Here is a 56,212-nt window from a genome sequence, read left to right as displayed (position 1 = left end):
AACCGTTTCCATCCCCGATCGCGTCGAGGACATGCTTTTGCTGGACACGCTCTAGTGCAGGTTTGCCGGTTCCACGCGCCCCGAAAACACTGCTGTCGCCACTTTCTCGAGGGTCGAGTGCGTGGGGCCAAACAGAAAATCCATCTCGGTGGCCGTTGCATTCATAAAGGGATAGCGGGCGATGACGCTCTCGCGCACCGCGCAGTAGTCGATGCCCATAAGGCTCAACTGCTTTTTGAGACCATGGTACTGGCGCGGCGGGCACAGCGGCCGCATGCCGAAAAGGCGCCGATAGAAAGCCTGGTGTTCTACGCGAACCGAAGCGAGGCCCAGATTGGCGCTGTAATATTCCGACGCGAGAAAGCCCAGCCGGGCGGTGATATAGGGCAATTCGGGGTGTCGGCCGCTCACTGCGGGATGCACGGCAAAGCGCGTCGGATCGACGACGATGTGCCCCTTGTCGATTTCCGGCAGAAGCGTTTCGGGGAACGCGTCGACGGTGGGAGAATGGGGGTTTTCCGGGGTGGCATAATGCACCCGGATGGTGCTCGCCATCTCGCCGTCCATATAGACACCAAAGACGTGGCCGTTGTCGGCGTGGTCATAATCGTCGGTCAGCCGCTTTTCAAAGCCGATCGGGATCATGCCTTCGCGGACATAGGCTTCGTAGCGCAAACTGAACGCGTGTTCGCGCTCGCCATACCCTTCGAGCCGACGATATTCGATCCTGTCAAGAAAATCGATCAGGCGTTGGGAAAACGAAGTTGTCCCGACCGATGATACGGAACTCATGAACTGCCCCCTAAACCATACAGGGGACACCTTTAACCAACTTTTAACCAAGGTCAATTGGTCGAGATTGTCTGCCGGGTCCGGTTAGTCGCTTTGGTGGGTACTTTTGCTGCGAATCGGCCCATCTATACTTGGAATTATCAAAATATTAACCAGTTTCCGATTGGTGCGTTTATGTTGTTTGTCCCATTTTTGCGAAAATGTTCCATAGTTTTTAAGAAAATCAGCGGTAAATTGCTCGTCTCCGCTTGGCGCCAAACTGTCCGTGCACTGGCGACGGAATGGTAAATATTTAAAATTGCCGAGATAAGGGGAGCAAATTTTAAAAACTTTCAATTTATATCGTATTGGTTCTGCAGGGGTATGGCGAATTAACCATGGGTATAGGCTCTCCCGAAAACGCGCCCAACCTGCCTGCCGAGGTCTATATTTCCTCGGTGAGCGCGCTCTACAGGGACAGGCGTTCGCTCTTTTCAGGAACCGCGAGTGCAATCGCGGCGTCGCTGGTGACCGGCTGGATAAGCGGCATCATCTGGCTCGCTCTGTGTGCCTTCCCGCTGGCCCTCACCGGAGTCCTGCGCTGGATGGACATGAACGCCTATGAGCGCAATGCAGGGAGTTCGCAAACCGTAGAGCAGGCCCGCGGTTGGGAGAGGCGCTACATCGTGGGGTCGTCCACCTTCGCGGTGCTGCTGAGCCTTTGGTGCTTTCTTGCTTTTGCCCTCTCTTCGGATCCGGCCGTCCACCTTGTGAGCTTTGCGGTTTGCCTCGCCTATATGATCGGCATCACGGGCCGCAATTACTCCTCCGATCAACTTGTCATCTTCACCACGGCGTGTGCCGCCATCCCCATGATCATGGGGCTTCTGCTCCATCTCGAGGCGGCTTATCTGTTTCTGGCGCTGGTGCTGGTTCCGTTTTTCCTGAGCGTCAGAACCATTGCCACCCGGCTGCGGTTCACGCTGTTCGACGCCGTTGTCGCCTCGCACGATCTTCGCGCGCTTGCCACCCATTTCGATACCGCCGTCAACAACATGCCGCACGGCCTGTGCATGTTCGACGGGGATCAGAAGCTTGTCGTCTTCAACGACCGCTTCATGAGCCTGCTCAATCTCGACGCAAGCGCCACCTGGAAGGGACAGGATGTCAGGTCGCTGTTGGGAACGGCACTGGCGGCCAACCAGGTTCCGCTGGAAGTGAGCGATGCGATTTTCTCGGCATTCCGGAAATGGACCGGCGCTGCGGGCACCGCGCCTCTCGTCATCGACGCAGCCGGACACAGAATCCTGCAACTGACGTTCCAGCCCATTAAGGCCGGCGGATTTGTGCTGCTGATCGAGGACATAACCGAAAAGCGCAGGGCCGAGGAGCGGATCGAGCATCTGGCCCGTTACGACGCGCTGACCGGTCTGCCCAACCGTTCCCATTTCCAGGAGCAATTCGAAACCGTGATGGCGCGCGGCCGTCCCTGTGCGCTGCTCTTTATCGATCTCGATCAGTTCAAGGTCGTCAATGACACGCTGGGGCATCCGTGCGGGGATGCTCTTTTATGCCAGGTGGCAGACCGTCTTCGCAAGGTGATGAAACCGTCCGATGTCATTGCGCGTCTGGGCGGCGATGAATTCGTTGTCCTGCGCGAGCTCAAGGGGCCGGCCGATGAAGCGAGCCTGGTGGCCCAGCGGATCGTGAGGACGTTGAGCGAAGTCTTCACCGTCGAAAGCCATCAATTCGTTATTGGTGCGAGTATCGGCATTGCCCTGGCGCCGCGCGATGGCACGAGTTTCGAGCAGATGCTCAAATGCGCCGATCTGGCACTCTACAGCGCCAAATCGGACGGACGCGGCGTCTGGCGCTTCTTCGAGCCTGAGATGGATGCAAGGGTCCAGGCGCGACGCGCCCTGGAGATCGATATCCGCAATGCGCTCGACGATGGAAATTTCGAAGTGTTTTTCCAGCCCATCGTCAATCTGAGGACGGGCAAGAGTTCGGTTTGCGAAGCGCTGGCGCGCTGGCGGCATCCCAAGCGGGGCCTGATCTCGCCCGACGCGTTCATTCCCGTCGCCGAGGAAACCAACCTGATTATCGAACTGGGCGATTTCATCCTGCACGAGGCTTGCCGCCAGTGCGTGACCTGGCCGGGCAATGTGCATGTCGCCGTCAACATTTCGCCGGTGCAGTTCCGGCGGGGGGACGTCATCACATCGGTGGTTTCCGCGCTCGATCGCTCCGGGCTGCCGGCCCATCGGCTCGAGATCGAGATCACTGAATCTCTCCTGCTCGAAAATACCGCCGCTATCCGCACCACACTGGAAAACCTGCGCAGCCTTGGCGTGCGCGTTTCGCTCGACGATTTCGGCACGGGCTATGCGAGCTTGAGCTATCTGCACCACTTCCCGCTCGACAAGGTCAAGATCGACCGGTCGTTCCTCCAGGACGTCGAAGTCAGCAGCCGGTCGCGTCGTCTGCTGGCCGGGGTTGCAAGCCTGAGCTCCGAACTGGGCATGTCGGTGGTTGTCGAAGGGGTGGAAACTCCCAGGCAGCTTGCCCTGCTCAAGGAGTTGCCTGGCGTCGATGAAGTTCAGGGATTTCTGTTCTCACCGCCGATCCCGGCGTGTGAAATTTCCCGCTTTCTGTCCGCCGGCAGTTTCGATTTCGAAAAAGTTGCTTAGAGCGTTTCCAGCAAAAGTGGAAACGGTTTTGCGGTTCGGACACGCGACAAAGCAAGGGTTTAGAGCGTTTCCAGCAAAAGCATGTCCTCGACGCGATCGGGGATGGAAACGGTTTTGCAGTTCGGACACGCGAAAAAAGGGACTTGATCCAGGCTCGGTCGGTCACGCAAGCGGAATTGGCGGGGGGAAGTTCAGCACGCGCCGGTTGCCGAGGGGCACAGGATGCTCGCGTCCAAATCGTAGCGTTCGGCCAGCTGGGCCAGTGTTCCATCGGCGCGAATGTCGGCAAGGGTGGATTCGACAGCACGCTTGAGCGTGAGGTCGCCCTTCCAGAACCCCATTCCCAGCGGAATGCGTTCGAGCGGCGCCCCGAGCACCGTGATCTCGAGATCGGTGTCGGAAAAAATGGTGCTGGCGAGCAGGGCCTCGGTGATCGCCGCGTCGTAATCTCCTGCCTCCAGGCGCGCGCGCAGGGTTGCGGCGTCGTTGACGATGGTCGCGGTAATGCCGCGCTGGCGGATATATTGGCCAAGGCCGATCCGGTCGAGGCCCGTGAGCCCTGCCATGAATCCCACAGGGCTTTGCACGGTCTCGATGGTGGTGCCCTGTGGCGCGATCAGGGCCCAGCCCGTCACCAGATGCGGTTCGGTGGTGTCCAGAAACGAGCTTGTCGTCGAATTGATCGCGATGCCACCGGCCAGCACCTGGCATTGGGCGCGGTTGATGCGCCAGTTGCGCGGGTTGAAGTCGCGTCCCATCGAGGCGTTTGAAACAATGTTGAGCCGCCAGCCGAGCCGCTCTGTGATGTTCTGGAGCAACTCGACTTCGAACCCGGGCCGGTCGGCATTGTCGGTCACCAGCGGCGGGTACAGGTAGGGCATGCAGACGCTCAGCCGGCCAAGTCTGTCGACCTCGTATCGCGAATTGTCGGGCGGCAAAAAGCTCACGGCAAACAGCAGCGCAAAGCACAACGCCAGCGGGATCATGTCGAACAGCCAGTGCCGCTTGCGCGGCCTTGCGGGGGCGGGAGCGGACATCAGACTTTCCTGAACTCCCACATGGCCAGAAGGAACAATCCAACGGCCATGATGCCCACCACCTGAAAGCCAAGAGCAGGGTCGAACTGGTTGAACTTGATGAGAATGCCGCGCATGGCGTCGACGGCGTAGGTCAGGGGGTTGTGCTCGACGATGATGACCAGCCATTCGGGATAGGTGACCAGCGTCTGGGCACGGGTGAGGGCCGGATCGAGTGGGAAGACCGAACTGGCGGTGAAATAGAGCGGCAGGATCACCGCGTTGGAAAACACTCCGAAGCTCTCGAAACCGCGCACGTAATTGGCGATCACGATGCCGAAGGCGGTCAGCCCGAATGCAAGGGCAAACATCAGGCCAATGGCCGCAAGGATCGTCTCCCATGTCAGAACGACCCCCACAAAGCGCGCAACGACCAGCACCATGCAGCCATGGATAACGGCCGTGGTCGCGCCCCCGAGCACCTTGCCCAGAAGGATCATGTTGCGCGACATGGGCGAGACCAGCACCTCGCGCAGGAACCCGAATTCGCGGTCCCAGATCAACGAAACGGCCGACTGGATGGAGGTATAGAGAATGTTGAGGACGATGACGGCGGGGAAGATGAACTGGAGATAGGTGTAGGGCACCACAAACCGCACTTCACCATAGACTTCACCGCGAAAATAGGGATTGAGCCCGATGCCCAGGATCAGCACCCACAGCAATGGCCGGCTGATGCCCCCGATCAACTGGCCCTTGTCGCGCAACGAGCGCTTGACCTCGCGCAGCCAGATGGCATAGACGCCGACCAGTTGTCCCCATATGGCGGTCATCGGGAGCTCCTATTCATTGAGATTGCGGCCGAAGAATTCGGACGCCGGGTCGGTGAGAACGAGTTCGCGGATGCGGTTCCACAGATAGGACCGCAGCTCGAGAAAGCGCGGGTCCGCGCGCATTTCGACGGTGAGCCGGGGGCGTGGCAGATCGATCTTTATGGTCTCGAGCACCTTGCCCGCTCCCATCACGACGATCGTGTCGGCCAGCACCAGCGCTTCATCGACGCTGTGGGTGACAAACATCACGGTGGGGGTCAGCCGCCGCCAGATGGAGAGCAACTCGCCCTGCATCAGTTCGCGCGTTTGGGCATCGAGGCTTGCGAACGGCTCGTCCATCAAAAGGACGCGCGGCTCCCCGGCGAGTGCACGCGCCAGCGCCACGCGCTGTTTCATCCCGCCGGAAAGCTGAGCGGGGTAAGCCCTGGCCGAGCGCGACAGCCCGACCAGATCGAGATATCGCCGGGCCCGCTCGGCGCGTTCGGCTCTGGAAAGCTCCAGGCTTTCGAGCGCGAACTCGATATTGGCCTGCACATTGGCCCAGGGGATCAGGCGGAACGCCTGAAAGACGAACCCCATGTCAGGACCGGGTCTGGGCGGCTGGCCATCGATCCTGACCGCTCCCGCATCGGGAACGATCAGGCCATTGGCCAGCCGCAGGACAGTGGTCTTGCCACATCCCGAAGGGCCGATCAGGGCAACAAATTCGCGTTCGGGAATGTCGAGCGACACGCCGTCGATGGCCGTGTTGACGGCACCGTCCGGCTGTACGAAGCGTTTCTGGACATCTGTGAACGTGAGCAGGGCTTTTGACGCCTGCGGTTCTGCTGCCACGCGGTTTCCTCCCGGGAAATGGACGACGCTCATCTATCGGCGGGGTCCATGGATTCGTCGGTGCCCAGTTCGCCAAGCACGGCATCGACCGGTCCAAAGTCGACCCAGTCTTCGAGCGCCAGCTGTTCGAAATCGGCGAAGTCTTCGGTTTCGTAGAGCCAGTCGCTGGTATAGCTCAGCTCCTCCACGCTCATGCCGCCGTTGACACTCCAGCTTCCAGCGAATGATTGTGCAAGCATTTCAAGCACTTCGGTGCTGACGTCGGGGCGGGCCTCGACCATTGCGTCGACCCACATCTGGGGGTTCTCGGCAAAGTCACGCGAGAGCTTGGTCAGCGCCCGGATGACCGCCTGGACGTCTTCGGGCCGTTCGGCCAGAACGTCGCCGGTGACCGCGTTGACCTTGTTGACCACCGGAGCACCCTCGTAATAGGCGTCCTGATCGATCAGGACATGCAGTCCTTGTGTATCGGGCAGCTCGCTCCAGACGCCGATCGACATGGTCGTGGCATCGACCTGTCCGGCCAGAAGCGCCTGGGCGCGAATGTCGGGCTGTCCGAGCGAGATGATTTCGGAATCATCGATCGAGACGCCCTGGCTGGACAGAACCAGTGTGGACAGCGAGTGGTCGAGACTGCCGACCCGTCCCACGCCGAAGCTGCGGCCGGCCAGATCGGCCGGGGTTGCGATATCGTCCTTGGAGGCGATGAGGAACGGCAGCGATTTGTTGGGCGATGTCACGGCGCGGAAATCGGTGGCGCCGTTGTGGATCACCTGCAAAAGCGCGTCGACACCGATATTGGCCATTTCGCCATCGCCCGACTGCAATGCGGCAATGGCCGATGGGGTCTGCTGAACGCGAACGAGCTCGACATCGACGCCCTCGGCTTCGAAATAGCCCAGCTCGGCGGCCAGATCCATTACCGAGTTTGGCACAAGCGGTGCCTCGAGATGGGTGACGATCAGGCGGAAAGGCTCACTCGATTGCGCGAGACCCGCGCCGGTCATCAGGGCCAGACTGGCGACCGATCCGGCCAGAGCCAGCATCATTGATTTGGTGGTCATTTTCTCTCTCCCTTGGGGTTTTCAGCGCCGCCATTTGGCTAGGCGCATTTCGACGAAACGCAGTCCCTCGGTCACGATGACTCCGATGACTGCCAGCGAAAGGACGATGACGAAATATTCCGCCATCCTGAAGGTGTTGCCATAGATGGCCAGAAGCCCGCCGAGCCCGCGTACTGCCGTATAGAGTTCGGCAACGACCGTATTGATGAGACCGATCGTAGCCCCGAGGCGTAGACCGACGATGACGTAAGGCACAGCGCCGGGCAGGACGATACGGGTAAATATCCGAAAGCGCCCCGCACCGACCGAGCGCGCCATTTCGATCAGTTCGGGATCGGACTGGCGCACACCGGCATAGGTGTTGATGAGAATGGGCATTACGGCGCCCAGAAACACAATGAACACCTTGGCCTCGCTCCCCAGCCCGAGCAGCACGATAATGAGCGGGATGAACGCCACGCGCGGGGTGGCCGAGAGCGCATAGACATAGATTTCGAGCGTGCGGCCAAACAGGTTGAAGGCGCCCATCGCGACACCCAGCGGGATGGCGCACAGGATGGCGAGCCCATAGCCCGAAAGATAGATCGAAACGGAATCGACAAAAGCCGTCTGCAGCCGCCCCTCCTGCAACAGGCCCCCGGCCGCCTGCAGGGTTGCCCAGGGCGAGGGGACGATGTTGCGCGCCACGTTGACCGAGGCGATCCACCACAGAACGATCAGAAGCGCGAGAAACCCGACCCGGGTTGCCGCCACGAGCCATGGACCGGGCTCTCCGCCGTCCTGGACAGTCATGGCTTTGGGTGGGGACTGGGTCATCCACGCCCCCGCTTTTTGGCGTTACTCGGAGGCGCTTCGCGCAGATCGCGGCCGGTAAGGGACAGGAATACGCTTTCAAGGCTGGGCTGGTCGACGGACACCTGACGCAACTGGGTTCCGAACTCTGCCAGCAGCGCATCGGCGCTGCCGGCATTTTCGGCCTTGATAAGCAATTGACCCTCGGCGCCTTCGACCGTTCCCGGGTAGCGCGCAACAAGGGCAGCATGGGCGTCGGCGGTGCGCGGGGTGACGCGGAACAGGCTGGTGCCGTGGGCCGCCTTGAGCGATTCCGGTGTGCCGCGCGCCAGGATCTTGCCGTGGTCGATAATGCAGATCGTGTCGCAGGTATCGACTTCCTCGATATAGTGAGTGGTCACGACAATGGTGATGTTCTGGCTGGCCCGGAGCTGTTCGAGATAGGACCAGATCTTGGCCCGCGATTGTGCATCGAGCCCCACGGTGGGTTCGTCGAGAAACAGGATCTTGGGCTCGTGCATCAGGCCGCGGGCGATTTCCAGCCGCCGCCGCATGCCTGCCGAGAGCGTTCGCGTTACAGCGTCGCGCCAGTCGGACAACTCCACAAGAGCGAGCATTTCATCGATGCGCCGGCGGCGGTCGGCGCGGCTCATCTGATAGACCATGCCATGAAAATCGAGGTTCTCGAAAACCGAGAGGCGGGTATCGAGCGTTGCTTCCTGAAAGACCACGCCCAATTGCCGCCGTGCTCGCAGCGGTTGTTTCATCACATCGATGCCGGCGATTTCAGCCCGCCCGCCGTCGGGTCTGCTGATGGTGCACAAGATATCGAGCAGGCTGGTTTTTCCCGCACCGTTGGGGCCGAGCAGGGCGAATGTTTCTCCCTGCTGTACCGACAGCGACACGTCGTCGAGCGCCAGCACACGGCCAAAGCGCTTGGATACGCCCTCAACCACGATTGCAGGTGTGCCGCCGGCATCATCGCTCATGAAAGAACTCCCTGTGCCCGTAGCGTACGGGTGAACAATTGGCTGATATCATCGTCGGTCGAAACGGTCACGAAATGCCAGTGTTTCGAATTGAAAAGCCCGCGCATTTCTTCCTGCCGCGCGGCAAAAAGCTTGCGATAGCGGCTGAGCAGGCCCGCGTCGATGGCCAGTTCCAGTTCCTCCCCGGTTTCGGCATCTTCCATGGTGACGATGCCGGTTTCCGTGCCGGCCGGATCGATTTCCTGCGGTGTCAGGATCTGGACGGCCAGGATTTCATGCCCGGCGGAAAACAGGATGTCGAGGACCGGGCTGACATCACCGTCCCACCAATCGCTGATGGCGATGACCAGGCCGTGAGACGGCAAATCCCGGCGCAGCGTCCGCAGCGCATCCTGAAAATCGCTTCGGCCAGCATCTGCCTCCTTGGCGATCCAGTCAAACATCAGATCGGCCCGCGCCGCACCATGCCATCGCGGCGAGAATTTGTTGCCCGCCTGCTCCGGCACCACGACCTGAATCCGGTCGCCTCCGGCCAGCGCGGCAAAGCCGAGCAATTGGGCAACCAGTTTGGCGCGCTCGCGCTTTTCGCCCTGTCCCGCCGCCATCGATCCGGAAAGATCGAGAACGATGGTCACCGGCAATTGCTGGTTGAGGGAATATTCGCGCACGACGAATTCGCCGGTGCGCGCGTAAAGATGCGGATCGAGGTGCCGTGTGTCATCGCCCGTCTGGTAGGGGCGGTGGTCGATAAATTCCATGCCCGGTCCCTTGCGGCGCGAACGGCGCTCGCCGGTGCCCACCGATGGCTGGGCAAATGCCGGCAGCAGGCGGCTCGTTGTCAGGCGTTCGAGAAGGGCGGACGGTGGACGCATCAGAGTTTGCCCATGGTCTGGTCGAAAAGGCGGAGCAGCAATTTGTCGATATCGATATTGGCGGCGCGGCCTTCGAAGTTCACCTGTACGCGATGGCGCATGACCGGCAGCAGCACGGCGCGCAGATCGGCGACCGAGACATGATTGCGGTTGGCCATTAAAGCATGGGCCTTGGCCGAAACGACAAGCGCCTGGGCGCCGCGCGGGCTCACCCCGAACCGGACGTAGCGCGAAACGTCCTTGTCCGCCGTTTCGCCACCGGGCTGGGTTGCGAGACAGAACCGGGCCACGGCCTGCTGAATGGCGGTCGCGATGGGGACCGAGCGGACATGGCCCTGAAGGGCAATGATATCGGATGCCGTCATCGCCTGGGTCAGTTTGTCCTGCCCGGTGCCGGTCGTTGCCGACAGGATGCCCGTCAGCACGTCCTGATCGGGGTAAGGCACATCGATGCGGAACAGGAACCGGTCGATCTGGGCTTCGGGCAAGGTGTAGGTGCCCTCCATCTCGATGGGGTTTTGCGTGGCCAGCACGAAGAAGGGTTTTGGCAGATCCATTGTGGTGCCGCCCGCCGAAACCGTACCCTCCTGCATGGCTTCGAGCAGGGCGGATTGGGTGCGCGGGGTTGCCCGGTTTATCTCGTCGGCCAGAAGCAACTGGGCAAAGATCGGGCCTTTTCGAAACTCGAGCTGGGTGCGCCCATCGGCACCCGGCACCAGCACCGAGGCGCCGGTGATGTCGGCCGGCATCAGGTCCGGCGTGAACTGCACGCGCGAGAAGGTCAGGCCGGCGGCCCGCGCCAGCGAGCGCACCATCAGCGTCTTGCCGACACCGGGAGGGCCTTCGAGCAGAACGTGCCCGCCGGCCATGAGCGAGATCAGCATGAGATCGACAACGCCTTGCTGACCGATCACCGTCGTCGCGATGGAGGCACGCGTGCGGCTGAGGGCCTCGCGCAGCGCGGCCAGTTCGGGCGCGCCGTCTTCGAGAGGTGTCTGTGGCGAGATCGCAGTCATGAGATTGGTGCTCCTTGGCGCGAGGTCTGAGAGTATTGAGGTGTCGTCTTCGATTTCCGCCGCGCCGAAAACCGGCGATAGCGCAGGCCGAGATCGATGAGAAAGGCGGCAAACGCCAGAAGCGCCCATGCCGGCCAGTTGTGCAGCCATGTCAGCGTCAGGCCGGCGCCCAGCGTTGAAATCTCCTGCGGTGTTATTGCCGTTCCTCCCGTCGCGCGGGCCAGCCCCTGGGCTCCACCCCTGCGCGAGAAATCATAGCGCGTATCGTAAGAATGGTAATAGGACGTCTGGATAGGGTCGGCATCATCGCCCTGGTCGATGCTGAGGCCGTAGCGGCCGACGGCGTCGAGCACGCGGCGACCCTCATAGAGCCCGGGCCGCACCTCGGTCAGCGTCGTCGTCTCGCCGGCCCCATCCTGGGGCGGTGTAACGGTCGCAACCAGCGAGCGCCCCGTCAGCGGCAACCCGTCCTCATCGAGCGCGCTGACGCGCAGATCGAGATAATCGCCGTCGCTTGCCGTGGTCAGGGTCAGGCCTGGACGCGGCGTGGTTGGCTGGAACTGAAGCAAAATATCGTTCCAGAGCGCCCCGTATTGGGGCAGGCGCTGCCAGGCGTCGGACCATGGTCCCGTGGCATCGGTGGTCAGAGCCATCACCATGCCGTTGCCATAGCGCCAATAGGCGAGGACGGGCATGTCGCGCCCCTCGTCATCGGTGGTCGTCGCGACCAGTTCGGCATCGGGCTTGGCGGTGGTGCCGACAAAGCCGGTCAGCGGCGGCAATTGTGCCGGAAGGGCCCCAAGGAAACTGGCGCTGCGATCCTGCCAGACCGGTTGGGTCGCCCCTTCCTTGACCGGAGAGGCAAGCAGCATTGCTTCTTGCGAAAGGATCGAGGGCAGCGCTTCGAAATCGGCGGTGATGTGGGCAGCGCCGCCGCCCAGGTCGGCGATGGTGCGGGCAACGGAGGTGTCGGCACCCTCGCCGATCGCCACTGCGGAAACCGTTACGCCCTGGGCGCGCAACTGGCCGACGACGCCTGGAAAATCGCCCGGCTGGCTCAAGCCATCGGTCATCACCACGATATGCTTGGACGCGGCATCGATGCCGTCCAGCATTTCAAGGGCTTCGACAAGGCCGGGGTAGATAGCGGTGCCGCCACCCGGATCGAAACCTTCGAGCGACGCCTGCACCGCGCCGGGCGCATCGGCGAGCCGGGTGAGCGGGAGCAATGTTCGCGCTTCGGCGTCAAAAGCGATGATGCCGATCTGGCTCTGGGGATTGAGCAGTTCGGTGGCCGCCATGGTCGCGCTTTTGGCAACGTCGAGCCGGTTGCCCTCGCCGACCGGCTGCTGCATCGAACCGGACCGGTCGAGAATAAACACCATCACCACTTCCGGCGCATCCTGGGGCACACGGCTCGACAGTGGAGAGACAGCTTCAAGCGGCGTGCCGAAATACCCGCCGGGACCGAAACTGTCTGGCCCGCCAAGGATCAACAGTCCCATGCCGTAGTCTTCCACGGCGGTTTCGATCAGCGATTGCTGCAACGTCGTGAGCGAAAGGGCGGGTGTGTTCAAAAGCACGATGTCACCGAACCCCAGCCAATCCTTGAGATAGTAGGGTGCCCGACGCGGCTCGAACATTTCGGCCTCGAGCCCCTGGTCTTCGAGAAGACGCTGGAAGGCTTCGCCATGAGCGGGGTCGGCGGCAATGATCGCAATGGGTCGGACCGGGGCCGTCGAGAGCATCTGGCCGATGGCATCATTTTGCGGAAAAGGGTCGGTGCCCGCCAGCCGAATTTCGACGAGGTTTTCGCCGCTTTCGATTTCCGGCAGCACGGCCTGAATTCTGTTCTGCCCGGTGTCGAGCTCGACGTCCTGACTGGCAATTGCTTCGCCGTTGGTGACGATCTCCATGTTGACGGTCTGGGTATCGCTGCTTTGAACGAGTGCGGTCAAAGGAACGGCCTCGCCCGAAAGCACCTGCTGGGGCACATCGAGCCGTCCCACAAAGACCTCCCCGTCCTCGAGCGGTGGCGTTTCGAGATAATTGACTGTGACGCCCCGCGCGGCCAATGCTCGTCCGAGTTCCGGCTCGGGGGCCGCATCGCCGGCCATAACCAGATATCGGTCCCGTTCTGGAGGGATCATGGCTGCGGCCAGTTCGAGCGCCCGCGATGTATGGGTGACGCGCAGAACGGTCGATGACGTCGGCCCCGAGGTTCCAAGATCGGCAACGATCTGGGCCGACGGGCCCGCGACAAGACCGCCAACCCCGGAGCCGCCTCCCGTCGGGTCGGCCTGCAGGCTGTCGGGCTGTGCGGCGATCACCACAACGCCGGCATTCGAGCCGGGCCATGGCCATGCAAGATTGGCGATTGCGGCGGCGAGCAGGGCCAGCGTGACCAGCCGAAGGGCCGAAAAACGGGGCAGCCAGCCGTGTTTACGGGCCGTGAGGACACCTTCGACAATCAGCACCAGCAGGCCCGCCCCGAGGAGCCAGGGTGCCAGGCCCTGCGGCCAGCCAGCGGCGCGTGACGCCTCAAGGCTTTCGGCGGCATCGGCTTGTGCGGCCGGGTTGACCGCCAGCAAACGGGTCAGGGCCCCTTGCCCAATGCGGAACAGCCCGACCTCCTGGGGAATGAAATCGCCCTCGGGGACACGGGCCGATTGCCGTCCTGGAAATTCGAGATTGCTGATGGGCTGACCCAGCAGGCGGGCGTCGATCCGGCAGGGCATGCCCACGGTGCAGCTTGCCGCCGGCGCCGCGCCCGGCTGGCGACCGATCCAATCGATGAGATTGGCGACAAAGATCGGCATACCGCTGGTTTGGGGCCAGTTGGAGCGCCGGGGATCGAATCCGATGCGGATATGACGGCCGGTTTGTGTTGCTGCCGCGGTGATGAGGGGCGCCCCGTCGGAGGACAGCAGCGTGGTTTCGCCGTCACCCGGCGTTAGCCCTGTGGCCGTTTCGATGGCAAGCGCGGCCCAGTCCATGTCCTGGGACAATGGATGCTCGTTCGTCCAATCGTCGGGATCGCCATCTGCCAGCGGGCTGCCACCGGTTTCGATAATGATCGAATTGGTCGCCGGTGCTGCTGTGGATTGTTGGGTTTCGACGATGACCAGCCCGAAGTCGTCTGCTGCATCCCCGAGCGTGGAATCCTCAAATATCCGGACACCGGGAACGGCATTGAGTGCGCGGAGCAGGGGTTGTTCGCCATCGCCGACATAAAGGATATCGAGCGTCTGGGCGGTCGGTTCGGCCACAAAGCGCAGTCGGTTGTCGCGTGCGTTGGCATCGGAGGGAATAGAGACGGTGACGATTCCCGGACCGGGCAGTTCGAGGTCCTGGGAAAATGCAACGGGGCCGCTTTCGCCTTCGGGTCGCTCGAGGGTGATCGTCGTCCAGTCGAGCGGTGTCCGGCTGCTGTCGGCGGCGTATTGCACGGTGATCGACAGCGCGTCGCGCTCGCCCAGCAGCGCTTGACCGTCCAGCGTCCATGCATTGGTCGCCGCATCGACCAATGACAGGGTTCCGCTGATGGCGGAATTGTCTTGCCCCCCCGCAACGATATGGTGGGAAAGCGCCAGATTATCCGTGGCTTGGACAAAATCGAGGGGCGCGGGCTGGTTTGAGACGAACAGGATTTCCGTGGTCTCGTCGTCGCGCGCGATACCGGGAATGAGCCTGGCCGTTTCGGTCCAGTCGCTTGCGCCATCGGTCGGAGACACGTCGGCAAGCGCGGCGTTCAGATTGTCGCCCGACCATGTCCAGCGGGCGGCGATATAGGTCGGCCGCGGGCCCGCTGCGATCACCGACAGCCGCTCGGGCGCCGGCTGCAGATCGCCCGAGAAATCGGTGAGGACCGTGCTTCTGGCGTTATCAAATGCCGTCTGGCCGTCGGTGCTTGCACGCATTCCAGCTGAGGTGTCGATGACAACGATCATATGATCGGGGACAGTGCGATTGCCCCAGAAAGGCTGGGTAAGCGCCAGCGTGAAAAGCGCAACGGCCAGAAGCTGGAGGAGCAGCGGGACCGTGATCGGCGGGATCAGCCGGGCCTTGGGCTTTAGCCCCGCATGGGTCTGGAGCTGCCGCCACAGCGCCAGGCTGGGCACAATCTGGCGGTATTCCCGGCGGCTGTGCAGAAACCACACGAAACCGGCGGCGAGCAGCAAAGTCGCAAAAAAGGGCGCAGCAAATCCGATCATGGTTTGGGCCACACCCTCATTGCGCCAGGCGCTCGAAATAGCGGGCGGTGATGTCGCGGGCCGGGAGGGGAATGAAATCGCGCGCCACGGGCTCTAAAGAGCCCGATCCGGTCTGGCCGCCGATCGCATTGGCGGCTCCCGCACCGCCGCTCTCGGCGGTCTGGGGAACGATCTCGATGCGGATGCGGCTTCCGCCGGTTTGCGGCTCGGCGCTTACGACCATGTCCTGATCCGGCGCGGCGTCCAGTTGGGTAAAGGCGTCGTCGGCCTGCATGTCCTGTTCGCCCAGACCAGCGGCGTTGGAGAGGCCGCGGCCCGATTCGAGCGCTGCGCCAACCGGAATGCTGCCGATGGACTGAAGCTGCTGGGGTTTCATCAATTGCGGCCCTTCTCCTGACGATGCGCCGCCAAGGTCGGTTGGCGGTTCGCCATTGGAGACGATTTCGGCGTTGGCCAGCCGCTCGTCATCGGACCGATCCCCATACTGCTCGGCAAGCTCGGGCCGCGCCTCATACATGCCGGGGCCCTCGGGCGTTGCCTGGACGGCATCGCCGCGCCCCTGCGGCGGCTCCAATGGCTGGGCCGCTGGCGGCGTCTGGCTCTCGTTCGCCATGGCCTCGAGGCCGGCCTCGAGCTGATCGAGCCGTGTTCCATCGGCATTGCCGAGCCAGTCGGGGGGATTGTCACCATAGGCCGCCGCCGCCTGATCGAGAAGGTCGTTGATCTCGCGGGCAAGCGCGTCGGACAACCCTTCCGCACCGGCCGTTTCGGCGCGCTCCGCAAGAGTTCTGGCGATGGCGCCGAGCAGGACGTCATCACGCGCTTCGGCGTCTTCGGTGATCATTTGCGCGATCGTCGAGATCGTTTCGGTATCGGCTGGCTGGTTTTGAATGGCCGGCTCTTGAGGAACGGCCGGAGCGGGCATCTGCATCAGCCAGATTGCAGCCAGCGCGACGATACCCGTCAGCACAAGCGCGAACACAAATCCCGGCGTAAAGATGCGCAACAGCCGGGCGGGCACCACGGCATCAAGGCGACCGCGGACCGATCCAACAAGCTCTTTGGGTACCGGGTTGGCCAAGGTACCGGGGCTTTGCACCAGTTCAACAGCGGTGCCGTATGCCTGTTCAAACCCCGTCGCATGGTCGATGAAAAAGGCTTCTTCCGCCTCTGACCTGCGCCGCATCCAAGCGACGAACCCCGCCGTCAGCACCGTTGCCAGACCCGCCGCGAAAGCGATTGGTACGGCCTCAAGCGATGCAAGCCCGAGACGGTCCAGAGCGAGCGTCACCAGCAGCGCGGCCAGGATCGCCAGCGTGCAGGCCAGCGCGATCCGCGCCAGCGTCCGGGCGCGGCGGCGCGCGATGACCCGGTAAAGGGGTGACAGAATGGGGTCACTCAGCGTCGCGTTGGTCATGGATCACCGCGCTCCAAGAAGGCGGGCCAACTCACCAAAAGGTGTTGCCGGAAGGCTCTGGTAGGCAAGGACCACAAGCACCGCCAGGACGATGGAAACGTAGAGATGGCGCCTGACGAGCCATCCATGGGCATCGGGTGCGAGCGATAACAGCAGATAACCGCCCAGCAGCGGTGGAATGGGGATGATGTTTATTGCCAGGGTCCACGCCGCAATGTCGGCTGTCATCCTGATCGTCGCATCGACAAACGCGGCACTGCTCACCGGCCAATAGGCCGCCACCCAGGGCAGGGCCAGCAACACAAGGCGGCCAAAGAGAAATATTGCCGCCATGGTCAGCAGCGCAACGATCACCGGCGTTGCGCGCCCCATCCGGCCCGCCGCCGGATCGATTGCGATGGGCCGCGTCCATCCCCCACGTCCGATCGTGCCGCCGAAAAGGCCGAAAATATCGACGTGCACGAACGGGTTGAGGGTGAGCTTGCCGTCATAGGCGGTGCCCTTGTCACCCAGAAGACGGGCGAAGCCGGCAACCGAAAATCCCATCAGGGTCACAACGACGACCGTACCGATGGCGCGCATCACAAGCTGGATGAAGCTCAGATCGAACATCGGCGAGCCTCCCTGGCGACGCTATCGGTGGGCCAGCAAACCATCATCGCTCAATTGCCGCTTTTGTCGGTCAGCCCGTTTTCGGCCAGAAGCGCATCGATGGTGCCGTCGGCCCTGAGCGCTGCGATGGAATCGGACAGCAAATTGTTCAGATAGCTATCCTCGGCCCGCGTGGCGATGCCGATTTCGATGGGGTCGACCGGAAACGGCAGGTCATAGGAATAGCTGAACCCGGCCGCCTCTGGATCTCCTTCGGTCGCGCCGAACAGCCCGTACTCCCAGATCATGCCGGCGCCGATCGTGCCGTCGACCAGGCGCTCGAGCATCAATTGATTGTCGGGGTAGGGCGTGCGGCCCCAACTGCGGTCTTCGGGTTGCGCGCCAAGATACTGGATCAGCCTGTTGTCGCCGGCCGCCATCATGCGTACACCGATGCGCTCGCCAAACGGCACTTCGGCCAGTTCGGCGGCGTCCGAACGCGTCACCAGCACGGTGCGCGCGCTGAGATAGGGCTGGCTGATTGTCATCCAGTCGGGATTGGATGGGGACAAAAGAAACCCCATGAAGCCGTCGCATTCCTGCGCCAGCATGATGAACATCTGCTGCTCGGTGAGAACAATCCGATAGTCGAGCGGCAATGGCCGTGTCGGCCAGTCGCGGGCGCCCACTTCATAAAATTCGACCTCCGCCAGAACGCTCTGGCCGATTGCCTGGGCGAGATCGCGCTCGAACGGGGCCAGAACGCCTTCTGGGTTGATGCAGAAGACGAGCTTGCTGCCCTCTTGCCGCATGCGTTCGGTGTAAAGGTCTCGCGGTACGATATCGAAGGACTGAGCGAATGCCGATCCCGCAATCAGCGTCACCGTGGCACCCAATGTTGCGACATGGAAAGCAGTTTTGCTCAAGAGCGGCATCCATCCTCCCTGAAGGGTCCGCAGATGCCGGAAATCCGGCATATAAAGGCAGGAAGGGGTCCAGCGGCGGACCGCTGAACCCCCGGTTTGGTGATCAGATCTTATTCTTCAGGCAGTGCGAAGACATAGACTGCAGAGCTGCTGCCGCCCTGGTCCACATTGCCTTCGGCAATCATCAGAGCCGACGAGAAGCCGGCCGGTCCTGCCGGGATCGCGACGTACTGACGTCCATCGACCTCATAGGTGATCGCGTGACCCGAAGCATCCGACGCAAGGCGCGAGCGCCACAGCATGTCGCCGGTTTCGGCGTTGAAGGCCTTGAGGTAGCGATCGCCACCACCGGTGAACAGCAGGTTGCCTGCGGTTGTCATCACCGGCGAGTACTGCGAAGCGGGCTGTTCCCAGCTCCAGACGGTTTCGCCGGTCGAGATGTCGATGGCGTCGATACGGCCAACATTGGTCTCTTCAGGCGGCAGCGTGTACTCGGAATCGGTGTTGTACACGTCGAGGGCCGTCGGCTCGTTGTCACGTGCCGTGGAAATCTGGCAGGTGTTGTTGAGCGGGATGTAGTAGATGCCCGTGTTCGGGTTGAACGCAGAGGGCGGCCAATCGCGACCACCGAGGTAGGCCGGGCAATGTTCCACCGGAACGCCGATTTCGTCGAGGACGACATCTTCGTTGACGGTGACCAGACCGGTTTCGTCGATGCTTTCGATCATGTTGGTGTAGGCGGTATCGCGGGCCCACAGGAACTCGCCGGTTTCGGCGTCGAACTGCCACATCGTTCCGGTCTTGCACGGCACGCCGGTCAGAACGCGACGACCTTCACCCGATGCGTCCGAACCGATGGCGCGCAGGCCATCCATGGATTCGCTGGGGTTCACGTCGGTGTCGGCGACGATCATTTCGAACGTGCATTCCTGATCCCAGTTGTCGCGGGGCAGGGTCTGGTGACGCCAGACGATTTCGCCGGTTTCGGGGCGGACCGCAAAGCGGGTGTTGGTGCCGTAAAGCGTGCCGCCGGGCGTGCCGCGCTGAACTTCCGAAGCCGGGCCAACCGCGCTCGAACCGTAGAAGACCAGGTCGAGTTCGGGATCATAGGTGATCTGACCCCAAACGCCGGTCATCCAGCGCGATTCGTAATCGTTGCCCCAGGTTTCGTCGCCTTCTTCACCCGGCTGGGGGATGAAGGTGTTGCGCCAGAGTTCTTCACCTGTTTCGGCGTCATGGCCGGAGATGAAACAGCCGAAAGCCGAATACTGGCAGGTCGAGCCGGCCACGATCACGCCGTTTGCCACGATTGGGCCCGACGTGTTGGAAACCAGATCGGTGCCCTGGCCACGATCGACTTCCCAGGCCAGCTGGCCGGTCTTCATGTCGAGGGCGACAAGGAAGTTGTCCCAGCTCATGAAGTAGAGGTGATCGCCATAAACCGAGATGCCACGCTTGCGATCGCCAAGCGAATGCAGGGTGGTGGTATCGGGCAGACGGCGGCGGTACTGCCAGATCAGATCGCCGGTGACGGCGTCGATGGCCTGGATGGTGTCGCCGGGGTTGGCGATGAACATGATGCCATCGTAAACGATCGGCGAGGTCTGCATCGGGCCGGTTTCAAGACCGCGTGCCCAGACCATCTGGAGCTGACCGACATTGTCGGTGTTGATCTGGTCGAGCGGGCTGAAACGATAGTTGTCGACAGCGCGACCGTAGGCGAGCCAGTCGCCGTCATCGGGGTTTGCGAGCATTTCGTCGGTCACCGGCGCCAGATCGCTTATCGCGCTCTGGGCAAACGCCGGTACGGCGAGCAGCCCGAAAGCCGTGGTCCCCGCAAGGACCATTTTCAACAGTTTGGAAGACAATTGCCTCACTCCCTTTCTCTTATGGTACGAGTTTGTTGTTGAGCACGGGAACGCCTGAGCCCGGCGTTCCCGTTGGTTTTGATCGCGACCCCCGCCCTAGGGCGTGGGTACGATCGTGATTGTCGAAAGCGCTTCCTCGGTCCCTTCGAGTTCGGTGTCGCCAGCCGGGGCGCCATGCAGCTCGAGCAGGTAGGCGACGATGTCGGCATATTCCTGATCGGTGAACCAGCCTGCATTGCCCGGAGGCATGTTCGAGCGCATGTAATCGAAATAGGTGAAAAGCGACTCGTCGGCGTATTTGTTGTCCAGCGTGTAGCCAATCAGACCCGGAGCGGCAGAAGAGCCGCGCGCGGTATTGGAATGGCAGGTCGCGCAGTCGGTGCCGAAAAAGCCCATACCGCGTTCGGCCTGTTCTGCCGTGTAAACGCCGTCAAAAATGGTGCGCTCACCGCCTTCAGCAGCGGCGGTTTCACCGTCGGTTGCCGCAACATCTACCGTCTTGGCTTCAAGCGCGGCGCGTTGCTCGGGTGACATGTTGTCGAACGCAAATGCCGATGTCGCGGCAAGAGCGGCTATCGCGGCCGCCATAAGCGCCGTCCGGCCGACAGGGCCCAGACCGGTGGGTCTCCACATACTCAAATCCTTCATTTTCAGAACTGAATTTCCTCCTCCTTACCGACCACCGGTTTTCCGGTTGTGTCGGTTGCGATCGCCTGTTGTGGCAATTTGCCGGGCGACGAGGCGCCGCATTGTGAAACGCCATTTCACAAAGTTGCGCTTTCGGAGCGCGTCGAGTCAAGCTGATATGTCAGCGATGCTGCGCAAAGTTATTTCGGTTTCCGATGATTTTCGGAAAAGAAAGTGCCCGTCCGGTCCAATTTGCCCAAAATTCGGCCCAAAAACACTCATGCGCCAAGGGTGCCGACCTGAATCACGGGTTTGAACAATGGTGAATTAGACGAAAGTCTAATTCCATGCATTATGCTGTATTACTGATGCAAGAAGGGCGGGGGAGCCACGAGGGAAAGCATGGTTTCGTACAGGAAGGTTGAGGCGCTGAGCCGGGGGCTGACCATATTGCGCTATGTCAACGAAGAGCAGGGAGCCACCGTGGGCAGCCTGCATGCCAAGTCCGGGCTCGACAAGGCGACCATCGTGCGCATGCTCGAAACGCTCGAGCATGATGGCTATGTCACCCGGTGCGACGGGGCCCATTGGCGGGCGGCGGGAAAGACCCTTGTGCTCTCGGGCGGTTATTCGGCGGTGCGGGAAATGGGGCGGATGGCCAGCCCTGTGCTCAGCGAGAGCCGGGAAATTCTCAAATGGCCTGCCAGCTTTGGAATTTTCGACCGCGATGCCATGATCATCGCCGATACGACCCATGACTGGCGCGGCATGATGGTCACCCGCCAGCCCAACCATCGCCCGCCAATGCTCACGACATCGCTTGGGCGGGCTTATCTCGCGTTCATGGAGGACAAGGAGCGCGAGGTGCTGCTCAGCCTGCTGCGCCGCGATCCGACCGGCTGGAACGCCCTGGCCAACAAGCCGGGCAAGATTTCGGAATTGATCGCCGATATCCGCCAAAAGGGCTATGCGTTGGCCGACAGCAACTACATGGCGCACACCTTTGGCGGCGATATCTGGGGCATGAGTGTGCCCGTGAGGGGTAAAACCCGGCTTTACGGATCGTTGGTCATCATGGTTTTGCGCCGCGTGATCGGGGAAGAAGAGGGGGTATTGGACCTTGCGCCGCGCATGCAGGAGGTTGCTCCTCGCATAGCGGAGGCGCTGGGCGGGTAGGACAGGGAGGAAGGAAGGAAGATGACGACCGGATTGCGCTGGGCACTTGCGCCTGCATTTGCACTGTTGGCCTGTGCCGCCATGGGACATGAGCCCGGCCAGTGGCAGGGCGGGGTTCAAGGGCCTCAGCCGCGCTCGGAAATGGCCGTGGTGCAGGACGGCGACCTGGCCTATCTGATCGGCGATTATGTCGGAGCCACCGAAGTGCTGATCTACGACCTCGAAGCGCAAAGCTGGAGCGTCGGACCCGATTTCCCCTATCGCGTACATCACCCCATGGCTGCCGCGCTGGACGGGGACATCTATGTCTTTGGCGGTTACGTCAATGGCTGGGAGGCGAGCGACGCGGTTTGGGTTCTCGATGGGGAGACGCTTGCCTGGAGCGCGGCGGCCCCCATGCCCTCGCCGCTGGCAGCGGGCGGCGCGGCGATTGTCGATGGCAAAATCCATGTGATCGGCGGTTCGCGCTCGGGTGCAGTCAATACCGATGCCCACATGATCTACGATCCACAGGCCGACACCTGGAAGACCGCATCCCCAATCCCCACGCCGCGCGATCACCTCGGTGTCGTTGCGATTGCCGGCGAGATCCTTGCCATTGGCGGCCGGGTCGACGGCGATCCGGCATTCAATCTCGACACCGTCGAGATCTACGATACACAAACCGACGCCTGGCGCAGCGGCGCGCCTATGCCGACCGCGCGCAGTGGGGTTGCCGCCACCGTGCTGGACGGCAAGGCGTTCATTTTCGGCGGGGAAACACGCCAAGTAACCTTCGCCGAAGCGGAGGCCTACGATCCGATCACCGACAGCTGGACCGAGCTTGCACCGCTCCCCACCCCGCGGCACGGGTTTGGTGCGGTGGTCCATGAGGGGCAGATACTGACCCTGATGGGGGCGCCGACAGCGGGCGGGGATCGCTCCAATCTGGTGGAAGTCTTCGTGCCCTCGATGCCATAGATCGATTTTTGTTGCGGGCAATCGGGCGGCGGCTTAGGCACGGTGATGGCTTCAATTTTCTATGTCATGGCTGCCGATCCCGAATATGGCCCGCATTTGCGAGCCCGGATCGCGCCGCTCATGTGCGGTGTCGGCCCGGTCGAGGCGGCGATTTCCGTCACCCGCGCCCTGGCGGCAGCGCAAACCGGTCATGGCCTGCCCGATCTTGTCGTTTCGCTCGGATCGGCCGGTTCGGCAACGCTCGCGCACACCGGGGTTTATCAGGCCGCTTCGGTTTCCTATCGCGACATGGATGCGACGGCGCTGGGGTTCGCGCGCGGCGCCACGCCGTTTCTCGATCTGCCGGCCGTGATGCCGCTTGAGCCGGAAATTCCGGGTTTGGCACCGGCGCGGCTGTCGACCGGTGCCAATGTGGTTTCGGGGGCGGGCTATGAGGCAATCGACGCCGATATGGTCGATATGGAATCCTTTGCGGTGCTGCGCGCCTGCCAGGCCTTTGGCGTCCCGCTGGTTGTGGTGCGTGGGATTTCCGACGGGGTGAGCGAACTCACCGGCATGTCCGACTGGACGCGCGACCTTGCCATCATCGATGAAAAGCTGGCTGGTGCCGTCGATCTCATCGAGGCCCATGCCAACAGCATTTTCTAGCAACCAAGAGCGGCCAGCTTCATTGACCTGCCACATCGCCATGACAATTATGCACCCATGATTTCCGTCGCTTCCTACAACATCCGCAAAAGCGTGGGCACCGACTGGCGGCGCGATCCGGGCCGCATTCTCGATATCATTTCCGAAATCGATGCCGATATCATCGCGCTTCAGGAAGTCGACAGGCGGTTCGGCAGCCGGGCCGCCTCGTTGTCTCCCGAAATGGTTGCCGAACGGTCCGACTATTTTGCCATCAGCTTCGGGGTGCGCGAGCAAAGCCTTGGCTGGCATGGGAACACGATTCTTTATCGCCAGGGCATCGAAGTGCTCGACACCAAGACCCTGACGCTGCCTGCGCTGGAACCGCGCGGTGCCGTGCTTGGCGATTTCCAGGTCGGCAATGAGCGCCTGCGCGTCATCGGGCTGCATCTGGGGCTGGTCGACCTTTGGCGCCGCCGTCAGGCGCAGTCGGTGCTCAACCAACTCGATATTCTCGATGAAACGCTCCCCACGATCATCATGGGCGATCTCAACCAGTGGACGACGGAAGGCGGGTGCCTTGCCCATTTTGCCGAGAACCATCAGGTGATCGCACCGGGCCCGAGCTTTCATTCTTCCCGTCCGGTGCTCAATTTCGATCGCATCATCACCACCATGGACATCGATGTGGCCGCGTCGGGCGTCCACATGTCGGATCTGGCCCGCAAGGGCTCGGACCATCTCCCGGTCTGGGCGCGGATCAGGATAAACGCCGAGGCGCGCGAGATCGCGCAGTCCGCATAACGGCAGGGGCTTGCATTGGCCAGTGATATTGGCCATCTGTCACCCACGACAGCCTTCCCCCGAAATGACCCGAGTTTTTTATGGCCGCGCCACTCCTTGCCTTGCAATCGATCCGCCTCGTCATGGGGTCGACACCCCTGCTGGAAGGGGCCGACCTTTCGGTGGGGCCGGGCGAAAAGATCGCGCTGGTCGGGCGCAACGGGTCGGGCAAGTCGACCCTGCTCAAGATTGCTGCCGGAACCATCGAACCCGATGGGGGAGAGCGGTTCTTTCAGCCCGGCGCCACCGTGCGCTATCTGCCCCAGGAGCCCGATCTGTCGGGCTTTGAAACCACGCTTGCCTATGTGGAAGGGGGCCTGGAAGGCGCCGACGATAATTATCGGGCGCAATATCTGCTCGAGCAGCTTGGTCTGACGGGCACCGAAAATCCCGCCTCGCTATCGGGCGGAGAGGCCCGTCGCGCCGCGTTGGCCCGCGTGCTTGCGCCGGAACCCGACATTTTGCTGCTGGACGAGCCAACCAACCATCTCGATTTGCCGGCCATCGAATGGCTGGAAGGCGAACTCAAATCGCTGCGCTCGGCCCTGGTGCTCATCAGCCACGACCGCCGGTTTCTCTCCGATCTCACGCGCAGCACTGTGTGGATCGACCGGGGGCAGACCCGGCGCATCGATCAGGGCTTTGGCATGTTTGAAGCCTGGCGCGACGATTTCCTCGAGCAGGAGGAAAAGGAGCAGCACAAGCTGGCGCGCAAGATCGCTGCCGAGGAACACTGGGTTCGCTATGGCGTCACCGCCCGCCGCAAGCGCAATGTGCGGCGCATGGATCTGCTGGGCGGCCTGCGCCAGCAGGTCAAGGATTATCGCGGCCCACAGGGCACGGTAAAAATGACGGTGGCCGAGGGGCGCAGTTCGGGCGCCATGGTCGTCGAGGCCGAAAATATCCACAAGGCGTTTGGCGAGCGGGTGGTGGTCGACGATTTTTCGACGCGCGTCATGCGCGGCAGCCGGGTCGGCATCGTCGGTCCCAATGGCGCGGGCAAAACGACGCTGATCCGCATGTTGACCGGCGAGATTGAGCCCGATAGCGGCACTGTGCGGCTCGGCACGCGGCTTGAGCTCGCCGTGCTCGATCAGCGCCGCGCTTCGCTCGATCCCGAAGCCACCCTCAAGGACGTGCTGACCGGTGGGGGCAGCGATACGCTGACCATCAATGGCCAGCCCAAGCATGTCATCGGCTACATGAAGGAATTTCTGTTCACCCCCGAGCAGGCCCGAACCGTGGTCGGCAAGCTTTCGGGCGGCGAGCGCAACCGCGTCACGCTGGCCCGCGCCCTGGCGCTGCCCTCCAATGTGCTGGTGCTGGACGAGCCGACCAACGATCTCGATCTCGAAACCCTCGACCTGCTCGAGGAAATGATCGCCGACTATCAGGGCACCGTGATCGTGGTCAGCCACGATCGCGATTTTCTCGACAAGGTTGCCACCTCGATCATCGTTGCCGAGGGCGACGGGGACTGGAACGAATATGCCGGTGGCTATGCCGACATGGTCGTCCAACGCGGGTCAGGGGTTTCGGCCCGTCGCGTCGAAAAAGCGCCGACCGCGCCCAAAGGCAAATCGGCTCCCGCCGCACCGCCGCAGCAAAAGCGCAAATTGTCGTTCAAGGACAAACACGCGCTTGAGACGCTGCCGAAAGAAATGGATGGCGTGCGCAAGCAGATGGCCGCGCTCCAGTCGACGCTGGACGATGCCGGGCTTTACAATCGTGACCCGGACAAATTCGAAAAGGTCACCGCCGATCTCGCCGCCGCGCAGCAAAAGCTGGGCGAGATGGAAGATCGCTGGCTGGAGCTGGAATTGATGCGGGAAGACATCGAAGGATGATCCGCCGCGATTCTCACAAATGTGCGATCACATTTATCCTTTCCCGATTGTAAACCAATCTGCTGCTAAGTCGGCTATGAAGACCCGCGCATGAAATATGCCGGTTTTTCGGGCCGACAGGCCGCTTTTCAAGGATGTGCGGTGATCCGCGGGGGACCATCCGTATGCCAATGGGGTGTGGTGCCGAAAGGCAACACAGCTTCTGCCGGCATGAGGGAGGGCGGAACAATGTCGCGCCAGCCATATTTCATATCGCGCCGTGCAAGCCATCCGGATAACAAAAAGCAGACAAGATGACCTCATTGACCACCCCACTCCCCCGCCGCCGATTTCTCGCCGGAGCCGCCAGTCTTTCGGCCCTGACACTCGCCGGTTGCTCGAGCATGAGCACCCCGGCGCCCCAGACTCCGGCCCTTCCGCAACTGGATCCGTTTTACGTCAACATGTATCGCGGCGTGCAGGACGGTGAGTTCTATGTTCCGGCCGTCGATCTTCGCTATGTCGATTCCACCTATTATCGCCGGGTCGTTCCCGATCCCACGGGAGAACGTCCGGGCACGATTTACGTCGATACCGCCAATTATTATCTCTACCTGGTTCAGGAAGATGGCCAGGCCATGCGCTATGGCGTGGGTCTTGGCCGCGAAGGGTTCGGCTGGTCGGGTCGCGGCACGATCCAGTTCAAGCGCCAATGGCCGACCTGGACCCCGCCCTCCGCGATGATCGAGCGCCAGCCCGAACTCGAGGAGTGGCGCAATGGCCAGCCGGGCGGTCTCGACAATCCGCTTGGTGCGCGCGCGCTCTACATCTTCCAGAACGGCCGCGATACGCTTTATCGGATTCACGGCACGCCGGAACCCTGGACGATCGGCACCAATGTCTCTTCGGGCTGCGTGCGTCTGATGAACCAGGACATCATGGATCTTTATTCCCGCGTTGCGACGGGCAACACGCTTATCGTGGCCTGATCGCTTTCAGCGTTTGCGCCAGACCCGCCCGTCCGGTACCAACCGGGCGGGTGTTTTTTTGGCAGGATGTCATGGGTTTTTTCGACGTTGTCGTTATCGGAGCCGGGGCGGCGGGCATGATGTGCGCGGCAACCGCCGGCCAGCGTGGCCGGTCGGTCCTCATTGTCGATCACGCCGAGGCGCCGGGCAAGAAGATCCGCATTTCGGGCGGCGGGCGGTGCAACTTCACCAACATCCACACGAGCCCGCAATCGTTCCTCTCGCAAAACCCAAAATTCGCAATTTCAGCTCTGAGGCGCTATCGCCCCGCGGACTTCATTGCGCTGGTGGAACGCTACGGGATCGCCTATCACGAAAAAACGCTCGGTCAGCTCTTTTGTGACGGGTCGGCCCAGCAGGTCATCGACATGCTGCTCGATGAAATGAAAGCCGCCGGCGTGCGGCTCGAACTGGGTGTCGGTGTCGAGGCGATCGAGCCTTCGGCCAATGGCTACGCCCTGCGGCTGCCCGACGGCCCGGTTACCTGCACATCGCTGGTCATAGCGACGGGTGGCAAGTCGATACCGAAAATGGGCGCCACCGGTTTTGCCTATCAGGTTGCGGCCCAGTTCGGTGTGCCGGTCGTCGAACCGCGCCCGGGCCTTGTGCCGCTCACCTTCGAGCCGGGCATGCTTGAGCGCCTTCGGCCACTTGCCGGGGTTTCGCTCGACGCAACGGTAAGCCACGGCAAAACCGCATTCCAAGAGGGCCTGCTGTTCACCCATCGCGGGTTGAGTGGCCCCTCGATCCTGCAAATCTCTTCCTATTGGCGCGAGGGCAATGCCGTTGCCATCGATCTGGCACCGCAGGCCGATATCGCCCAATGGCTTGTCGAGGCGCGCGCGCGCAACGGCAAGCAGTCTGTGCTCAACGCGATTGCCGAGTTGCTGCCACGCCGGGTGGCCGAACTTGTTGTGGCGCAGGCTGGCGTTTCGGGCAATCTTGCCGATCTGGGGCGCAAGGGCATGGACGCCATCGTCGCCGCGATTTCGGACTGGCGGGTCAAACCGGTCGGCACGGAAGGGTATCGCACAGCCGAAGTGACTTTGGGCGGCATCGATACCGCGGCGCTCAGTTCCACCGACATGCAGGTCAAGGCGGTGCCCGGGCTCTATTTCATCGGCGAGGCGGTCGACGTGACCGGCTGGCTCGGAGGTTACAACTTCCAATGGGCCTGGGCTTCGGGAAAGGCGAGCGGGTTGGCCGCTTAACCGGGACTGATCACGGTGTGGACCGTTCCGGCGATGTTGGCGAGCCGGAGGTGGGCGCTCGAGGGCGAAAGATAACTCGAGGCGAACACAAATCCCCCGACCCCCAGACAGATGATCGCCAGCCAACCGATGATGAACCCTCGCCGGCTATAGCCCTTGATGGGAGCCGATGATGCCGATTGGGCGGGATTACGTGCAAAGCCTGGAAAACTCATAAATCACAAATCCGGGAGCATGGATGATCGCTCCCTTTGTCGCTTGTGAATGTGCTGGGCCAATGGCGCAATAACGCCAAGACAAAGGCATTAGCGACACATTTGCGGCCGGAGTCGGTGGTGGCTGATTCAAAGGAAACGGACAGACCGCGCTTTGTGTTCCAAAGCCCGCAATTGTTGGGGATTCTCGTTGCATTGGGGAACCAAGCGGGGAAGGCGACGTTCATTTGCCATGACGGCTGGGGTGCCGATCGGGGCATGAGTTGAGCCTCGCGGTTCCAGCCTGAAAACTTGAAACAAGCGATTTCAGGAGAAAACTAATGTATCGCAAGCTTCTTGCCTCGACCGCGCTGGCTCTGGTTGTTACCGGCGGCGCCTATGCTCAGGAAATGGCCCCGGCTGATCCCGCCATGGCCCCTGCAGAACCCATGATGGAGACGCCCGCGGAACCCGAAACTCCGCAGGAGCCTCTTGTTAGCGCCGAAGAAACCGGCATCAATGCCGACGGTTGGCTGGCCACCGAAATCATCGGTGAAACCATTTATAATTCCACGGGCGACGACGCCGAAGCCATCGGCGACGTCAATGACTTCGTGCTCGACCAGAACGGCGAAATCGGTGCCGTTGTCGTCGGTGTCGGCGGTTTCCTTGGCATCGGCCAGAAGAGCGTCGCCATCAACTGGTCCGACCTTGAACTGTCCGAGGATATGGACGGCAATAACCGTCTCGTTGCCAGCATGACCCGCGAACAGCTTGAAAATGCTGCCGAATTCGACCGCCAGGAATGGCTGGCAAGTGAATCGGCTGCCGCCGCCGAAATGGATTCGATGGGTGCCGGCGATGCCATGGCTCCCGCTCCCGCCGGTGATGCGATGGCGCCCGCCGCCCCCGCTGACGACGCGATGGCAACTGAAGAAGCTGCCCCTGCCGATGACGCCATGGCAAGCGAAGAAGCTGCCCCGGCTGATGACGCGATGGCATCTGAAGAAGCTGCTCCGGCCGATGATGCCATGGCAGCTGAAGAAGCTGCCCCGGCTGATGACGCCATGGCAAGCGAAGAAGCCGCTCCCGCTGAAGACGCGATGGCAACCGAGGAAGCCCCGGCTGAAGCCGACGCTGCCGCTGCTGCCGATTTCGACAGCATGGAATCGGTCGCTACCACCGATATTTCGGCAGATGAGTTGACCGGTACGGCGGTTTACGGTGCGGGCGATGAGGAAATCGGCTCGATCGGCGACATCCTGCTTTCGGAAGACGGCACGGTTGATGCCGTTGTCATCGACTTCGGCGGCTTCCTGGGTATTGCCACCAAGCCTGTTGCCGTTGCCTTCGACAATCTGACTTTCGTCCGCGACGAAAATGGCGGCCTGATCCTGCGCACTCCGCTTACCGCCGAGGAACTGGAAGCCGCTCCCGAGTATGACGAGGAAGCCTATCTCTCGGCTCCCGAAGACAACTCGCTGATCGTCGAGTAACCAACGCCTACCACACTTGACGGGAAAGGGCCGGCCTTACAAGCCGGCCCTTTTGCCATGTCAGCCGCCCGGGCGAGGAGCGGATGGTCGATTTTCACAACGGCACTGGTGGGCCATCCCCAAACCGCATTTCTCCCTGAAAAGGAGGGATGCCATGGCTGACAAGATCATACCTGCCTGTTTCGATGCCGGCGCCATCGCCCGTAGCCCAGCCGAAATTGCCAGGGACCCCACACTGTCCCATGCACGCAAGATCGAACTGCTTGAACCTCTCAGGGACCATCACGCCGCTCCGGCGAACAAAGGCGTGCTGCGCGGTGCCGATCTCGACAAGCTCTTCAAGCTCAATTCGCTGGCCAAGGACCACGGGTAATCCCGGCCACAAAAAAAGGCCGGTCACATTGACCGGCCTTTTTCCTGTGTGTTGCTAGGCTCAATCGTCGTCATCGCCGCCGGACGTGCCAAAATACCAGCCAAGCGCGATGGCGGCCACGGCGGGCCAGAACAACCGTCCCCGGGCTCGAGAGGCGATGCGCAGGCCGGTCGATGCCAGCGAAACAGTGGACGCCATCATCGCCGTATTGGCGGAATTGCGGCGCTTCTGTTCTTTCTTGTGTTTGTGCCGGGCGATGACGATACCCAGCGAAATGCCCGCGAGAACAAGAAAGCCCGCGCCCATAATTAGGGCGGCTTCCAACGGGCCGGTTTCCTGAGCCAGCCAGATATAGAGCGCGGCGATAAGGAAGCCGAGCCCGACCAGGCCGATCAGGCCGATGATTGCGTAAACGGCAACCGACATCCCCATCGACCGGACAGCCGATGTTGCGCGGTCGGTCACCGCCGTGAAAGGTGCGGTCAGCGCCATGGCGCCGCTCCTTAAAGAATTTTGGAAAGAACGAAACCGACGCCGGCCGCGATAAGCACTGACGAGATCGGCTTTTCGCGGATCATCGACTTGAGTTCGCCTTCCGCGGCCTCGAAACTGTCCTGGACCTGCTCCAGTGTCTCTTCGCCCTTTTGTTCCGCGGTCTTGCGGAGGCGGCGGGCTTCGGATTTGGCTCCGTCGGTGCGATATTTGACGACATCGCCCAGCGTTGCCGTGATGGCGGCGACGTCTTCGCGCAGCGCCGCGATTTCGGCATCGAGATCTTTTGCCGGATCGTCAGTGTTGGCTTTTGCTGTACGGGCTGTTGTTGCGGCTCGGGCCATGATTGGCCTCCCATGTTTGAGTTATACCCGCAACTCTAACGCCGAAACGAAAGAGAGGTTCCGGGCGCAATGCCCGAAACCCCTTAATTTTCCGCGTTTTGTGATGTGTCAGGCCGCGCTGGAGGAGGAAAGGTTCATAACCCCGACCGCCACGGCGTCGGGACCGAACTCGCCATCGCCCTCGAGCTTGAGGATGGTCGCCAGCTGCGTGCGGGCACGGCTGACACGGCTCTTGATCGTGCCGACTGCGCAATCGCAGATTTCAGCCGCTTCCTCGTAGGAAAATCCCGAGGCGCCCACCAGGATGAGCGCTTCGCGCTGATCTTCGGGGAGCTGGTTTACGGCCTTCTTGAAATCTTCCATATCGAGGCGACCGACCTGTTCGGGATGGCTCGAGAGCTTTTCGGCCATTGCCCCTTCGGGATCGGACACTTCGCGCTTGCGCTTGCGCATCTGACTATAGAATTCATTGCGCAGAATGGTGAAGAGCCAGCCCTTGAGATTGGTGCCGGGCGTGAACGAGGACCGCTTGTCCCAGGCGCGCACAAGAGTCTCCTGCACAAGATCGTCGGCCTTGTCGGCGGCACCGACAAGCGACATGGCAAAGGCACGAAGATTGGGAATTACGGCGAGCAGTTCGGCGCGGAAATCATATGTGTCTGACATGGCCGCCTCCTATTCGGACTTGGACTTGTCATCGTCTCCGAGCTTACCAAGCAGCTCAAGCAGACGATCGGGAACCGGCTCTGCGACGACGTCGTCGTAGAGTTCGCGTAGCTTGAGCCCAATGAAGGCCTGTGAATCTGCTCCCAGGCTCGGCTTTTCTTCGCCCTCACGGACCTTTTCGTCCTGATCGTCACTGGTCATGTTTCTGCTGCTGAGTTGCGTCACGTTTACCCCACAAAGCGACTTGTTGTTGGCTCCGGAAACGTCAAGAGTAAAAAAAAGTTCCATCGTTGCGGAACTTTTTGTCAAAGGTGCCGTTATCGGTCCATTGTCGCCGCCTGCGCGTAAGGCGAGGCGACTTTCCGAGGGAGCTATATTTATGAATCTTGCTGAGTTGATTGCGCCGCACATTCCTTATCTGAGGCGTTTTGCGCGGTCGTTGACCGGTAGCCAGTCGAGTGGCGACGCCTATGTTTCTGCAACGCTCGAGGCGCTTGTTGCCGACAGGTCGATCTTTCCGACCGACCTCGATCCCAAGGTGGCCCTTTACAAGGTCTTTTCCCAGCTCTGGAAGTCGGTCGATATCAATCTGGCCGAGCTGCCTCCCGCGGCACACGCATGGGAAGAGCAGGCTCGCCGCAGTTTGCGTGCGATTGCGCCGCTGCCGCGTCAGGCTTTTCTTCTCATGGCCGTCGAACGGTTTTCCAACGCCGAGGGTGCCGAAATTCTTGGCGTCAGCGACGTGGAATTCGCCGAGCTCATCGAATCCGCTTCCACGGAGATGGCCCGTCAGGTTGCAACGACCGTTCTGATTATCGAGGACGAGCCCCTGATCGCCATGGACATCGAGCAGATGGTTGAGTCGCTGGGCCATTCGGTGACCGGCGTTGCGCGGACTCACAAGGAAGCGGTCGAGCTTTTCAATCAGCGCCGGCCCGGCCTCGTTCTCGCCGATATCCAGCTTGCCGATGGCAGCTCGGGCATCGACGCGGTCAACGACATGTTGCGCTCGGCCAGCGTGCCGGTCATCTTCATCACCGCGTTCCCTGAACGTCTTCTGACCGGTGAACGGCCCGAGCCTGCCTTTCTGGTCACCAAGCCCTTCCAGCCCGACATGGTCAAGGCGCTGGTCAGTCAGGTGCTGTTCTTTTCCGAACAGATGGAACAGGCCGCATAAATCGGCGCGGCGCCGGAACAACCCGGCGCCCGGTTCGTTCTCCCACACGTTCAGAATTTTACGGGAGTACGATCATGCTCGGTTGGGCTTTGGCATTTCTCATAATTGCCATTATCGCCGGTGTTCTCGGATTTGGCGGGATCGCCGGGGCAGCATCCTCGATTGCACAGATTCTATTCTTTGTATTTCTCGTCGCAATGGTTATTGGTCTCATCTTCGGGTTGGCTCGGCGCGCACGCTAGCAGCCCCATGGCGCTGAGACGAAAAACGAGCCGCCCATCGGGGCGGTTTAAGTGGGGCTTGTGGAACACTCGGACAAACATGCGTCGCCTATGAAGGGTCAGGACAACGGAAAGTCAGGCGGGGGCACCCTCGAGAGTTCTCGCCGCTTTGCGTTTGCCATGAGGGCCCTGAGTCGAACGCCGGTCTCCCTGAGTTATCAGAACCGCGATCTGCTTTATGAATGGGCGGAAAACCTTCCCTCCGGCATAGAGCTCACCGATGTTCTGGGAAACACCGATTCCGATTTCCTGCCCCGGCTGGCCGCTGAGCGGCTCCGTGCCACCAAACTTCATGTCCTCGATACCCGTGAGCCCCAACGCTTCGAGTTGCCGGTCAATATTTCCGGTGAGGTCCGCTGGTTCGATATCTGGATCGACCCCGATCTCGATCCGGTCGGCTCGGCGATCGGGGTCTATTCCACGATCATCGATATCAGTGCCCAGAAGCGCCGCGAGGTTCAACTCAAGAACCTGCTGCGAGAGGTCAGCCATCGTTCGCGCAATCTTATGGCCATCGTGCTTTCGCTTGCGTCCCAGACCGCGCGCAGCGCCACCAGCGTTCCAGGCTTCGTTACGGCTTTCTCGGGGCGCCTGCAGGCGATTGCCCGCGCCCAGGATCTGGTGACCGATCGGGATTGGCAGGGCGCGTTGCTCAGCGATCTGATATCGCGTCAGATTGCCCTTTTTCACCGCGACAACGCGCTGCCGGTTGACCTCAAGGGCGACGACCTGGTCGTCTCGCCCAACGCGGCGCTCTATGTCGGGCTCGCCATCCACGAGTTGGCATCCAACTCTGTTCGCAACGGCCAGTTGTATCCCGGCGACGGGGCCATCAACGTGGCGTTCAGCGTCGAATCGCGGTCGGATGGCGGGCGCAATCTGATCATCAAATGGACCGAACGGCTGGGCGCCGGATCGACGGCCCACGAGATCGAGCCGCTGACCCGCAAATTTCTCGAAAGCGTCGTGCCGCTGGCGGTGGATGGAATGGGCGAGCTTGCGGTCAATGGCAGCCGCGTGGACTATGCCCTGCGCATCGACGGCAGCCACATCACCTGATCCGAGCGATCCTGAAATCCCGCCCCGAACGAGGAAAGACCGGGAAGCCTTTGGGGCTCCCGGCCTTTCTGATAGCGAAAGCGCTTGGGGGAAACGCATCCGCGTTCCCAATAAATGCCGGACGGCGATGATGGTTCCGCCATCGCACAAAAAAAGAGGATCGCCGGGCAGCAATCCTCTTTAGGGTCAGGGCTTGGCACGATGAAGGTAGGGGCGCCTCCATCGGCTGCCCCTAAAACGCGCCTGTGGCCCGCCGGTTCCGTGTCCGATGCATTTTTTGTTCAACCATGTTGGAAGCGCATGAGCGCCATGACGCTAAAGGTGCTGGAATGCGGCCAGAACTCGTGCAACACTCGTGGTCTCTGAGGGGAGGAACAGACATGAACCATGGGTTGCGATATGCCGCAAAAGCCGATCGTTTACGATGCCCCCACCCCTCAGCCACGGGCCAGCGACGCTGAAACGCTTCGCAACGAAATCCTCGAAAAGCTGACCTATGCCGTTGGCAAGGACCCGATTGTCGCGCGCCGCACGGACTGGCTGACCGCGACCATCCTGACCATACGCGACCGGATCATCGACCAGTGGATGGAGTCGACGCGCGATACCTGGCGGACATCGCAAAAGCGCGTCTACTACCTCAGCCTCGAATTTCTGATCGGGCGGCTGATGCGTGACGCCGTGTCCAATCTTGGCATGATGGAGCCGATACGCGAGGCGCTGGCCTCGTTCAATGTCGATCTGGACGAATTGATCGAGCGCGAGCCCGACGCGGCGCTCGGCAATGGCGGTCTTGGCCGTCTGGCCGCCTGTTTTCTTGAATCGATGTCGACCATAAAAGTGCCCGCCTATGGCTATGGCATCCGCTATGTCCACGGGCTTTTCCGCCAGGAAATGAGCGATGGCTGGCAGGTCGAATTGCCCGAAGACTGGCTTGCACACGGCAATCCATGGGAATTCGAGCGTCGCGAAAGCGCTTACGAGATCGGGTTCGGCGGATCGGTCGAGCCGGTCACCCAGCCCGATGGCAGCGTGCGGCAGGTCTGGCATCCGGCCGAACATCTCAATGCGGTAGCCTTCGATACACCGGTCGTGGGGTGGCGCGGCGCGCGGGTGAATACCCTGCGCCTGTGGAGCGCCCAGCCGATCGATCCGCTGCTGCTCGACCGCTTCAATTCGGGCGACCATATCGGGGCGCTGGAAGAAAGCGCCAAGGCTGTCTCGATCACCCGCGTGCTCTATCCCGCCGACTCCACGCCGGCCGGTCAGGAATTGCGGCTGCGGCAGGAGTTTTTCTTTTCCTCGGCCTCGCTGCAGGACATCGTACGCCGCCATCTCCAGCAATATGGCGATCTGGGTTCGCTGCCCGACAAGGTGGCCATCCAGCTCAACGACACCCATCCGGCGATTTCGATTGCCGAAATGATGCGTATCCTGATGGACGTGCAGGGGCTGAGCTGGAACGAAGCCTGGAAGCTGACCAAGGGCATTTTCTCCTACACCAACCACACGCTGTTGCCCGAGGCGCTCGAAACATGGCCCGTGGCGCTGCTCGAGCGGCTCTTGCCGCGCCAGATGCAGATTGCCTATGCCATAAACGCCATGGTGCTCGAGGAAGCGCGCGAAAAAGGGCTCGACGACTCCCGGATCGCGGCGATTTCCCTGATCGATGAGAATGGCGGCCGCCGGTTGCGTATGGGGCAGCTGGCGTTTGTGGGGTCCCATTCGATCAACGGGGTTTCCGCCCTGCATACCGAATTGATGAAGCAGACGGTTTTTGCCGATCTGCATAAACTCTACCCCGACCGCATCAACAACAAGACCAATGGTGTCACGCCACGCCGCTGGCTGATGCAGTGCAATCCGGCGCTGACCCGGCTGATTTCCGAGCGCATCGGCCCCGATTTCAAGGACGATATCGAACAGCTCATCAAGCTCGACGTGCATGCCGAGGACAAGTCATTCCAGGACCAGTTCGCCGCCGTCAAGCGCGGCAACAAGGAACGCCTTGCGGCGCTCATCAAGGAGCGGGCAGGGGTCACGGTCTCGCCCGATGCGCTGTTTGATATCCAGATCAAGCGTATCCATGAATACAAGCGCCAATTGCTCAACATCATGGAAGCGGTGGCGCAGTACAACATGATCCGCGCCCATCCCGAAAAGCGCTGGGTGCCGCGGGTCAAGGTCTTCGCGGGCAAGGCGGCGCCCAGTTACTGGAACGCCAAGCTCATCATCAAGCTCATCAACGACGTTGCCAAGGTCATCAACAACGACCCCGCCGTGCGTGGGCTTTTGAAGGTGGTGTTCCTGCCCAATTACAACGTGTCGCTGGCCGAAACCATCATTCCCGCCGCCGATCTGTCCGAACAGATCTCGACCGCCGGCATGGAAGCCTCGGGGACCGGGAACATGAAGTTTGCACTCAACGGGGCCTTGACCATCGGCACCATGGATGGGGCCAATGTCGAGATGCGCGAGCGGTTGGGTCCTGAAAACATCGTGATTTTCGGAATGACCTCGGACGAGGTCGATGACGTCCGGGCTCAGAACAGGCCGCCCCGCGAATTGATCGAATCCAGTCAATCGTTGCGAGAGGTCATCGAAGCGATCGGGTCGGGGGTGTTTTCGCCAGACGACCGGGCGCGCTATCGCGCCCTGATGGATGGGCTTTACGACCATGACTGGTTCATGGTGGCGCGCGATTTCGACGCCTATTGCGCCGCGCAGCGCAAGGTCGATACGTTCTGGAACGACCGCACGGTCTGGAACGCCATGGCGATCCGCAATACAGCGAGAATGGCCTGGTTTTCCTCGGATCGCACGATCCGTGAATATGCCGACGATATCTGGGGAGCGCCGCACATCTGACGATTTGACTGCGGGACGCCGGAACTTGGGGGTCCCCGGCGGGTTCATAACAAACAGACTGATGCACCGACATCAGAGGGGGAGTAGAGCACTTGGCAAAAAAGCAGTCCGGATGGCAGGCCGATCCCAAACAGATCGCCCGGGTGGTGAGTGGACAGCACGACGACCCTTTCGCGATTTTGGGCCTGCACGAGAGTGAGGGCCAATGGATCGCCCGTGCACTCGTGCCTCACGCCCAATGGGCCGAGGTGCGCACACTCGATGGCAAGCCCCTGGGAAAGCTTGAAAAACGGGACGATGCGGGCTTTTTTGAAGGTCCGGTGACCATAGACCGTTTTCAACCCGTACTGTACCATGCCGGCAATGACGGGGGCGAGTGGGATGTGATCGATCCCTATTCGTTTGGCCCGGTGCTCGGCCCGATGGACGACTATTACATCGGCGAGGGATCCCATCTGCGCCTGTTCGACAAGATGGGCGCCCACTTCATGACATTCGAGGGCGTGGAGGGCACCCATTTTGCCGTCTGGGCGCCCAATGCGCGGCGCGTTTCGGTCGTCGGCTCGTTCAACGATTGGGACGGGCGACGCCACGCCATGCGGCTGCGCAACCAGATCGGCATCTGGGAAATTTTCGTGCCTGGCGTCACGCCCGGCGCGCAATACAAATACGAGATCATCGGCAAGGAGGGCAATCTCCTGCCGCTCAAGGCCGATCCGTATGCTCAGCAATCGGAGATGCGGCCAAAAACCGCTTCGGTGGTTGCCGACCCGACGCCGTTCGCCTGGACCGACCAGGCGTATATGGAAGCGCGCAAATCGCGCGACTACCGCCACGAACCGATGAGCGTTTACGAGGTGCATCTGGGCTCCTGGCGCAAGCGGCCCGATGGCGGGTTCTTGAGCTATGAGCAGCTTGCCGAGCAATTGGTGCCCTATGCCGCCGATATGGGCTTTACCCATATCGAGTTGCTGCCGATTTCCGAGCACCCTTATGATCCGAGCTGGGGCTATCAGCCCACGGGGCTTTATGCGCCCACCGCGCGGTTCGGGGATCCGGCCGGGTTTGCCCGGTTTGTCGATGCGGCGCACAATGCGGGGCTGGGGATCATTCTCGATTGGGTGCCCGCCCATTTCCCGACCGACGAGCACGGGCTGGCCAAGTTCGATGGCACCGCGCTCTACGAGCACGCCGATCCGCGTCAGGGCTATCACCCGGACTGGAACACGGCGATCTACAATTTCGGGCGCAAGGAAGTCTCGAGCTTTCTCACCAACAATGCGCTCTACTGGCTGGAAAGGTTCCACATCGACGGGCTGCGGGTCGATGCGGTGGCCTCCATGCTCTATCTCGATTATTCGCGCCAGCCGGGCCAGTGGGTGCCCAACAGTCAGGGCGGCAACGAGAATATCGAAGCGATCGCCTTTCTCCAGCGCGTCAACGCCGAAACCTACGGCCACCACCCCGGCACCTTCACCGTGGCCGAGGAATCGACGAGCTGGCCGGGGGTGACCGCGCCGACCTATGCCAAGGGTCTGGGGTTCGGGTTCAAGTGGAATATGGGCTTCATGAACGACACGCTGCGCTACATGCAGCGCGAGCCGATCCACCGCCGCTTCCACCACCACGACCTGACCTTCGGGCTGCTCTACGCCTTTTCGGAAAATTTCACGCTGCCGCTGAGCCATGACGAAGTGGTGCATGGCAAGGGGTCGCTGCTCTCCAAGATGCCGGGCGACGACTGGCAGAAGTTTGCCAACCTTCGCGCCTATTATGCCTTCATGTGGGGTTATCCGGGCAAGAAGCTGTTGTTCATGGGCCAGGAATTTGCCCAGCGCGAAGAGTGGAGCGAGGCCCATGCGCTCGATTGGTGGCTGCTCGATGCGCCATCTCACGAAGGCATAAGGCGGCTGATTTCCGACCTCAATACCGTCTATCGCGAACTACCCGCGCTGCATGGACGCGATTGCGAGCCCGAAGGGTTCGAGTGGATCATTGCCAACGATCAGGCCAATTCGGTGCTGGCCTGGGTGCGCAAAGCTCCCGATGCGGCGCCTGTGGTGGTCATCACCAACCTGACCCCCGTGCCGCGCGAAAAATACCGCCTGCCCATGCCTGCCGCCGGGCGGTGGGTCGAGCGCATCAATACCGACGCGGGCTGGTATGCGGGGTCCAACACGGGCAATCAGGGTGTGGTCAGCGCAACCAAAGGCAATGAATTCGGTTATCCGGCAACGGCAGAGATCGTTCTGCCGCCGCTGTCGACCCTCATCCTGCAATTTGAGCCGGGATAGGCAAAAAAAGGAAAACGCCACCGGAGAGGGACCAGCCGGAGGTGCAACAAAGGAGAGGATCATGGTCGACAAGAAGAACCCGGCGCCCCTTGCCCGTGATGCCATGGCCTATGTGCTGGCGGGTGGGCGCGGTACGCGGCTCATGGAACTGACCGACCGGCGCGCCAAGCCGGCGGTCTATTTCGGGGGGAAGTCGCGCATCATCGATTTTGCGCTGTCCAATGCCATCAATTCGGGCATCCGCCGCATTTCGGTGGCCACGCAATATCAGGCGCACAGCCTGATCCGGCACCTGCAACGCGGCTGGAACTTTTTGCGCACCGAACGCAACGAGAGCTTCGACATCCTGCCGGCCAGCCAGCGGGTGGCCGAGGACATGTGGTATGCGGGAACGGCCGACGCGGTCTATCAGAACATCGACATCATCGACGACTACAACACCAAATACATCGTTATCCTGGCCGGCGACCACGTCTACAAGATGGATTACGAGCTCATGCTGCGCCAGCACGTGGACACGGGGGCGGATGTGACCGTGGGGTGTCTCGAAGTGCCCTCGCGGGAAGCTTCGGCCTTCGGGGTGATGCATGTGGACGGGCGCGACCGGATCGTCGAGTTCATGGAAAAGCCCAAGGATCCGCCCTCGATCCCCGACAAGCCCGGTGTCTCGCTCGCCTCGATGGGCATTTACGTGTTCGAGACCAAATTCCTGATGGACCAGTTGCGCCGCGACGCGGCAACCGAGGGCTCCAGTCGCGATTTCGGCAAGGACATCATCCCCCATATCGTTGCCAATGGCACCGCCTGGGCGCACCGGTTTCCGCGCTCCTGCGTGCGCTCGGAACACGAACAGGTATCCTACTGGAAGGATGTGGGGACGATCGATGCTTATTGGGAAGCCAATATCGATCTCACCGATATCACCCCCCAGCTCGATCTCTACGACCGGGAATGGCCGATTTGGACGCACGCGGAAATCACCCCGCCGGCCAAGTTCGTCCACGATATCGACGGGCGGCGCGGGCAGGCCATTTCCTCGCTCGTTTCGGGCGATTGTATCGTTTCGGGCGCGCAGTTGCGGCGCACGCTGCTGGCGACGGGCGCGCGGGTCAATTCCTATTCCGAGCTCAACGAAGCTGTTGTCCTGCCCCAATGCACCATCGGGCGCGGTGTGCGCCTCAACAAGGTGGTGGTCGATGCGCGGGTGGAAATTCCCGAAGGGCTCGTGGTCGGCGAAGACCCCGAGTTCGACGCGAAATGGTTCCGCCGCACCGAAAGCGGTGTCACCCTGATTACCCAGCCCATGATCAACAGACTCGTTGCCTCGAAATGATGGACGTCCTTTCGGTCACTTCCGAAATCTACCCGCTGGTCAAGACCGGGGGACTGGCCGATGTGGCCGGGGCGCTGCCGGCGGCGCTGGCCGAGCACGATATTGCCATGCGCACGCTTGTGCCCGGCTATCCGCAGGTCAAGGCGGCCCTCAAGCGGGGGCGTACGGTTGCAACGTTTGACGATCTGTTCGGAGGGCCTGCCGAATTGATCGCGGCGCGGGTGGCCGGGCTCGATCTGATCGTGCTCGATGCCAAACATCTGTTTGACCGACCGGGCGGGATCTATGTCGATCAGACCGGCGCCGACTGGCCCGACAACTGGCAGCGGTATGCGGCGCTGTCCTGGGTGGCGGCGGAGTTGGCCAAGGGACTGGTGGAGGGCTACCGTCCGGCCATTATCCACGCCCATGACTGGCAGGCCGCCATGGCTGCGGCCTATGTGGCGTTTGGCGGGGATACACAAACGCGGGTGATCCTTACCATCCACAATATCGCCTTTCAGGGCCAGTTCGGCGCCGACATCTTTCCCCATCTGCGATTGCCCGCCCAGGCCTTCGATATGTCGGGGGTCGAATATTATGGCGGGGTGGGGTTCTTGAAGGGCGGGCTGCGCTGTGCCCATGCCATAACCACCGTCAGCCCCACCTATGCGCGCGAAATCCGCACGCCCGAATATGGCATGGGGCTCGAGGGCCTGCTCAACGAGCGCGGGCACGATCTTTACGGCATCCTCAACGGTATCGACGCAACGGCCTGGAACCCCCAGACCGACCCCGAACTGGCTGCCCATTACGGTGCGGCCAACACCAAGGCGCGGACCACCAACCGCGCGGCGCTGGCCGAACGGTTCGGGATTGAAGCGGACACGGGGCCGCTGTTCGGACTGGTCTCGCGGCTGACCTGGCAGAAGGGCATCGACATCGTTGCGGAAAATGTCGACTGGCTGGTCTCGTTGGGCGGCTCGCTTGCGGTGCTCGGGTCGGGCGACATCCAGCTCGAGGCGGCCATGAGCGATGCGGCGGAGCGCCACCCGGGGAGGGTGGGGTTCGTGCGCGGCTATGACGAGGCGCTGTCCCACCTCATGCAGGGGGGCGCCGATGTGCTCATGGTGCCCTCGCGGTTCGAGCCGTGCGGGCTGACCCAGCTTTATGGTCTGCGCTATGGCGCGGTGCCGCTGGTCAGCCGTGTGGGTGGGCTGGCCGATACGGTGATCGACGCCAATGAGGCGGCGGTGGAAGCCGGGGTTGCAACAGGCGTCCAGTTCTCCCCGGTCGATGGGCCGGCGCTGGGCGAAGCGATTTCGCGCACCGTCTCGCTCTATCAACGTCCCGACATCTGGTCGCGCATGCAACGCAAGGGCATGAAGACCGATGTTTCCTGGACCAACAGCGCCGGCAAATATGCCGGGCTCTATCAGAAGATTTTGGGGGAAGCCCAGTGAGCATCCGGACTGTCGCCACAACGCCATTTTCCGATCAGAAGCCGGGAACGTCGGGACTGCGCAAGCGGGTCACGCATTTCCAGCAGCCCAATTACGTGGAAAATTTCATCCAGTCGCTGTTCGACAGCCTGCCGGGCCGCCAGGGCCAGACACTGGTGATCGGGGGCGACGGCCGCTATTTCAACGACAGTGTCATCCAGATTGCCATCCGCATGGCGGCGGCCAACGGGTTCGGCAAGGTGATGGTCGGCCAGGGGGGCATCTTGTCAACCCCGGCGGCCTCCCACATCATCCGCCATTACGGGGCGTTTGGCGGAATCGTTCTGTCGGCCAGCCACAATCCGGGCGGCCCGGATGGCGATTTCGGCATAAAGTACAATGCGTCCAATGGCGGCCCGGCGGCTGAAAAGATCACCGATGCGGTCTTTGCGCGGTCCATGGAGATCACCCAGTACAAGAGCGTCGACACGCCCGATGTCGATCTGGGCCAGATCGGGGTGCACGATGTGGCGGGCATGAGCGTGGAGGTCATCGATCCGGTGGCCGACTATGCGGCCCTGATGGAAACCCTGTTCGATTTCGACGCCATCGCGGCGATGTTTGCGCAAGGGTTCACCATGCGGTTCGACGCCATGCACGCGGTGACCGGCCCGTATGCCAGGGCGATCATCGAAGGACGCCTTGGTGCTCCCGAAGGCACCGTGGTCAATGGAAACCCGCTGCCCGATTTCGGCGGCGGGCATCCCGATCCCAATCTGGTTCATGCCAAAGACCTCTACGATCTGATGATGAGCCCGGACGCACCCGATTTCGGCGCGGCGTCGGATGGCGATGGGGATCGCAACCTGATCATCGGGAAAAACCGGTTCGTCACCCCCTCGGATTCGCTGGCGCTGCTGGCCGCCAACGCCCATCTGGCGCCCGGTTATGCCAAGGGGCTGGCCGGGATCGCCCGCTCGATGCCGACCAGCGCGGCGGCGGATCGGGTGGCCCAGCGGCTGGGGATCGCGCTCTACGAGACGCCCACGGGCTGGAAGTTCTTCGGCAATCTGCTGGATTCGGGGCAGGTCACGATCTGTGGCGAGGAAAGCGCGGGGACCGGATCGGACCATGTGCGCGAAAAGGACGGGCTGTGGGCCGTCCTGCTGTGGCTCAACATTTTGGCGGCGCGCAAGCAGAGCGTCGATGAAATCGTTCGCGAGCATTGGGCCACATACGGGCGCAATTATTATTCGCGGCACGATTACGAAGAGGTCGATGCCGATGACGCCAGGGCGTTGATGACCGATCTGCGCACCAAGCTTCCGGGCCTGCTCGCCAACGGGCTGGACGGGCGCAAGGTGATCCTTGCCGATGATTTTTCCTACAACGACCCGGTGGACGGCTCGACCGCCACGGGGCAAGGGTTGCGCATCGGGTTCGATGACGGTTCGCGCATGGTGTTCCGGCTCTCGGGAACCGGAACGGTCGGCGCGACTTTACGGGTTTACATCGAGCGGTTCGAGCCCGGCGACGGCATGCATGACAGGGATACCCAGGAGGCACTTGCCGACCTGATCGCACTGGCCGATGCTGTCGCCGAGATCAAGGCCCGGACCGGCCGCGATGCTCCAACGGTCATAACCTGACGGAAAGTCCCTCAATGTCATCAGACAAGCAGCCTGCTTCACCCGCCCCTCTCGGTGCGACGGTGACCGATACCGGTGTGGATTTCGGGGTTTATTCGGAGACCGCCGAAGCGATCTGGGTGTGCCTGTTCGACGATCAGGACGAGGAGACCGACCGGGTCGAGATGAGCCGGGGCGATGGCAATCGCTGGTCGGTTCATATCGATGGGATCGGGGCAAACGCCAGCTACGGCCTGCGGGCCGATGGAAAATACGATCCGGCGCAGGGCTATTATTTCGATCCCAACAAGCTCTTGGTCGACCCTTACGCACGGCGCATCGACAGGACGTTCGTGCGCAGCCCGAAACTGCGGCTGGCGCGTGATGAATCGGTCGATACCGCGCCCCTGGTGCCCAAGGCGCTGGTGCAGGGGCCGGTTGTCGAAACCGATTTCGAGCCGGATCCCGCACGGCCCAATTTCATTTACGAACTCAACGTTCGCCCCTTCACCATGCGCCATCCTTCGGTGCAGGGACCGCTGCGGGGAACGCTGGCGGGGATGACGACGGACTATGTCATCGACCATCTCAAGCATCTCGGCGTCGATGTTGTCGAGTTGATGCCGATTGCCGGGTGGATCGATGACGGGCATCTGCCCTCGCTGGGCCTGACCAACGTGTGGGGCTACAACCCCATCACCTATTTCGCCACCGATCCGCGGATCATTCCGCGCGGGCCGCAATCGCTGCGCCATATGGTCGAGACCTATCGCGAGGCGGGGATCCGGGTGGTGCTCGATGTGGTCTACAACCACACCGGCGAAGGGGATTCCCAGGGGCCGGTCATTTCGATGAAGGGGCTCGATGCGCTGACCTATTACCGCCATGTGGAGGCGGATGGCGCAATGGCACTGGTCAATGATGCGGGCACCGGCAACACGCTGCGCTGCGATCATCCGGCGGTGCAGGATCTGGTGATCGACAGTTTGCGCTATTGGGTGACCGAATTCGGGATCGCCGGCTTCCGGTTCGATCTGGCGACGGTTCTGGGGCGCTCGCTGGACGGGTTCTCGCGCGATGCCGAACTGCTCGAGCGCATCAGGACCGACGACATTTTGAAAGATTGCCTGTTGATCGCCGAGCCGTGGGATCCGGGGCCGGGCGGCTATCACGTCGGCCAGTTCGGCGAACCGTTCATTGAATGGAACGACCAGTACCGCGACACGGTGCGGAAATTCTGGCGCGGCGAGGACCATATGATCGGAGCGCTCGCCGGCAAGGTCGCCGGATCGGCCGACCAGTTCAACCATGACGGGCGCAAGCCTTCGGCCAGCGTCAATTTCCTTGCCGCCCATGACGGGTTCACGCTTGGCGATCTGGTTTCGTATGAAAACAAGCACAATGACGCCAATGGCGAGGACAACCGCGACGGGCACAACGCCAACTACTCATGGAACAACGGCGCCGAGGGCGAGACCGATGACGAGGCGATAAATACCGCCCGCCGCAATGACGTAAGGGCTCTGCTGGCCACGCTTTTCGTCTCCCATGGCTCACTCATGCTAACGGCCGGCGACGAGTTCGGCCGCACCCAGGGCGGCAACAACAACGCCTACGCACAGGACAACGAGATCACCTGGCTGGACTGGGAAAATGCCGATGGAGACCTTGTCAACTTCGTTGCCAGCCTGTCCGAAATGCGTCGCAACCATCCGGCCTTCAGGAGCGACAAATTCCTGACCGGGGAAAAAACCGACGGGTTCAAGGATGTCATGTGGGTTCGCCCCGACGGTGCTGAAATGACTGACAAGGATTGGAACCGCGCCGATTCCGGGGTCCTGGGCATGTTCCTCCACGAAGAGGGCGAGGTCCTTCTCGTCTGGTTCAACAGGCTGCGCGAGGAAATCGAGGTCGCTCTGCCACCCGAGCAGGGGCTCCGTTTCGAAGTGGCGCTGGTCTCGGCCATCGATACCCGGATTACGATCGAGAATGCCAGTCTCAAACTGCCGCCGCGCAGCGTGGTCATTCTGGCGCACACCAACGGGCAACCGTGATCACCTCATTCAGTGTTTCCCCGGCCGATTGCCGGCGCCGATCGTGATGGAACAATAAACCCGGCGCGGGGTTGTGAATGGGCGACGAGTTCCACGATTCACCCCCGCGTCTCCGACGCACTTACGATCTTTCTCAATAGAGCTTGTCATCAACAGCCAGGACGCGATTGCCCGAACGGCGATCGCGCAAACGGCGTTTAAACAATTTAACTCATTGAAAAATATAATAAAAATCGGAAACTTTAGTTGAGCGGCCTCCGTTACTTCTCCCGATCGCTACAGACGGTCATGGAGAGCCGGCCAAATGGCTGTGCTCTTTTTGAAAAAGGAGACTGAACAATGAATGCTCTTGCCAAGACCCTTCTCGCCGGTGTTGCCGGTGCGGCCCTTCTGACGTCGGCTGCCGTTGCGCAGAATTCGGAGTCCGATGACTCCAACACCTCGATCCTCGACGGCGTGACCGATACCGTCGATTCCACCGTCGACAGCACGGTTGATGCCGTGGACGATGTCACGGGCAATGTGACCAATGATCTGGGTGTGTCCGATACGGTCGACGATGTATCCGGTTCGGTGACCGGCGGCGATGTCGATGCAGTCGATGACGTAACCGGTGGCGATGTGACCGGTGGTGACACCTCGGTTGGCAGCATCGGGACGTTCTCGGATCTGTTGAACGCGATCTCCGCGGGCAATGGCGATGTTTCCGATGTTTCCGATGTCAGCGAAGTCTCGTTCGTCGATGTCGGCGAGGCGTTCAACGATTTCGACCTCACCGGGCTTAACGACGCCCTTTCGGGCAACGACACCAACATCTCCGATCTCCAGAACGAGATCAGCGGAAATTCGGCTCTGTCGGATGCGCTGTCGAACAACGACATCGATGTGTCAGATGTCGTCGCTCTCGAGAACCACAATGATGGCTCTTTGACCATCTACACCTACCAGCAGGACTGATACCTGCCGTTAGGGCCAGTCGGGGCGCAGCGTTTCGGCGCGGCGCCCCTTTTTCTTTTCCGGGGAGTCAAAGATGGAACGAACCATTGTCCTGGCCGTCGCTGTGCTGATCTTCACCGCTCCGGCCTTCGGGCAGAGGATCGAGTTGGACGGCGGCAATTCAGGGTCGACCGGCTCGGGATTGCTCGGCATCGAAACCGAGCGCAACATTGATGGCGGCCTTACGATCGAGGTGGGCCCCGACGGCGTCGGGATCGAGGCAGACGGTGAGGCGACACTGGGGCCGGACGACAGCGCACCCACCATTGGCGGTGGTGTGTCGCTCGGTTCGGATGGTCAGACACAAGAAGCCGTCGAGAAAGCCGCGGTGAAGGACGAGGTTGCCGCTACGCCCGGCGCTGCGGTGTTGCCTGAAGCCGATGCCAATGGCGAAAACTGCACCGATAGCGCAGCCTTTGCAGCACAGCTGAAGGCCTTTTTGGAGGAGGAGTCCAGCGAAACGCTGGCCTATATTCAAAGGGTCGATGTCAATGTCTGCGGCTATGACGGTTCGGACGCGCTGCTGGCCCGCCTCAACACGATAGAAGGGGTGTGGGACGGGCTCGATCACATGGAAATCGAGCCCGAAAGCATCGTTTCGGCCCGCTGGACGGACGATCAGGGGCTTGTGGTCTATATCGAAACGCCCGAAATCGCCGACTGATCTTTCAGGCCGATTACATTGCCAGTGCCTTTTCGGCCGGCAGATAATCATAGCCGAGGACTTCGGCCACGGGCTCGCATGTTATGGCGCCATGGGCCACATTCAGCCCATTGCGCAAATGGCCATCCTCGGCCAGCGCTCTTTTCCAGCCCTTGTTGGCCAGCGCCAGAGCGAAGGGCAGGGTGACGTTGTTGAGCGCGTAGGTCGATGTGCGGGCGACCCCGCCGGGCATGTTGGCCACGCAATAGTGGACGATGTCGTCGACCACATAGGTCGGGGCGGCGTGGGTTGTGGGCTTTGAGGTCTCAAAACACCCGCCCTGATCGATGGCCACATCGACCAGCACCGCGCCGGGCTGCATGGTGGCCAGCATGTCGCGTGTCACCAGTTTCGGCGCCGCGGCGCCGGGCACCAGCACGGCCCCGATCACCAGATCGGCCTCGCCAATGGCGGTGGCGACCGCGGCGCGGTTGGAATAGAGCACGCGGGCCGAGGCGCCGAAATGGTTGGACAGCCGCTCGAGCGCTGCGGGGCTCTTGTCCAAAACTGTCACGTCGGCGTGCATGCCGACGGCCATCTGCGCCGCATGAAAGCCCACGACGCCGCCGCCGAGCACGGCCACCTTGGCTGGATGGACGCCGGGCACGCCGCCCAAAAGAACGCCGCGTCCGCCATGGGATTTTTCCAGCGCTGTTGCGCCGGCCTGAATGGACATGCGGCCGGCCACCTGGCTCATGGGCCGAAGCAGTGGCAGCCCGCCGGTCGGGTCTGTCACCGTTTCATAGGCGATGCAGATGGCGCCCGACTTCACCAGATCGGCGGTCTGTTCAGGGTCGGGGGCAAGGTGGAGATAGGTGAAAAGGATCTGGCCGTCCGAGAGCATGGCGCGCTCTGCGGCCTGTGGCTCCTTGACCTTGACGATCATTTCGCTTTTGGCAAAGACCGCGCCCGCATCGGGGGCGATTTTGGCGCCGGCGGCCTCATAGGCGGCGTCGGCCGCGCCGATCCCGGCGCCGGCACCGGTTTCGATCAGGATGTCATGGCCTGCAGCGACAAGTTCGGCAGCGCTTTCAGGGGTCAGGCCGACCCGATATTCATGGTTCTTGATTTCTCTCGGCACGCCGATACGCATGTCGATCTCCCTCTCCTTGTGAAGACAACAGTGTAACGCGGCTAAAGCACAGTGACATTGCAGATTGACCTGCAATTCTTTAAACGGGCGGGATGCTGTTGCGCCATGTAGGGGAAACGCGTGATGAAATTGCCCATCGATGAGATCGATCGCAAGATCCTGCGCGCCATCCAGAAGGATTCAGCGCTGTCGATGAGCGAACTCGGCGACCGGATCGGGCTTTCCGCATCGGCCTGTCATCGACGCCTCAAGGCGCTTGAGGAGCGTGGATTTATCGCCGGCTATCGCGCCGTCCTGAACCGGGGAAAGCTCGGGCTTTCGATGCAGTTTTTCATCGAGTTGTCGCTCACCAGCCAGTCGGAAAAGACTTTCGAAGCGTTCGAAAAGGCGGTGAGCGACATTCCCGAAATCCTCGAATGCCATCTGATGGCCGGCCAGTCCGACTACATCCTGCGCGTGGTCTGCGAGGATGCCGCCGCCTTCGAGCGATTGCACCGCGATCTCGTGGCCCGACTGCCCGGGGTTGCGCGGATTCATTCGAATTTGAGCATCAGGGAAGTCAAGGCGCCGGCCGGGCTTCCGCTTTGATCGCCCTGTTGCATACGGAATGTGCCAGAGCCGGGTGCAGGGCGCACATTGAATAGGCAATAGCGGCCGATGGCTGCGAAATCGGCATTTTTTACTTTACAGTCAAAAATCGCCGCGCTTGTATCAACCCCGGCAAAACCAAGGGGTAATATCATCATGCTTGATCGCAGACTGTTCACGCTGGCTGCAGGGTCGCTCGTTCTGGGCGCAGGCCTTGCCGTGCCGGCCATGGGCCAGGACCTGACGCCGGTCCGCTTTACGCTCGACTGGCGCATCGAAGGTCCCGCCGCCGGCTTTATGCTGGCCCGCGACAATGGCTATTTCGAAGAAGAAGGGCTCGATGTGACCTTCGATGTCGGCAATGGCTCGGTCGAAGTCATCCCGCGCGTCGCAACGGGTGCCTATGACATGGGCTTTGGCGATATCAATTCGCTCATCAAGTTCCTCGACGAGGACGCCAGCCAGCCGATCAAGGCGGTTATGATGGTCTATGAAACCCCGACCTTCTCGGTCGTGGGGCGCTCTTCGCTCGGCATCACCGAAGATCCTGCATCGCTCGAAGGCAAGACGCTGGGCGCACCGCCGCCCGATGGGGCGTTCGCCCAGTGGCCGGCCTTCGTTGAGGCCTCGGGGATCGACACGTCCGATATCACCATCGAATCCATCGGCTTCCCGGTGCGTGAGCCGATGCTGGCGCAGGGTGACGTCGATGCGGTGTTCGGGTTCGCTTTCTCGGTGATCCTCAACCTCAAGGCGCAAGGGGTACCCGACGAGGACATCGTGCCGATCATGATGGCCGATCACGGGCTCGAGCTGTACGGCAACGCCATTCTGGTCAACACCGATTTCGCCGCCGAAAATCCCGAAGTGGTCGAAGCCATGCTGCGCGCCCTGGCCAAGGGCTTTGCCGATGCGGTGGCCGATCCGGCAGCGGGCGCTGCGGCGGTGGTTGCGGCCAATGACATTCTCGACATCGATATCGAGACCGAGCGGCTGGAAATGGCCAATGAGATGAACATCAATACGCCCTACGTTCAGGAGAACGGGTTCGGCGGCGTGGATATGGACCGTCTTGATGCGTCAATCGAACAGCTCGGCACTTCGATCGGCATCTCGTCCGACATCTCGGCAGCGGACGTCTTCGACGACAGCTTCCTGCCGCCCGCCGAAGAGCGCATGTTCGACTGATCACGCTTTGGCCGGGCTTGTTGTGAGCCCGGCCAGCAGAGGGGGTAGACCATGAGCAAACCGCTCGTTGAAATCGAAAATGTCGACATGCGCTATGGCGGGCCGGAGGGCACGCTGGCCGTCTCGGGGCTCGACATGAGCGTCGCCAAGGGCGAGTTCGCGGCCGTGGTCGGGCCGTCGGGGTGCGGGAAATCGACACTGATGAAGCTGGTCACGGGCCTGCATATCCCGCAGACCGGAGTGGTGACGGTGGCGGGCAGCTACGTCACCAAGCCGGTCTCCATTGTCGGCATGGCGTTCCAGAACCCAACGATGCTGCCCTGGCGCACCACGCTCGATAACATTCTGCTGCCCCTCGAGATCGTCGAAAAGCACCGCCATCGCCTGCGCCGGCACAAGGCCGAATATGTCGCCAAGGCCGAGGCGCTGCTCGAAACGGTGGGGCTGAAAGGCTTCGGTTCGAAATTTCCCTGGCAGCTTTCGGGCGGCATGCAGCAGCGGGCCAATCTGTGCCGTGCGCTGATCCATGAACCCGATTTGTTGATGCTGGACGAGCCGTTCGGTGCGCTTGACGCGTTCACCCGCGAGGAACTCTGGCAGGTGATCCGCGATTTGCACGCCGCGCAGGGCGTCACCATTGTCCTTGTCACCCACGATTTGCGCGAAGCGGCGTTTCTGGCCGATACCATCCATGTGATGAGTGCGCGCCCGGGGCGGGTGGTCAACGTGCACACCGTGCCGTTCCCCCGCCCGCGCGAACTGGACGTGATGTACGAACCGGGCTTCAACGACATGGTCCATGCGCTGCGGGCCGAAATCGCCGAAGCGAGGGCCGTGGCATGACCGATACACCCGCACCCGCCGTCACCGTCAGCAAGCCGATCGCCAAAAAGCCGTTCAACTGGCTGCCCTGGATGCCGTGGATCTATACGGTCGCCCTGTTTGTCATCTGGGAAATCGGTGTGCGGCTTTCAGGGTTGCCTCATACCGTGTTCCCGGCGCCGACGCGGATTTTCGAGGCGATTGTCCAGTATTGGCCAGCCATCCAGCGCCATTCGATCCAGACGCTCTATACCACAACGCTGGGCTTCATCCTTGCTGTGGTCGGCGGGCTGGCGCTGGGGCTCTTGATCGGCTGGTCGCGGACCATCTATGCCGGGCTCTACCCGATCATGGTGGGATTCAACGCCATTCCCAAGGTGGCGCTGGTGCCCATTCTGGTCATCTGGTTCGGCATCGGCACCGTGCCGGCCGTTTTGACGGCCTTCCTCATCGCCTTTTTCCCCATCGTCGTGAACGTTGCGACGGGGCTCGCCACCATCGAGCCGGAAACCGAGGACGTGCTGCGCGCGCTGGGCGCCAAAAAGATGGACATCATGCTCAAGGTCGGCATCCCGCGCTCGATGCCCTATTTCTTCGGCTCGCTCAAAGTGGCGATCACGCTGGCCTTTGTGGGTTCGGTGATTTCCGAAACCGTTGCAGCCAATTCCGGGCTTGGGTTCATGATGAGTTCGGCCCAATCCCAGTTCAACGTGCCGCTGGTCTTTGCCGGGCTGGTCATGCTGGCTGTCGAGGGCATCATCATGTACGCGCTGATGGCGTGGATCGAAAAGCGCACGACGGGATGGGCCCACCGGTCGACCACAATGGCGGGGTGAGTGCTATCGCGGCATCTCGATAATCACGTCCCCCGCCTTGGTCTCCTTCTCGACGTAGCGGTGCGCCTCGGCGATGGCCTCGAGCGGCATGACGCGGTCGATGACGCCGCGAAGTTTGCCCTCTGCCACCATCTCGCTCAGCACAAGCATGTCCTTTGCCTTGTCGGGCAGAGGCCGCAGGCCCGTGGTTGCCAGCTTGCCGCGTCTGCCCTGTGCGTCCTTGCCGCGTATCATGGCCCACAGGATGGCAAATGACGGCGTGGTCGTGAGATAGATGCCGTGCGGTTTCAGGGCCTTCTTGCATGCCAAATAGCTGCTTTTGCCCACCACATCGAAGATCACGTCATAGGCGGCGCTGACGCTGGTGAAATCGGATGTGTGACGGTCGATGATCGTATCGGCGCCGAGGCTCGAGACCAGATCGGCGTTGCGTGCGCTGCACACGGCGGTGATCCGCGCACCCATATGGCGGGCCAGTTGCACGGCCACGGTGCCGATGCTGCTCGCCGCCCCATTGATCAGGATCGATTGGCCCGGCTGCAGCTTTGCCTCGTCGCGCAGAAACGGCATGGCGGTCAAAAAGCTGTAGGTGAGGCCCGCCGCCTCGCCGAAATCGAGCGCGTCAGGCATCAACGCAAGAGGGGCGTCTTCGGACAGCGCCACGTATTGGGCCATGGCGGAGGGCAGCGGATCGGTTGTGCCGAACACGCGATCTCCGGGTGCAAACCGGGTGACGTTTTCGCCCACCGCCGCAATTTCGCCGGCCACGGCGCCGCCCGGAATGGGCGCCTTAGGGCGCAGCAAGCCCGCGAAAAACCGCACGATAAATGGGTCGGCGGCCCGAAAGGCGCAATCGGGCAGGGTGACTGTCGAGGCGCGCATGCGGATCAGGACGTCATGGGGGCCCATCACCGGCATTGCGGTTTCGCGCACGGTGATGACTTCGGGCGGGCCGTAGCGCTCGATCCAGGCGGCTTTCATTGTTGCTGCGGGTACAGGCTGGGTCACTTTGTATCCTCGTCATATTGAAACGCTTCTTCAAGCGGCACGCCAAAGGCACGCGCGATGCGAAAGGCGACTTCGAGAGAGGGCGAATAACGCCCCTGTTCGATGGCCACCACGGTCTGGCGGGTCACGCCGACTTTTTCGGCCAGCGCGGCCTGGGTCATCTCCCCGGCGTGGAAACGCAGGGTGCGGATGGTGTTGGAGATTTTTGGTTTTCCCTTGCCCACCCGGTTTATCCGATCCGGTAGTAAACGAGCTGGGATGCGGCGAAAACGCCGCCGGCCAGCATGGAAATACCAAACAGCACATGGGGCACCAACACTGTGTCCAGGCCGAGCGCCAGCGCGGCGATGACACCGGCGGTCGCCACCGAGAGCACCGTGTAGCCATTGCGCATGGAGCGGGAATTGACCGCCAGATCGCGCTCGTCCCCGGCTTCGTCGACCAGCTCTTCGCGCTGGACGATGCTGACCACGATGGTGACCACGATAGAGGCCACGACGTTGAAGACGATCACGTAAAGAATGGCCCAGAGCATCTGCCAGGCACCTGCCGAGGCATCGGCCGGAGGCCCCTCACTTGCCAGTCCCCAGCCCACCCATGCCGAGATGACAAGGGCACTCGTCACCATGATCAGTGCATTCCATTGCTTGTAGCTCATCGCGTTTCCCCGCGTTTCGATGTGTGCGGACACCGATAGGACCGGATTTTGTTTGAGTCAAGTTTTTTTGACACAAAGTCGGAAAAATACGATTTCAGGTCATCTTTATCAGACCTCGACACATCGATGATTGCCTGGAAGCCGCGCTCGGCGTCCGGCGCATTTGGGACTGACGGCAGGGATGAAATTGGGCATGGTTGTCGGACGCTCGCCCGGTGGGTCGTCTTTAAGACAGAGCCAGGGAGAATTGCGATGACCATTACGATTACAGCTTTTGAGAGCTCACCCGATCGCGGACGGGGGCTTGCGCGCGACATGCGGGTGCGCTGGGCGTTGGAGGAAGTGGGGCGGCCCTATGCGGTAGAACTCGTTTCGTTCAAGGCGATGAAAGAGCCGGCCTATCTGGCGCTGCAGCCTTTCGGGCAGATACCGGTCTATCGCGAAGGCGATCTGACCCTGTTTGAAACCGGAGCCATCGTCTTTCACCTTGCCCGGCACAACAAAGGGCTGTTGCCGGACGAACCCAACGCCCGCGCGCGTGCCATCACCTGGATGTTTGCCGCGCTCAATACGGTGGAGCCGCCGATCATCGAACGCGAGCAATCCCATTATACAGTGGGCGAAAAGCCGTGGTTTCCCGAGTTGCTGGCGGTCCTGGATGAGCGCGCCCGTGCCCGGCTGCGACAGCTTTCAGATCATCTGGGCAATGCGGACTGGCTCGATGGCGATTTCAGCGCCGCCGACCTGCTCATGGTGCTGGTGCTGCGCCGCATCGAGGGGGATGGGATCCTGGAGAAATTTCCCAATCTTTGCGCCTATGTCGCGCGCGGAGAGGCGCGGCCGGCCTACCAACGTGCGTATGCGGCCCAGCGTCAGGTGTTTGTGGACAGGACTAGCGCTCGCCAATCATGATCGAGGCGCCAAACACGCCAAGCGCCAACAGCCCGAAGCCGAAGATCATGACGATGTTGGGATTGTGAACCCAGCCCATGGGCGCAAAACGCCCCAGCCAGACCGGATGATAGATCGCCACGCCGAAACCGGACCAGCCCCCGGCAAACACCGAATAGAACCGCTCGCGCCATTTCGCCTTGGGCAGCAGCCCCTTTATGGCGGCGACAAGGATCATCAGGCCGGCGACGGGGACGAGCAGGGTCTGGAGCATGGCGGAGGGTTTCCGGTTGAACGGGGTCGATATACGCCCATCCTTGCCGCTGCGCCAGAGCGGCAATGTCACATGGTGGTGGTTGAATCGGTATTTGCCTAGTTGCCCCGTTCCTCCAAAACCCCCTCCGTCACCCCGGCTCCCCGCTTTCGCGGGGACAGGCCCGAGCCGGGGCCCAGTACACTCCACACCGGCGACGGAACCGCCAGCGCTGCCGGTTACTGGATCCCGGATCAAGTCCGGGATGACGGCGGTGGAGAGGGAGGCGTCGGTTGACCTAATCCCGCTTTTGCGTCAGAGCCATTCCGGCAATGATCATGGCAACCCCGATGGCGCTGGCCGCGAGATTCTCGGTGTTGCCGCGTGCCAGATCGAGCAGCACGCCGGAAATCATCTGGCCGCCAATGACCAGCATGGCGGTGTTGATGGCCCCGATGCGGGCGATGAGCCAGCTGCCCGAGGCAACGAAAACCACCCCGATGGTGCCGCCCAGATAGGCGTACCATGGCGCATTCAGGGCGCCTTGGGGCCAAAGGCCGCCAATGATCAGGCCGAAAACCGTGAGCACCGCAAAGCCGACGATGTGGTTCCAGTACGAGGCGATCAGCGCCGTGGTCGACAGCGCCAGCCGACCGTTCAGTTGCCGCGAGAGCGAAACCAGAATGCCCGCGAGCAGGGCGAACAGGATTGCCGTGGTCATCGTCCTACCCCTGTCCGAAAATGATGATCATCGAGCCGGCAAAGATCAATGCAAGGGCTGCGAAATCCTTGAGCCTTGGGACGCGCTTGGGCAGGCCGAACAGGCCCCAGCGGTCGGCGGCGAGCGAGAAAAGCACCTGCCCCGCAAGTCCCAGAGCAAGCGTGCCCGACAACGCCAGCGGCGTGTTGACGGTCGTCGAGGTCAACGTCACGGTCAACGCGCCCGAGACGCCGCCCAGATAGGCCCACAGGGGGGCATGGGGCTTTTCGGTCGTCGTGCCCGATCGAGGGGCAAGGCGCAACAGCGCCAGAAAGATCAGCGCGGCCACCGTGCCGGTGCCGTGGGCGACCCATGACGAATACATCGCCCCGCCATGCAACCCGACCAGCCCGTTGAAATCGACCATCAGGGTCAAAAGCCCGCCGCTGGCGAAGGCCAGAAGCAGGTGGATCGGGGCGGGGCGCAATGCGGAAGATGACGAGAGCGATGACATGGCGAATCGTCCGGTGGGCGATACAATGGCTATATGCGCATTCTTTCGGCTGCCAAAGGCAAAGTCTGACATGACATCAACGCCCCCCATT

53 protein-coding genes are annotated in these 56,212 nt (G+C 61.7%); 26 read left to right on the top strand and 27 right to left on the bottom strand.

From position 1 onward, the window contains the following. Nucleotides 1-51 precede the first annotated feature (51 nt). Entirely contained in the window at nucleotides 52-792 is a 741-nt protein-coding gene (locus AACZ55_RS03045; protein WP_339642914.1) for a hypothetical protein, read from the bottom strand. A gap of 377 nt (nucleotides 793-1,169) precedes the next feature. On the opposite strand from AACZ55_RS03045, the gene AACZ55_RS03040 reads away from it, so the two are divergent. After that, nucleotides 1,170-3,461 (top strand): EAL domain-containing protein, encoded by a 2,292-nt coding sequence (locus AACZ55_RS03040; protein ID WP_339642912.1) that lies wholly within the window; start codon nucleotides 1,170-1,172, stop codon nucleotides 3,459-3,461. A 191-nt stretch (nucleotides 3,462-3,652) separates the two neighbouring features. Here AACZ55_RS03040 and AACZ55_RS03035 read toward each other — a convergent pair whose 3' ends face one another. The 14 genes from AACZ55_RS03035 to AACZ55_RS02970 all read right to left on the bottom strand — a co-directional run bounded on the left by AACZ55_RS03035 (nucleotide 3,653) and on the right by AACZ55_RS02970 (nucleotide 20,526). After that, nucleotides 3,653-4,498 carry a transporter substrate-binding domain-containing protein gene (locus tag AACZ55_RS03035; RefSeq protein ID WP_339642909.1) on the bottom strand — a complete coding sequence of 282 codons (846 nt, stop codon included), beginning with the start codon at nucleotides 4,496-4,498 and terminating at the stop codon, nucleotides 3,653-3,655. Next, nucleotides 4,498-5,310, bottom strand: coding sequence for an ABC transporter permease (locus tag AACZ55_RS03030; RefSeq protein WP_338609825.1), 813 nt, complete (start codon nucleotides 5,308-5,310; stop codon nucleotides 4,498-4,500). Before AACZ55_RS03030 ends, AACZ55_RS03035 begins: the two co-directional genes overlap by 1 nt. Before the next feature lie 9 nt (nucleotides 5,311-5,319). Further along, a complete protein-coding gene (locus AACZ55_RS03025; RefSeq protein ID WP_339642907.1) occupies nucleotides 5,320-6,144 on the bottom strand; it encodes an ABC transporter ATP-binding protein in 825 nt (274 codons plus the stop codon). Between the two features lie 29 nt (nucleotides 6,145-6,173). Beyond that, complete coding sequence (locus tag AACZ55_RS03020; protein WP_338609829.1) at nucleotides 6,174-7,208, bottom strand: ABC transporter substrate-binding protein; 1,035 nt, start codon at nucleotides 7,206-7,208, stop codon at nucleotides 6,174-6,176. A gap of 21 nt (nucleotides 7,209-7,229) precedes the next feature. Continuing rightward, nucleotides 7,230-8,024 carry an ABC transporter permease gene (locus AACZ55_RS03015; RefSeq protein WP_338609831.1) on the bottom strand — a complete coding sequence of 265 codons (795 nt, stop codon included), beginning with the start codon at nucleotides 8,022-8,024 and terminating at the stop codon, nucleotides 7,230-7,232. Beyond that, nucleotides 8,021-8,989: an ABC transporter ATP-binding protein gene (locus AACZ55_RS03010; protein WP_339642902.1), complete on the bottom strand. Its 969-nt coding sequence runs from the start codon at nucleotides 8,987-8,989 to the stop codon at nucleotides 8,021-8,023. The genes AACZ55_RS03015 and AACZ55_RS03010 overlap by 4 nt, the downstream gene beginning before the upstream one ends. Then, nucleotides 8,986-9,861 carry a DUF58 domain-containing protein gene (locus AACZ55_RS03005; protein WP_338609833.1) on the bottom strand — a complete coding sequence of 292 codons (876 nt, stop codon included), beginning with the start codon at nucleotides 9,859-9,861 and terminating at the stop codon, nucleotides 8,986-8,988. The genes AACZ55_RS03010 and AACZ55_RS03005 overlap by 4 nt, the downstream gene beginning before the upstream one ends. After that, complete coding sequence (locus AACZ55_RS03000; RefSeq protein WP_339642899.1) at nucleotides 9,861-10,877, bottom strand: MoxR family ATPase; 1,017 nt, start codon at nucleotides 10,875-10,877, stop codon at nucleotides 9,861-9,863. The genes AACZ55_RS03005 and AACZ55_RS03000 overlap by 1 nt, the downstream gene beginning before the upstream one ends. Further along, the gene (locus AACZ55_RS02995) at nucleotides 10,874-15,091 is read right to left on the bottom strand and encodes a VWA domain-containing protein (protein WP_339642897.1); all 4,218 of its coding nucleotides are present in this window, start codon (nucleotides 15,089-15,091) and stop codon (nucleotides 10,874-10,876) included. The genes AACZ55_RS03000 and AACZ55_RS02995 overlap by 4 nt, the downstream gene beginning before the upstream one ends. Nucleotides 15,092-15,107: 16 nt before the next feature. Beyond that, entirely contained in the window at nucleotides 15,108-16,508 is a 1,401-nt protein-coding gene (locus tag AACZ55_RS02990; RefSeq protein WP_339642894.1) for a hypothetical protein, read from the bottom strand. Between the two features lie 3 nt (nucleotides 16,509-16,511). After that, on the bottom strand, nucleotides 16,512-17,120 hold the full coding sequence (locus AACZ55_RS02985; protein ID WP_339642891.1) for a hypothetical protein: 609 nt from the start codon (nucleotides 17,118-17,120) through the stop codon (nucleotides 16,512-16,514). 50 nt (nucleotides 17,121-17,170) lie between these two features. Further along, nucleotides 17,171-18,025 (bottom strand): transporter substrate-binding domain-containing protein, encoded by an 855-nt coding sequence (locus AACZ55_RS02980; RefSeq protein WP_339642889.1) that lies wholly within the window; start codon nucleotides 18,023-18,025, stop codon nucleotides 17,171-17,173. Between the two features lie 110 nt (nucleotides 18,026-18,135). Beyond that, nucleotides 18,136-19,902 (bottom strand): PQQ-binding-like beta-propeller repeat protein, encoded by a 1,767-nt coding sequence (locus tag AACZ55_RS02975; RefSeq protein ID WP_339642886.1) that lies wholly within the window; start codon nucleotides 19,900-19,902, stop codon nucleotides 18,136-18,138. A gap of 87 nt (nucleotides 19,903-19,989) precedes the next feature. Continuing rightward, nucleotides 19,990-20,526 (bottom strand): c-type cytochrome, encoded by a 537-nt coding sequence (locus AACZ55_RS02970; RefSeq protein WP_339642883.1) that lies wholly within the window; start codon nucleotides 20,524-20,526, stop codon nucleotides 19,990-19,992. A gap of 396 nt (nucleotides 20,527-20,922) precedes the next feature. Between AACZ55_RS02970 and AACZ55_RS02965 the strand changes: the two genes are divergently transcribed. The 7 genes from AACZ55_RS02965 to AACZ55_RS02935 all read left to right on the top strand — a co-directional run bounded on the left by AACZ55_RS02965 (nucleotide 20,923) and on the right by AACZ55_RS02935 (nucleotide 28,191). After that, nucleotides 20,923-21,696, top strand: a complete 774-nt coding sequence (locus tag AACZ55_RS02965; RefSeq protein ID WP_339642880.1) for a helix-turn-helix domain-containing protein — start codon at nucleotides 20,923-20,925, stop codon at nucleotides 21,694-21,696. Between the two features lie 21 nt (nucleotides 21,697-21,717). Continuing rightward, nucleotides 21,718-22,656 carry a kelch repeat-containing protein gene (locus AACZ55_RS02960; RefSeq protein WP_339642877.1) on the top strand — a complete coding sequence of 313 codons (939 nt, stop codon included), beginning with the start codon at nucleotides 21,718-21,720 and terminating at the stop codon, nucleotides 22,654-22,656. Nucleotides 22,657-22,701: 45 nt separating this feature from the next. After that, nucleotides 22,702-23,304, top strand: a complete 603-nt coding sequence (locus AACZ55_RS02955; RefSeq protein ID WP_339642874.1) for a 5'-methylthioadenosine/S-adenosylhomocysteine nucleosidase — start codon at nucleotides 22,702-22,704, stop codon at nucleotides 23,302-23,304. Between the two features lie 57 nt (nucleotides 23,305-23,361). Continuing rightward, nucleotides 23,362-24,087, top strand: coding sequence for an endonuclease/exonuclease/phosphatase family protein (locus AACZ55_RS02950; RefSeq protein ID WP_338609850.1), 726 nt, complete (start codon nucleotides 23,362-23,364; stop codon nucleotides 24,085-24,087). A gap of 80 nt (nucleotides 24,088-24,167) precedes the next feature. Further along, nucleotides 24,168-25,973, top strand: coding sequence for an ATP-binding cassette domain-containing protein (locus tag AACZ55_RS02945; protein ID WP_339642870.1), 1,806 nt, complete (start codon nucleotides 24,168-24,170; stop codon nucleotides 25,971-25,973). Nucleotides 25,974-26,266: 293 nt separating this feature from the next. Continuing rightward, complete coding sequence (locus tag AACZ55_RS02940; protein WP_339642867.1) at nucleotides 26,267-26,941, top strand: L,D-transpeptidase; 675 nt, start codon at nucleotides 26,267-26,269, stop codon at nucleotides 26,939-26,941. A gap of 71 nt (nucleotides 26,942-27,012) precedes the next feature. Beyond that, nucleotides 27,013-28,191: an NAD(P)/FAD-dependent oxidoreductase gene (locus AACZ55_RS02935; protein ID WP_339642864.1), complete on the top strand. Its 1,179-nt coding sequence runs from the start codon at nucleotides 27,013-27,015 to the stop codon at nucleotides 28,189-28,191. Here AACZ55_RS02935 and AACZ55_RS02930 read toward each other — a convergent pair. After that, nucleotides 28,188-28,406 carry a hypothetical protein gene (locus AACZ55_RS02930; protein WP_338609858.1) on the bottom strand — a complete coding sequence of 73 codons (219 nt, stop codon included), beginning with the start codon at nucleotides 28,404-28,406 and terminating at the stop codon, nucleotides 28,188-28,190. The genes AACZ55_RS02935 and AACZ55_RS02930 overlap by 4 nt on opposite strands. A 320-nt stretch (nucleotides 28,407-28,726) precedes the next feature. Between AACZ55_RS02930 and AACZ55_RS02925 the strand changes: the two genes are divergently transcribed. Next, complete coding sequence (locus tag AACZ55_RS02925; RefSeq protein ID WP_339642860.1) at nucleotides 28,727-29,881, top strand: PRC-barrel domain-containing protein; 1,155 nt, start codon at nucleotides 28,727-28,729, stop codon at nucleotides 29,879-29,881. A gap of 154 nt (nucleotides 29,882-30,035) precedes the next feature. Continuing rightward, nucleotides 30,036-30,254, top strand: a complete 219-nt coding sequence (locus AACZ55_RS02920; protein ID WP_339642858.1) for a hypothetical protein — start codon at nucleotides 30,036-30,038, stop codon at nucleotides 30,252-30,254. 60 nt (nucleotides 30,255-30,314) lie between these two features. Here AACZ55_RS02920 and AACZ55_RS02915 read toward each other — a convergent pair whose 3' ends face one another. The 4 genes from AACZ55_RS02915 to AACZ55_RS02900 form a co-directional block, all read right to left on the bottom strand. Next, nucleotides 30,315-30,746 carry a phage holin family protein gene (locus tag AACZ55_RS02915; protein ID WP_339642857.1) on the bottom strand — a complete coding sequence of 144 codons (432 nt, stop codon included), beginning with the start codon at nucleotides 30,744-30,746 and terminating at the stop codon, nucleotides 30,315-30,317. A gap of 11 nt (nucleotides 30,747-30,757) precedes the next feature. Next, entirely contained in the window at nucleotides 30,758-31,090 is a 333-nt protein-coding gene (locus tag AACZ55_RS02910; RefSeq protein WP_339642856.1) for a hypothetical protein, read from the bottom strand. Nucleotides 31,091-31,198: 108 nt separating this feature from the next. Further along, nucleotides 31,199-31,756, bottom strand: coding sequence for a sigma-70 family RNA polymerase sigma factor (locus AACZ55_RS02905; protein ID WP_338609864.1), 558 nt, complete (start codon nucleotides 31,754-31,756; stop codon nucleotides 31,199-31,201). A 9-nt stretch (nucleotides 31,757-31,765) separates the two neighbouring features. Then, a complete protein-coding gene (locus AACZ55_RS02900) occupies nucleotides 31,766-31,957 on the bottom strand; it encodes a NepR family anti-sigma factor (RefSeq protein WP_338609865.1) in 192 nt (63 codons plus the stop codon). Between the two features lie 178 nt (nucleotides 31,958-32,135). On the opposite strand from AACZ55_RS02900, the gene AACZ55_RS02895 reads away from it, so the two are divergent. The 11 genes from AACZ55_RS02895 to AACZ55_RS02845 all read left to right on the top strand — a co-directional run bounded on the left by AACZ55_RS02895 (nucleotide 32,136) and on the right by AACZ55_RS02845 (nucleotide 47,531). Next, the gene (locus AACZ55_RS02895; RefSeq protein WP_338609866.1) at nucleotides 32,136-32,933 is read left to right on the top strand and encodes a response regulator; all 798 of its coding nucleotides are present in this window, start codon (nucleotides 32,136-32,138) and stop codon (nucleotides 32,931-32,933) included. A gap of 74 nt (nucleotides 32,934-33,007) precedes the next feature. Beyond that, nucleotides 33,008-33,175, top strand: a complete 168-nt coding sequence (locus AACZ55_RS02890) for a DUF1328 domain-containing protein (RefSeq protein WP_338609868.1) — start codon at nucleotides 33,008-33,010, stop codon at nucleotides 33,173-33,175. Between the two features lie 159 nt (nucleotides 33,176-33,334). Beyond that, the gene (locus AACZ55_RS02885; RefSeq protein ID WP_339642853.1) at nucleotides 33,335-34,273 is read left to right on the top strand and encodes an HWE histidine kinase domain-containing protein; all 939 of its coding nucleotides are present in this window, start codon (nucleotides 33,335-33,337) and stop codon (nucleotides 34,271-34,273) included. 399 nt (nucleotides 34,274-34,672) lie between these two features. Then, nucleotides 34,673-37,141 (top strand): glycogen/starch/alpha-glucan phosphorylase, encoded by a 2,469-nt coding sequence (locus AACZ55_RS02880; RefSeq protein WP_339642852.1) that lies wholly within the window; start codon nucleotides 34,673-34,675, stop codon nucleotides 37,139-37,141. Between the two features lie 92 nt (nucleotides 37,142-37,233). Continuing rightward, nucleotides 37,234-39,435, top strand: a complete 2,202-nt coding sequence (glgB, locus tag AACZ55_RS02875; RefSeq protein ID WP_339642851.1) for a 1,4-alpha-glucan branching protein GlgB — start codon at nucleotides 37,234-37,236, stop codon at nucleotides 39,433-39,435. Between the two features lie 61 nt (nucleotides 39,436-39,496). Next, on the top strand, nucleotides 39,497-40,768 hold the full coding sequence (glgC, locus tag AACZ55_RS02870; protein WP_339642848.1) for a glucose-1-phosphate adenylyltransferase: 1,272 nt from the start codon (nucleotides 39,497-39,499) through the stop codon (nucleotides 40,766-40,768). Further along, on the top strand, nucleotides 40,768-42,210 hold the full coding sequence (glgA, locus tag AACZ55_RS02865) for a glycogen synthase GlgA (RefSeq protein ID WP_339642922.1): 1,443 nt from the start codon (nucleotides 40,768-40,770) through the stop codon (nucleotides 42,208-42,210). The genes glgC and glgA overlap by 1 nt, the downstream gene beginning before the upstream one ends. After that, on the top strand, nucleotides 42,207-43,838 hold the full coding sequence (locus AACZ55_RS02860; RefSeq protein WP_339642846.1) for an alpha-D-glucose phosphate-specific phosphoglucomutase: 1,632 nt from the start codon (nucleotides 42,207-42,209) through the stop codon (nucleotides 43,836-43,838). Before glgA ends, AACZ55_RS02860 begins: the two co-directional genes overlap by 4 nt. Nucleotides 43,839-43,852: 14 nt before the next feature. Beyond that, a complete protein-coding gene (gene glgX / locus AACZ55_RS02855; RefSeq protein ID WP_339642843.1) occupies nucleotides 43,853-45,871 on the top strand; it encodes a glycogen debranching protein GlgX in 2,019 nt (672 codons plus the stop codon). A 339-nt stretch (nucleotides 45,872-46,210) separates the two neighbouring features. Continuing rightward, nucleotides 46,211-46,828 carry a hypothetical protein gene (locus tag AACZ55_RS02850; RefSeq protein WP_339642840.1) on the top strand — a complete coding sequence of 206 codons (618 nt, stop codon included), beginning with the start codon at nucleotides 46,211-46,213 and terminating at the stop codon, nucleotides 46,826-46,828. Between the two features lie 73 nt (nucleotides 46,829-46,901). Further along, nucleotides 46,902-47,531 (top strand): hypothetical protein, encoded by a 630-nt coding sequence (locus tag AACZ55_RS02845; protein ID WP_339642837.1) that lies wholly within the window; start codon nucleotides 46,902-46,904, stop codon nucleotides 47,529-47,531. Nucleotides 47,532-47,544: 13 nt separating this feature from the next. On the opposite strand, the gene ald is transcribed toward AACZ55_RS02845, so the two are convergent. Then, nucleotides 47,545-48,663, bottom strand: a complete 1,119-nt coding sequence (gene ald / locus AACZ55_RS02840) for an alanine dehydrogenase (protein WP_339642834.1) — start codon at nucleotides 48,661-48,663, stop codon at nucleotides 47,545-47,547. Between the two features lie 123 nt (nucleotides 48,664-48,786). Between ald and AACZ55_RS02835 the strand changes: the two genes are divergently transcribed. From AACZ55_RS02835 to AACZ55_RS02820, 4 genes are all read left to right on the top strand, one after another. Beyond that, nucleotides 48,787-49,251 carry an Lrp/AsnC family transcriptional regulator gene (locus tag AACZ55_RS02835; protein ID WP_338609884.1) on the top strand — a complete coding sequence of 155 codons (465 nt, stop codon included), beginning with the start codon at nucleotides 48,787-48,789 and terminating at the stop codon, nucleotides 49,249-49,251. Between the two features lie 156 nt (nucleotides 49,252-49,407). Next, complete coding sequence (locus AACZ55_RS02830; protein WP_339642831.1) at nucleotides 49,408-50,439, top strand: ABC transporter substrate-binding protein; 1,032 nt, start codon at nucleotides 49,408-49,410, stop codon at nucleotides 50,437-50,439. Between the two features lie 51 nt (nucleotides 50,440-50,490). Further along, entirely contained in the window at nucleotides 50,491-51,282 is a 792-nt protein-coding gene (locus AACZ55_RS02825) for an ABC transporter ATP-binding protein (RefSeq protein WP_339642828.1), read from the top strand. After that, nucleotides 51,279-52,097 carry an ABC transporter permease gene (locus AACZ55_RS02820; RefSeq protein ID WP_338609888.1) on the top strand — a complete coding sequence of 273 codons (819 nt, stop codon included), beginning with the start codon at nucleotides 51,279-51,281 and terminating at the stop codon, nucleotides 52,095-52,097. The genes AACZ55_RS02825 and AACZ55_RS02820 overlap by 4 nt, the downstream gene beginning before the upstream one ends. A 3-nt stretch (nucleotides 52,098-52,100) precedes the next feature. Here AACZ55_RS02820 and AACZ55_RS02815 read toward each other — a convergent pair whose 3' ends face one another. The 3 genes from AACZ55_RS02815 to AACZ55_RS02805 are packed head-to-tail and all read right to left on the bottom strand — an operon-like array spanning nucleotide 52,101 to nucleotide 53,763. Then, entirely contained in the window at nucleotides 52,101-53,105 is a 1,005-nt protein-coding gene (locus tag AACZ55_RS02815; protein WP_339642825.1) for an NAD(P)-dependent alcohol dehydrogenase, read from the bottom strand. Next, nucleotides 53,102-53,296, bottom strand: coding sequence for a helix-turn-helix transcriptional regulator (locus AACZ55_RS02810; protein ID WP_339642920.1), 195 nt, complete (start codon nucleotides 53,294-53,296; stop codon nucleotides 53,102-53,104). The genes AACZ55_RS02815 and AACZ55_RS02810 overlap by 4 nt, the downstream gene beginning before the upstream one ends. A 38-nt stretch (nucleotides 53,297-53,334) precedes the next feature. Then, complete coding sequence (locus AACZ55_RS02805) at nucleotides 53,335-53,763, bottom strand: hypothetical protein (protein WP_338609891.1); 429 nt, start codon at nucleotides 53,761-53,763, stop codon at nucleotides 53,335-53,337. A gap of 252 nt (nucleotides 53,764-54,015) precedes the next feature. On the opposite strand from AACZ55_RS02805, the gene AACZ55_RS02800 reads away from it, so the two are divergent. After that, nucleotides 54,016-54,675, top strand: a complete 660-nt coding sequence (locus tag AACZ55_RS02800) for a glutathione S-transferase family protein (RefSeq protein WP_339642822.1) — start codon at nucleotides 54,016-54,018, stop codon at nucleotides 54,673-54,675. Here AACZ55_RS02800 and AACZ55_RS02795 read toward each other — a convergent pair. The 3 genes from AACZ55_RS02795 to AACZ55_RS02785 all read right to left on the bottom strand — a co-directional run bounded on the left by AACZ55_RS02795 (nucleotide 54,656) and on the right by AACZ55_RS02785 (nucleotide 56,121). Beyond that, a complete protein-coding gene (locus AACZ55_RS02795) occupies nucleotides 54,656-54,928 on the bottom strand; it encodes a hypothetical protein (protein WP_338609895.1) in 273 nt (90 codons plus the stop codon). The two genes, AACZ55_RS02800 and AACZ55_RS02795, sit on opposite strands and share 20 nt — an antisense overlap. A 277-nt stretch (nucleotides 54,929-55,205) precedes the next feature. Then, nucleotides 55,206-55,628, bottom strand: a complete 423-nt coding sequence (locus AACZ55_RS02790) for a DMT family transporter (RefSeq protein WP_339642819.1) — start codon at nucleotides 55,626-55,628, stop codon at nucleotides 55,206-55,208. Nucleotides 55,629-55,632: 4 nt separating this feature from the next. Continuing rightward, nucleotides 55,633-56,121: a DMT family transporter gene (locus AACZ55_RS02785; protein ID WP_339642917.1), complete on the bottom strand. Its 489-nt coding sequence runs from the start codon at nucleotides 56,119-56,121 to the stop codon at nucleotides 55,633-55,635. Between the last annotated feature and the right edge of the window lie 91 nt (nucleotides 56,122-56,212).

The organism is uncultured Pelagibacterium sp. (assembly GCF_963972885.1).
Lineage (GTDB): Bacteria > Pseudomonadota > Alphaproteobacteria > Rhizobiales > Devosiaceae > Pelagibacterium > Pelagibacterium nitratireducens.
Note: the sequence above shows the minus strand (reverse complement) of the source record. Positions and strands in the feature narration are given on the sequence as shown.

Coding starts and splice junctions, on each gene's coding strand:
- AACZ55_RS02985 (WP_339642891.1), bottom strand. CDS start 17,120: ATGTTCGATCTGAGCTTCATCCAGCTTGTGATGCGCGCCATCGGTACG.
- AACZ55_RS02970 (WP_339642883.1), bottom strand. CDS start 20,526: ATGTGGAGACCCACCGGTCTGGGCCCTGTCGGCCGGACGGCGCTTATG.
- AACZ55_RS03040 (WP_339642912.1), top strand. CDS start 1,170: ATGGGTATAGGCTCTCCCGAAAACGCGCCCAACCTGCCTGCCGAGGTC.
- AACZ55_RS02845 (WP_339642837.1), top strand. CDS start 46,902: ATGGAACGAACCATTGTCCTGGCCGTCGCTGTGCTGATCTTCACCGCT.
- AACZ55_RS02965 (WP_339642880.1), top strand. CDS start 20,923: ATGGTTTCGTACAGGAAGGTTGAGGCGCTGAGCCGGGGGCTGACCATA.
- AACZ55_RS02795 (WP_338609895.1), bottom strand. CDS start 54,928: ATGCTCCAGACCCTGCTCGTCCCCGTCGCCGGCCTGATGATCCTTGTC.
- AACZ55_RS02940 (WP_339642867.1), top strand. CDS start 26,267: ATGACCTCATTGACCACCCCACTCCCCCGCCGCCGATTTCTCGCCGGA.
- AACZ55_RS02895 (WP_338609866.1), top strand. CDS start 32,136: ATGAATCTTGCTGAGTTGATTGCGCCGCACATTCCTTATCTGAGGCGT.
- AACZ55_RS02925 (WP_339642860.1), top strand. CDS start 28,727: ATGTATCGCAAGCTTCTTGCCTCGACCGCGCTGGCTCTGGTTGTTACC.
- AACZ55_RS03000 (WP_339642899.1), bottom strand. CDS start 10,877: ATGACTGCGATCTCGCCACAGACACCTCTCGAAGACGGCGCGCCCGAA.
- AACZ55_RS02890 (WP_338609868.1), top strand. CDS start 33,008: ATGCTCGGTTGGGCTTTGGCATTTCTCATAATTGCCATTATCGCCGGT.
- AACZ55_RS02995 (WP_339642897.1), bottom strand. CDS start 15,091: ATGATCGGATTTGCTGCGCCCTTTTTTGCGACTTTGCTGCTCGCCGCC.
- AACZ55_RS03020 (WP_338609829.1), bottom strand. CDS start 7,208: ATGACCACCAAATCAATGATGCTGGCTCTGGCCGGATCGGTCGCCAGT.
- AACZ55_RS02910 (WP_339642856.1), bottom strand. CDS start 31,090: ATGGCCCGAGCCGCAACAACAGCCCGTACAGCAAAAGCCAACACTGAC.
- AACZ55_RS02880 (WP_339642852.1), top strand. CDS start 34,673: ATGCCGCAAAAGCCGATCGTTTACGATGCCCCCACCCCTCAGCCACGG.
- AACZ55_RS02835 (WP_338609884.1), top strand. CDS start 48,787: ATGAAATTGCCCATCGATGAGATCGATCGCAAGATCCTGCGCGCCATC.
- AACZ55_RS02960 (WP_339642877.1), top strand. CDS start 21,718: ATGACGACCGGATTGCGCTGGGCACTTGCGCCTGCATTTGCACTGTTG.
- AACZ55_RS02785 (WP_339642917.1), bottom strand. CDS start 56,121: ATGTCATCGCTCTCGTCATCTTCCGCATTGCGCCCCGCCCCGATCCAC.
- AACZ55_RS03035 (WP_339642909.1), bottom strand. CDS start 4,498: ATGTCCGCTCCCGCCCCCGCAAGGCCGCGCAAGCGGCACTGGCTGTTC.
- AACZ55_RS03015 (WP_338609831.1), bottom strand. CDS start 8,024: ATGACCCAGTCCCCACCCAAAGCCATGACTGTCCAGGACGGCGGAGAG.
- AACZ55_RS02950 (WP_338609850.1), top strand. CDS start 23,362: ATGATTTCCGTCGCTTCCTACAACATCCGCAAAAGCGTGGGCACCGAC.
- AACZ55_RS02885 (WP_339642853.1), top strand. CDS start 33,335: ATGAGGGCCCTGAGTCGAACGCCGGTCTCCCTGAGTTATCAGAACCGC.
- AACZ55_RS02935 (WP_339642864.1), top strand. CDS start 27,013: ATGGGTTTTTTCGACGTTGTCGTTATCGGAGCCGGGGCGGCGGGCATG.
- AACZ55_RS02900 (WP_338609865.1), bottom strand. CDS start 31,957: ATGACCAGTGACGATCAGGACGAAAAGGTCCGTGAGGGCGAAGAAAAG.
- glgC (WP_339642848.1), top strand. CDS start 39,497: ATGGTCGACAAGAAGAACCCGGCGCCCCTTGCCCGTGATGCCATGGCC.
- glgX (WP_339642843.1), top strand. CDS start 43,853: ATGTCATCAGACAAGCAGCCTGCTTCACCCGCCCCTCTCGGTGCGACG.
- AACZ55_RS02800 (WP_339642822.1), top strand. CDS start 54,016: ATGACCATTACGATTACAGCTTTTGAGAGCTCACCCGATCGCGGACGG.
- AACZ55_RS02990 (WP_339642894.1), bottom strand. CDS start 16,508: ATGACCAACGCGACGCTGAGTGACCCCATTCTGTCACCCCTTTACCGG.
- AACZ55_RS02905 (WP_338609864.1), bottom strand. CDS start 31,756: ATGTCAGACACATATGATTTCCGCGCCGAACTGCTCGCCGTAATTCCC.
- AACZ55_RS02820 (WP_338609888.1), top strand. CDS start 51,279: ATGACCGATACACCCGCACCCGCCGTCACCGTCAGCAAGCCGATCGCC.
- AACZ55_RS03030 (WP_338609825.1), bottom strand. CDS start 5,310: ATGACCGCCATATGGGGACAACTGGTCGGCGTCTATGCCATCTGGCTG.
- AACZ55_RS03005 (WP_338609833.1), bottom strand. CDS start 9,861: ATGCGTCCACCGTCCGCCCTTCTCGAACGCCTGACAACGAGCCGCCTG.
- AACZ55_RS02825 (WP_339642828.1), top strand. CDS start 50,491: ATGAGCAAACCGCTCGTTGAAATCGAAAATGTCGACATGCGCTATGGC.
- AACZ55_RS03045 (WP_339642914.1), bottom strand. CDS start 792: ATGAGTTCCGTATCATCGGTCGGGACAACTTCGTTTTCCCAACGCCTG.
- AACZ55_RS02830 (WP_339642831.1), top strand. CDS start 49,408: ATGCTTGATCGCAGACTGTTCACGCTGGCTGCAGGGTCGCTCGTTCTG.
- AACZ55_RS02930 (WP_338609858.1), bottom strand. CDS start 28,406: ATGAGTTTTCCAGGCTTTGCACGTAATCCCGCCCAATCGGCATCATCG.
- AACZ55_RS02805 (WP_338609891.1), bottom strand. CDS start 53,763: ATGAGCTACAAGCAATGGAATGCACTGATCATGGTGACGAGTGCCCTT.
- glgA (WP_339642922.1), top strand. CDS start 40,768: ATGGACGTCCTTTCGGTCACTTCCGAAATCTACCCGCTGGTCAAGACC.
- AACZ55_RS02915 (WP_339642857.1), bottom strand. CDS start 30,746: ATGGCGCTGACCGCACCTTTCACGGCGGTGACCGACCGCGCAACATCG.
- AACZ55_RS02920 (WP_339642858.1), top strand. CDS start 30,036: ATGGCTGACAAGATCATACCTGCCTGTTTCGATGCCGGCGCCATCGCC.
- AACZ55_RS02945 (WP_339642870.1), top strand. CDS start 24,168: ATGGCCGCGCCACTCCTTGCCTTGCAATCGATCCGCCTCGTCATGGGG.
- AACZ55_RS02850 (WP_339642840.1), top strand. CDS start 46,211: ATGAATGCTCTTGCCAAGACCCTTCTCGCCGGTGTTGCCGGTGCGGCC.
- ald (WP_339642834.1), bottom strand. CDS start 48,663: ATGCGTATCGGCGTGCCGAGAGAAATCAAGAACCATGAATATCGGGTC.
- AACZ55_RS02790 (WP_339642819.1), bottom strand. CDS start 55,628: ATGACCACGGCAATCCTGTTCGCCCTGCTCGCGGGCATTCTGGTTTCG.
- AACZ55_RS03010 (WP_339642902.1), bottom strand. CDS start 8,989: ATGAGCGATGATGCCGGCGGCACACCTGCAATCGTGGTTGAGGGCGTA.
- AACZ55_RS02955 (WP_339642874.1), top strand. CDS start 22,702: ATGGCTTCAATTTTCTATGTCATGGCTGCCGATCCCGAATATGGCCCG.